General features: G+C 75.6%; 52 protein-coding genes and 3 tRNA genes (1 of these 55 only partly in view). 16 read left to right on the forward strand and 39 right to left on the reverse strand.

The window, feature by feature from the left end:
- Positions 1-127: 127 nt before the first annotated feature.
- The 5 genes from ACI79O_RS15690 to ACI79O_RS15710 are packed head-to-tail and all read right to left on the reverse strand — an operon-like array spanning position 128 to position 5,629.
- Entirely contained in the window at positions 128-817 is a 690-nt protein-coding gene (locus ACI79O_RS15690) for a hypothetical protein (protein ID WP_456890546.1), read from the reverse strand.
- A complete protein-coding gene (coaD, locus tag ACI79O_RS15695) occupies positions 814-1,296 on the reverse strand; it encodes a pantetheine-phosphate adenylyltransferase (RefSeq protein ID WP_456890545.1) in 483 nt (160 codons plus the stop codon). The genes ACI79O_RS15690 and coaD overlap by 4 nt, the downstream gene beginning before the upstream one ends.
- Positions 1,293-1,847: a 16S rRNA (guanine(966)-N(2))-methyltransferase RsmD gene (gene rsmD, locus ACI79O_RS15700; protein ID WP_456890544.1), complete on the reverse strand. Its 555-nt coding sequence runs from the start codon at positions 1,845-1,847 to the stop codon at positions 1,293-1,295. The genes coaD and rsmD overlap by 4 nt, the downstream gene beginning before the upstream one ends.
- Entirely contained in the window at positions 1,844-4,030 is a 2,187-nt protein-coding gene (gene recG, locus ACI79O_RS15705; protein WP_456890543.1) for an ATP-dependent DNA helicase RecG, read from the reverse strand. Before recG ends, rsmD begins: the two co-directional genes overlap by 4 nt.
- A complete protein-coding gene (locus ACI79O_RS15710; RefSeq protein WP_456914610.1) occupies positions 4,031-5,629 on the reverse strand; it encodes a DAK2 domain-containing protein in 1,599 nt (532 codons plus the stop codon).
- A 169-nt stretch (positions 5,630-5,798) separates the two neighbouring features.
- Here ACI79O_RS15710 and rpmB point away from each other — a divergent pair, with 169 nt between their 5' ends.
- Positions 5,799-5,981, forward strand: coding sequence for a 50S ribosomal protein L28 (rpmB, locus tag ACI79O_RS15715; RefSeq protein ID WP_456875508.1), 183 nt, complete (start codon positions 5,799-5,801; stop codon positions 5,979-5,981).
- 128 nt (positions 5,982-6,109) lie between these two features.
- Here rpmB and ACI79O_RS15720 read toward each other — a convergent pair whose 3' ends face one another.
- The 3 genes from ACI79O_RS15720 to ACI79O_RS15730 are packed head-to-tail and all read right to left on the reverse strand — an operon-like array spanning position 6,110 to position 8,287.
- Positions 6,110-6,739 (reverse strand): cytidylate kinase-like family protein, encoded by a 630-nt coding sequence (locus ACI79O_RS15720; RefSeq protein WP_456914611.1) that lies wholly within the window; start codon positions 6,737-6,739, stop codon positions 6,110-6,112.
- Positions 6,727-7,269, reverse strand: a complete 543-nt coding sequence (locus ACI79O_RS15725; RefSeq protein ID WP_456914612.1) for a GNAT family N-acetyltransferase — start codon at positions 7,267-7,269, stop codon at positions 6,727-6,729. Before ACI79O_RS15725 ends, ACI79O_RS15720 begins: the two co-directional genes overlap by 13 nt.
- Positions 7,253-8,287 (reverse strand): thiamine-phosphate kinase, encoded by a 1,035-nt coding sequence (locus ACI79O_RS15730; RefSeq protein WP_456890538.1) that lies wholly within the window; start codon positions 8,285-8,287, stop codon positions 7,253-7,255. The genes ACI79O_RS15725 and ACI79O_RS15730 overlap by 17 nt, the downstream gene beginning before the upstream one ends.
- Positions 8,288-8,379: 92 nt before the next feature.
- On the opposite strand from ACI79O_RS15730, the gene ACI79O_RS15735 reads away from it, so the two are divergent.
- Together ACI79O_RS15735 and ACI79O_RS15740 are read left to right on the forward strand one after the other, a co-directional pair.
- On the forward strand, positions 8,380-8,613 hold the full coding sequence (locus ACI79O_RS15735; protein ID WP_456890537.1) for an Lrp/AsnC ligand binding domain-containing protein: 234 nt from the start codon (positions 8,380-8,382) through the stop codon (positions 8,611-8,613).
- Positions 8,614-8,716: 103 nt separating this feature from the next.
- Entirely contained in the window at positions 8,717-9,229 is a 513-nt protein-coding gene (locus ACI79O_RS15740; RefSeq protein WP_456890536.1) for a DUF3515 domain-containing protein, read from the forward strand.
- Between the two features lie 6 nt (positions 9,230-9,235).
- Here ACI79O_RS15740 and ACI79O_RS15745 read toward each other — a convergent pair whose 3' ends face one another.
- Positions 9,236-9,886: a hypothetical protein gene (locus ACI79O_RS15745; RefSeq protein WP_456914613.1), complete on the reverse strand. Its 651-nt coding sequence runs from the start codon at positions 9,884-9,886 to the stop codon at positions 9,236-9,238.
- Positions 9,883-11,019, reverse strand: a complete 1,137-nt coding sequence (locus tag ACI79O_RS15750) for a D-alanine--D-alanine ligase family protein (RefSeq protein ID WP_456914614.1) — start codon at positions 11,017-11,019, stop codon at positions 9,883-9,885. Before ACI79O_RS15750 ends, ACI79O_RS15745 begins: the two co-directional genes overlap by 4 nt.
- 198 nt (positions 11,020-11,217) lie before the next feature.
- On the opposite strand from ACI79O_RS15750, the gene ACI79O_RS15755 reads away from it, so the two are divergent.
- Positions 11,218-11,913, forward strand: a complete 696-nt coding sequence (locus ACI79O_RS15755) for a CDP-alcohol phosphatidyltransferase family protein (protein WP_456914615.1) — start codon at positions 11,218-11,220, stop codon at positions 11,911-11,913.
- Between the two features lie 99 nt (positions 11,914-12,012).
- On the opposite strand, the gene ACI79O_RS15760 is transcribed toward ACI79O_RS15755, so the two are convergent.
- Genes ACI79O_RS15760 through ACI79O_RS15775 form a run of 4 tightly spaced genes read right to left on the reverse strand, consistent with a single transcriptional unit; the run spans position 12,013 to position 16,617 of the window.
- A complete protein-coding gene (locus ACI79O_RS15760) occupies positions 12,013-13,653 on the reverse strand; it encodes a TIGR03767 family metallophosphoesterase (protein ID WP_456914616.1) in 1,641 nt (546 codons plus the stop codon).
- A gap of 5 nt (positions 13,654-13,658) precedes the next feature.
- On the reverse strand, positions 13,659-14,804 hold the full coding sequence (locus ACI79O_RS15765; protein ID WP_456890531.1) for a cystathionine gamma-lyase: 1,146 nt from the start codon (positions 14,802-14,804) through the stop codon (positions 13,659-13,661).
- Positions 14,801-15,802, reverse strand: coding sequence for an NAD(P)H-dependent glycerol-3-phosphate dehydrogenase (locus ACI79O_RS15770; RefSeq protein WP_456890530.1), 1,002 nt, complete (start codon positions 15,800-15,802; stop codon positions 14,801-14,803). Before ACI79O_RS15770 ends, ACI79O_RS15765 begins: the two co-directional genes overlap by 4 nt.
- The gene (locus ACI79O_RS15775) at positions 15,799-16,617 is read right to left on the reverse strand and encodes a lysophospholipid acyltransferase family protein (protein WP_456890529.1); all 819 of its coding nucleotides are present in this window, start codon (positions 16,615-16,617) and stop codon (positions 15,799-15,801) included. Before ACI79O_RS15775 ends, ACI79O_RS15770 begins: the two co-directional genes overlap by 4 nt.
- Before the next feature lie 102 nt (positions 16,618-16,719).
- Here ACI79O_RS15775 and cofC point away from each other — a divergent pair, with 102 nt between their 5' ends.
- From cofC to ACI79O_RS15790, 3 genes are read left to right on the forward strand one after another with little or no spacing between them, the layout of a single operon-like run.
- Positions 16,720-17,358, forward strand: coding sequence for a 2-phospho-L-lactate guanylyltransferase (cofC, locus tag ACI79O_RS15780; RefSeq protein ID WP_456875521.1), 639 nt, complete (start codon positions 16,720-16,722; stop codon positions 17,356-17,358).
- Positions 17,359-17,403: 45 nt separating this feature from the next.
- Positions 17,404-19,512, forward strand: a complete 2,109-nt coding sequence (locus tag ACI79O_RS15785) for an RNA degradosome polyphosphate kinase (RefSeq protein ID WP_456890528.1) — start codon at positions 17,404-17,406, stop codon at positions 19,510-19,512.
- On the forward strand, positions 19,502-20,437 hold the full coding sequence (locus ACI79O_RS15790; RefSeq protein WP_456914617.1) for an NUDIX hydrolase: 936 nt from the start codon (positions 19,502-19,504) through the stop codon (positions 20,435-20,437). The genes ACI79O_RS15785 and ACI79O_RS15790 overlap by 11 nt, the downstream gene beginning before the upstream one ends.
- On the opposite strand, the gene leuD is transcribed toward ACI79O_RS15790, so the two are convergent.
- Complete coding sequence (gene leuD, locus ACI79O_RS15795; RefSeq protein ID WP_456914618.1) at positions 20,434-21,030, reverse strand: 3-isopropylmalate dehydratase small subunit; 597 nt, start codon at positions 21,028-21,030, stop codon at positions 20,434-20,436. The two genes, ACI79O_RS15790 and leuD, sit on opposite strands and share 4 nt — an antisense overlap.
- Position 21,031: 1 nt before the next feature.
- Complete coding sequence (gene leuC / locus ACI79O_RS15800) at positions 21,032-22,459, reverse strand: 3-isopropylmalate dehydratase large subunit (RefSeq protein ID WP_456890525.1); 1,428 nt, start codon at positions 22,457-22,459, stop codon at positions 21,032-21,034.
- 102 nt (positions 22,460-22,561) lie between these two features.
- Here leuC and ACI79O_RS15805 point away from each other — a divergent pair, with 102 nt between their 5' ends.
- A complete protein-coding gene (locus ACI79O_RS15805; RefSeq protein WP_456914619.1) occupies positions 22,562-23,224 on the forward strand; it encodes an IclR family transcriptional regulator in 663 nt (220 codons plus the stop codon).
- Positions 23,225-23,266: 42 nt separating this feature from the next.
- Positions 23,267-24,376 carry a sulfite oxidase gene (locus tag ACI79O_RS15810; RefSeq protein WP_456914620.1) on the forward strand — a complete coding sequence of 370 codons (1,110 nt, stop codon included), beginning with the start codon at positions 23,267-23,269 and terminating at the stop codon, positions 24,374-24,376.
- On the opposite strand, the gene ACI79O_RS15815 is transcribed toward ACI79O_RS15810, so the two are convergent.
- The gene (locus ACI79O_RS15815) at positions 24,357-25,163 is read right to left on the reverse strand and encodes a helix-turn-helix transcriptional regulator (RefSeq protein WP_456914621.1); all 807 of its coding nucleotides are present in this window, start codon (positions 25,161-25,163) and stop codon (positions 24,357-24,359) included. The genes ACI79O_RS15810 and ACI79O_RS15815 overlap by 20 nt on opposite strands.
- 177 nt (positions 25,164-25,340) lie before the next feature.
- Between ACI79O_RS15815 and ACI79O_RS15820 the strand changes: the two genes are divergently transcribed.
- On the forward strand, positions 25,341-25,565 hold the full coding sequence (locus ACI79O_RS15820; RefSeq protein WP_456890521.1) for a hypothetical protein: 225 nt from the start codon (positions 25,341-25,343) through the stop codon (positions 25,563-25,565).
- A gap of 13 nt (positions 25,566-25,578) precedes the next feature.
- Here ACI79O_RS15820 and ACI79O_RS15825 read toward each other — a convergent pair whose 3' ends face one another.
- The 10 genes from ACI79O_RS15825 to ACI79O_RS15870 all read right to left on the reverse strand — a co-directional run bounded on the left by ACI79O_RS15825 (position 25,579) and on the right by ACI79O_RS15870 (position 33,972).
- On the reverse strand, positions 25,579-25,893 hold the full coding sequence (locus ACI79O_RS15825; protein ID WP_456914622.1) for a hypothetical protein: 315 nt from the start codon (positions 25,891-25,893) through the stop codon (positions 25,579-25,581).
- A 16-nt stretch (positions 25,894-25,909) separates the two neighbouring features.
- Positions 25,910-27,592, reverse strand: coding sequence for a sodium:solute symporter family protein (locus ACI79O_RS15830; protein ID WP_456890519.1), 1,683 nt, complete (start codon positions 27,590-27,592; stop codon positions 25,910-25,912).
- A 22-nt stretch (positions 27,593-27,614) separates the two neighbouring features.
- Positions 27,615-28,778 carry a galactokinase gene (gene galK, locus ACI79O_RS15835; protein WP_456890518.1) on the reverse strand — a complete coding sequence of 388 codons (1,164 nt, stop codon included), beginning with the start codon at positions 28,776-28,778 and terminating at the stop codon, positions 27,615-27,617.
- Positions 28,775-29,881, reverse strand: a complete 1,107-nt coding sequence (gene galT, locus ACI79O_RS15840) for a galactose-1-phosphate uridylyltransferase (protein ID WP_456914623.1) — start codon at positions 29,879-29,881, stop codon at positions 28,775-28,777. Before galT ends, galK begins: the two co-directional genes overlap by 4 nt.
- A 132-nt stretch (positions 29,882-30,013) precedes the next feature.
- Positions 30,014-30,086 (reverse strand) — tRNA-Glu (locus tag ACI79O_RS15845).
- A 100-nt stretch (positions 30,087-30,186) separates the two neighbouring features.
- Positions 30,187-30,259 (reverse strand) — tRNA-Glu (locus ACI79O_RS15850).
- 50 nt (positions 30,260-30,309) lie between these two features.
- A tRNA-Gln gene (locus ACI79O_RS15855) sits at positions 30,310-30,381 on the reverse strand.
- 62 nt (positions 30,382-30,443) lie between these two features.
- Positions 30,444-31,697 (reverse strand): CPBP family intramembrane glutamic endopeptidase, encoded by a 1,254-nt coding sequence (locus ACI79O_RS15860; RefSeq protein ID WP_456890516.1) that lies wholly within the window; start codon positions 31,695-31,697, stop codon positions 30,444-30,446.
- Positions 31,694-33,163 (reverse strand): glutamate--tRNA ligase, encoded by a 1,470-nt coding sequence (gene gltX, locus ACI79O_RS15865; protein ID WP_456890515.1) that lies wholly within the window; start codon positions 33,161-33,163, stop codon positions 31,694-31,696. Before gltX ends, ACI79O_RS15860 begins: the two co-directional genes overlap by 4 nt.
- Complete coding sequence (locus ACI79O_RS15870; protein ID WP_456890514.1) at positions 33,160-33,972, reverse strand: fumarylacetoacetate hydrolase family protein; 813 nt, start codon at positions 33,970-33,972, stop codon at positions 33,160-33,162. The genes gltX and ACI79O_RS15870 overlap by 4 nt, the downstream gene beginning before the upstream one ends.
- Before the next feature lie 54 nt (positions 33,973-34,026).
- Between ACI79O_RS15870 and ACI79O_RS15875 the strand changes: the two genes are divergently transcribed.
- Together ACI79O_RS15875 and ACI79O_RS15880 are read left to right on the forward strand one after the other, a co-directional pair.
- A complete protein-coding gene (locus tag ACI79O_RS15875) occupies positions 34,027-34,407 on the forward strand; it encodes a VOC family protein (protein WP_456890513.1) in 381 nt (126 codons plus the stop codon).
- A 25-nt stretch (positions 34,408-34,432) separates the two neighbouring features.
- The gene (locus ACI79O_RS15880) at positions 34,433-34,762 is read left to right on the forward strand and encodes a putative quinol monooxygenase (RefSeq protein WP_456890512.1); all 330 of its coding nucleotides are present in this window, start codon (positions 34,433-34,435) and stop codon (positions 34,760-34,762) included.
- A gap of 31 nt (positions 34,763-34,793) precedes the next feature.
- Here ACI79O_RS15880 and cimA read toward each other — a convergent pair whose 3' ends face one another.
- From cimA to serA, 3 genes are all read right to left on the reverse strand, one after another.
- Positions 34,794-36,404, reverse strand: coding sequence for a citramalate synthase (gene cimA, locus ACI79O_RS15885; protein ID WP_456914624.1), 1,611 nt, complete (start codon positions 36,402-36,404; stop codon positions 34,794-34,796).
- 159 nt (positions 36,405-36,563) lie between these two features.
- Entirely contained in the window at positions 36,564-37,586 is a 1,023-nt protein-coding gene (locus tag ACI79O_RS15890; RefSeq protein WP_456875540.1) for a 3-isopropylmalate dehydrogenase, read from the reverse strand.
- A 15-nt stretch (positions 37,587-37,601) separates the two neighbouring features.
- Entirely contained in the window at positions 37,602-39,203 is a 1,602-nt protein-coding gene (gene serA / locus ACI79O_RS15895; protein ID WP_456890510.1) for a phosphoglycerate dehydrogenase, read from the reverse strand.
- Positions 39,204-39,377: 174 nt separating this feature from the next.
- On the opposite strand from serA, the gene ACI79O_RS15900 reads away from it, so the two are divergent.
- Positions 39,378-40,274: a hypothetical protein gene (locus tag ACI79O_RS15900; protein ID WP_456914625.1), complete on the forward strand. Its 897-nt coding sequence runs from the start codon at positions 39,378-39,380 to the stop codon at positions 40,272-40,274.
- Positions 40,275-40,395: 121 nt separating this feature from the next.
- A complete protein-coding gene (locus ACI79O_RS15905) occupies positions 40,396-41,007 on the forward strand; it encodes a hypothetical protein (RefSeq protein WP_456914626.1) in 612 nt (203 codons plus the stop codon).
- Positions 41,008-41,076: 69 nt separating this feature from the next.
- Here the strand turns inward: ACI79O_RS15905 and ilvC are convergent, their stop codons facing one another.
- From ilvC to ilvD, 6 genes are all read right to left on the reverse strand, one after another.
- On the reverse strand, positions 41,077-42,105 hold the full coding sequence (ilvC, locus tag ACI79O_RS15910; protein WP_456890507.1) for a ketol-acid reductoisomerase: 1,029 nt from the start codon (positions 42,103-42,105) through the stop codon (positions 41,077-41,079).
- Positions 42,106-42,141: 36 nt separating this feature from the next.
- Positions 42,142-42,675 carry an acetolactate synthase small subunit gene (gene ilvN, locus ACI79O_RS15915; protein WP_456890506.1) on the reverse strand — a complete coding sequence of 178 codons (534 nt, stop codon included), beginning with the start codon at positions 42,673-42,675 and terminating at the stop codon, positions 42,142-42,144.
- Entirely contained in the window at positions 42,675-44,543 is a 1,869-nt protein-coding gene (locus ACI79O_RS15920; RefSeq protein ID WP_456890505.1) for an acetolactate synthase large subunit, read from the reverse strand. Before ACI79O_RS15920 ends, ilvN begins: the two co-directional genes overlap by 1 nt.
- Positions 44,544-44,774: 231 nt before the next feature.
- Positions 44,775-47,456, reverse strand: coding sequence for a putative bifunctional diguanylate cyclase/phosphodiesterase (locus ACI79O_RS15925; RefSeq protein ID WP_456914627.1), 2,682 nt, complete (start codon positions 47,454-47,456; stop codon positions 44,775-44,777).
- Positions 47,449-50,154, reverse strand: coding sequence for a putative bifunctional diguanylate cyclase/phosphodiesterase (locus ACI79O_RS15930; RefSeq protein ID WP_456890503.1), 2,706 nt, complete (start codon positions 50,152-50,154; stop codon positions 47,449-47,451). The genes ACI79O_RS15925 and ACI79O_RS15930 overlap by 8 nt, the downstream gene beginning before the upstream one ends.
- Positions 50,155-50,235: 81 nt before the next feature.
- Positions 50,236-51,939 carry a dihydroxy-acid dehydratase gene (gene ilvD, locus ACI79O_RS15935; RefSeq protein ID WP_456890502.1) on the reverse strand — a complete coding sequence of 568 codons (1,704 nt, stop codon included), beginning with the start codon at positions 51,937-51,939 and terminating at the stop codon, positions 50,236-50,238.
- 82 nt (positions 51,940-52,021) lie between these two features.
- Between ilvD and ACI79O_RS15940 the strand changes: the two genes are divergently transcribed.
- Positions 52,022-52,858 carry a helix-turn-helix transcriptional regulator gene (locus ACI79O_RS15940; RefSeq protein ID WP_456914628.1) on the forward strand — a complete coding sequence of 279 codons (837 nt, stop codon included), beginning with the start codon at positions 52,022-52,024 and terminating at the stop codon, positions 52,856-52,858.
- On the opposite strand, the gene ACI79O_RS15945 is transcribed toward ACI79O_RS15940, so the two are convergent.
- Both ACI79O_RS15945 and ACI79O_RS15950 read right to left on the reverse strand, forming a co-directional pair.
- Positions 52,840-53,220, reverse strand: coding sequence for a PH domain-containing protein (locus ACI79O_RS15945; protein WP_456890500.1), 381 nt, complete (start codon positions 53,218-53,220; stop codon positions 52,840-52,842). The two genes, ACI79O_RS15940 and ACI79O_RS15945, sit on opposite strands and share 19 nt — an antisense overlap.
- A gap of 19 nt (positions 53,221-53,239) precedes the next feature.
- The gene (locus tag ACI79O_RS15950) at positions 53,240-54,199 is read right to left on the reverse strand and encodes a 2-hydroxyacid dehydrogenase (protein WP_456914629.1); all 960 of its coding nucleotides are present in this window, start codon (positions 54,197-54,199) and stop codon (positions 53,240-53,242) included.
- A gap of 80 nt (positions 54,200-54,279) precedes the next feature.
- Here ACI79O_RS15950 and ACI79O_RS15955 point away from each other — a divergent pair, with 80 nt between their 5' ends.
- Positions 54,280-55,452 carry a PQQ-dependent sugar dehydrogenase gene (locus ACI79O_RS15955; RefSeq protein WP_456914630.1) on the forward strand — a complete coding sequence of 391 codons (1,173 nt, stop codon included), beginning with the start codon at positions 54,280-54,282 and terminating at the stop codon, positions 55,450-55,452.
- A 51-nt stretch (positions 55,453-55,503) separates the two neighbouring features.
- Here ACI79O_RS15955 and gatB read toward each other — a convergent pair whose 3' ends face one another.
- Positions 55,504-56,652 carry the 3' portion of an Asp-tRNA(Asn)/Glu-tRNA(Gln) amidotransferase subunit GatB gene (gene gatB / locus ACI79O_RS15960; RefSeq protein WP_456914631.1) on the reverse strand. Its footprint extends 351 nt past the window's final position, so only the last 1,149 of its 1,500 coding nucleotides appear in the window; its start codon lies beyond the right edge, outside the window; the stop codon is at positions 55,504-55,506.

The raw sequence follows: 56,652 nt of genomic DNA on the forward strand, positions 1-56,652 counted from the left end.
GGGGGGCCGCGGGCGGCGGGGGGGGGGCCTCACCGGGGGGGGGGGGCGGGGGGGGCCGCGCCCGGGGGGGGGCGGGGGGGGGGCCCACGCCCGGGGATCAGGTCACCTGATCGTCGCGCGACCGGCCTCAGGGCTCCCGGAGGGTCTCCCGGGCCTTCTCCACGGAGCGCAGCATCCGCTCGAGCGTGCTGCCGAAGTCGGCCAGCCGGGTGTCGACGTACTCGTCGACCTCGGCGCGCATCCGGTTGACCTCGGCGACGGTCTGCGCGCCCATTTCGTCGGCGCGGGCGACCGCCCCGCGGTAGACCTCGGTCTCGGTGACCAGCCGCTCGTGCTCGGCCTCGGCGGCGGCGATCATCTCCGCCTGCTGCGCCGCGCCGTCGGCGAGCAGCGCCTCGTGGTGGGCGCGCGCCTCGGCGACCAGCCGGTCGGCCTCGGCCTCGGCCTGGGCGAGCAGGTCCTCGGCCTCGGCCCGGGCGCGGGCGAGCAGCTCGTCGCGCTGCCGGCGGGCGGTGCCGAGGACCTCCTCGCGCTGCCGACGGGCGGCGGCGACAAGCCGGTCGGCCTCCTCGCGGGTGCGACCGGTGAGCTGCTCGGCCTCGGCCTGGGCCTGCTCGAGGATCTCGGTGCGCTGCTCCACGATCGCGCCGGCGGCGTGCACCTCGTCGGGGAGGTTCTCCCGGAGGTCGTCGAGCAGGTCGAGCAGCTGGTCGCGCGGCACCATGCACGAGCCCGACATGGGCACGCTGCGGGCGCTCTCGATGACCCGGCTGAGCTCGTCGACGGTCTCGTAGAGCCGGTACACGACCTCGGTCACGGCGCGGCGTCCCGCTTGGCCAGCAGCCGGTCGAGGACGGCCTTCGGCACCAGCCGGGAGACGTCGCCGCCGAAGGTGGCGATCTGCTTGACCAGGCTGGAGGACAGGTGGCCGACCTGCGGGGCGGTGGGCACGAACAGCGTCTCGACGCCGGCGAGCTCGCGGTTCATCTGCGCCATCTGCAGCTCGTACTCGAAGTCGCCGACCGCGCGCAGGCCCTTGACCACCACCGGGATGCCGTGGCTGCGGCAGTAGTCGACGAGCAGTCCGCTGAAGCTGTCGACGACGACGTTCGGCAGGTCGGCGACCGCGTCGCGCAGCAGGTCCATCCGCTCGTCGAGGCTGAACAGCCCGGCCTTGCCGGGGTTGACCAGGACGGCGACCACGAGCTCGTCGTACAGCGCGGCGGCCCTCGTGATGACGTCGACGTGGCCGTTGGTGACCGGGTCGAACGACCCGGGACAGACCGCTCGCCTCACGGCAGCCGACCGTACCGGAGCAGCGCCTCCCCGTAGCGGCGGTCGCGGATCCCGGCGAGGGGTGTCGGCCACTCCCACGGCTCCTCGCGGGCCGGCCGCTCCACGACGACGACCGCCCCCGGCGCCAGCCACTCCCCCGCGACCAGCGCCTCGAGCACGCCGCGCACCTGTGCGGCGGGGACGGCGTAGGGCGGGTCGGCGAGCACGAGGTCGAAGCGCTCCGGCGGCCGGCCCGCGACGAGGGCGGGCACCGAGCCGGTGACCACCCGCGCGCCGGGCAGCCCGACGGCGGCGACGTTGGCGCGCAGCACCGGCAGCACCCGCGGGCCGTTCTCGACGAGGACGACCCGGGCCGCGCCGCGGGAGAGCGCCTCCAGGCCGAGGGCCCCGGAGCCGGCGTAGAGGTCGAGCACGGTGGCGCCGTCGAGGTCGAGCAGCGTGCCCAGGCTGTTGAACAGCCCCTCGCGGGCGCGGTCGCCGGTGGGCCGCACGCCGCTGGGCGGCACCTTCAGCCGCCGCCCGCGGGCCGCGCCGGCGATGATCCGGGTCACGCCTTCTCGAGGTAGCCGGCCCGCTCGTCGGTGGCCAGCGCGGCGACCTCGGCGGCCAGCCCCGGGTGGTCGGCGAGCCCGCGGTCGGTGGCCAGCAGCGCGGTGGCCTCGGCGCGGGCGGCGGCGATCAGTTCCTCGTCCTCGAGCAGCGACAGCAGCTTGACCGTCGAGCGCCGGCCGGACTGGGCGGCGCCGAGGACGTCGCCCTCGCGCCGGGTCTCGAGGTCCACGCGGGCGAGCTCGAAGCCGTCGGAGGTGCCTGCGACGGCCGCCAGCCGCTGCCCGGTCGCCGTCGTCTCGCGGACCTCGGTGACCAGCAGGCACAGGCCGCGGTGCTTCCCGCGGGCCACCCGGCCGCGCAGCTGGTGCAGCTGGCTGACCCCGAACCGGTCGGCGTCCATGACGACCATCACCGTGGCGTTGGGCACGTCGACGCCGACCTCGACGACGGTGGTGGCGACCAGGACGTCGACCTCGCGGGCGGCGAAGGCGCGCATGGTCGCCTCCTTGGCCTCGGGCGTCATGCGGCCGTGCAGCACCGCCAGCCGCAGCCCGGCGAGCGGTCCCTCGCCCAGCGCCTCGGCGACGTCGAGGACGGCCAGCGGCGGGCGCCGGTCGCCGTCGCCGCCGCCCTCCTGCGGAGCGTCGGTCTCGTCGGGCTCGTCCTCGCTGCCGGCGTCCTCGTCGCCGATCCGCGGGCAGACGACGTAGGCCTGGCGCCCGGCGGCCACCTCCTCGCGCAGCCGCTCCCACGCGCGGTCGAGCCAGGCGGGCTTGTCGCTGACCGGCACCACCGAGCTGGCCACGCCGCCGCGGCCGCCGGGTAGCTGGCGCAGGGTCGAGGTCTCCAGGTCGCCGTAGACGGTCATGGCGACGGTGCGCGGGATCGGGGTGGCCGTCATGACCAGCACGTGCGGCGGGCGGTTGCCCTTGGCGCGCAGCGCGTCGCGCTGCTCGACGCCGAACCGGTGCTGCTCGTCGACGACGACCAGGCCGAGGTCGGCGAAGTCGACGCCCTGCTGCAGCAGCGCGTGCGTGCCGACGACGATGCCGGCGCTGCCGTCGGCCACCGCGGCGCGGGCCTCGCGGCGGGCCGCGGCCTTCAGCGAGCCGGTGAGCAGCACGACCCGCGTCCCGGCGGGGTCGCCGTCGAGCTCCCCGGCGCGGGCGAGCGGGCCGAGCATCGCGCCGATGCTGCGGGCGTGCTGCGCGGCGAGCACCTCGGTGGGGGCCAGCAGCGCGGCCTGACCGCCGGCGTCGACGACCTGCGCCATCGCCCGCAGCGCGACCACGGTCTTGCCCGACCCGACCTCGCCCTGCAGCAGGCGGTGCATCGGGGTGTCGCGGGCGAGCTCCGCGGCCAGCTCCTCGCCCACCTCGCGCTGGCCCTCGGTGAGCGCGAACGGTAGCGCGGCGTCGACGGCGTCGAGCAGCCCGCCGGGACGGCGCGGGCGCGCGGTGCCCGGCTCCAGGGCGGCCGCGCGGCGGCGGGCGCCCAGGACGAGCTGGAGGGTGATCGCCTCGTCCCACTTGAGCCGGTCCTGGGCGCGCTCGACGTCGTCGGCCGTGGTGGGCCGGTGGATGTCGAGCAACGCGGCCGGGAGGCTCAGCAGCCCGTGCCGGGCGCGCAGGTCCTCGGGCAGGGGGTCCTCGACGAAGCCGAACCCGCCGGCCGCGTCGAGCAGCAGCTTCACCGACTTCTGGAGCACCCAGCTGGAGACGTCCTTGCTCGCCGGGTAGATCGGGATGAGCGCGCGCGCCCAGTCCTCGTCGTCGTCGCCGCTGATGAGGTGGAAGTCCGGGTGGGCGAACTGCTTGGACCGGCGGTACTCCCCCACCGTGCCGGCGAACAGTCCCCAGGCGCCCTGCTCGAGCTTCCCGAACTTCCGGTTGAAGAAGACCAGCTGCATCTCACCGGCGCCGTCGCCGACGGTGACCTCGGTGAGCGTGCCGGGCCGGTTGCGCATCTTCCGGCTGGTCACCCGCCTGACCTGGGCGAGCACGGTCACCCGGTCGCCGACCTGCAGGTCGTCGAGGCGGGTCATCTCGCCGCGGCGGGCGTAGCGGCGCGGGTAGTGGCGCAGCAGGTCGCGGACGGTGCGCAGGTCCAGCGACTCGGCCATCGCCTTGGCCGTCTTGGCGCCGAGGACCCGGGACAGCTCGGTGTCGAGGGTGACGGCCACTCACTCCACCCCGATCTGCAGCGGGATCGCGGCCCCGCCCTCGTAGCGCACGACCTCGACGGTGGGGTGCGCGGCGGCCAGGTGCGCGCAGGCGGCGTCGCCGAGCGCGGGGTCGGGGCCGACCAGCAGCGTGGCCATCTCCCCGCCGGCCGAGAGCAGCCGGTCGAGCAGGTCGCAGGCGACGGCGGCGAGCTCCCGGCCCACGACCACGACGTCGCCCTCCGCCGCGCCCAGCACGTCGCCGGGACGGCAGGGGCCGGCGCTGGTCAGCGCCTCCTGCTCGGCGACGGTGACCTCGGCCCAGCGGGTGGCGGCCGCGGCCTCGGCCATGCCGATGACGTCGTCGCCGAACCGGCGGGCGGGGTCGGCGACGGCGACGGCGGCCAGCCCCTGCACCGGCGACCGGGTGGGCACGACGGCGACCTCCCGGCCGAGCTCGCGGGCACGCTCGGCGGCGCGGGAGGCGGCGCGGGTCAGCGCGGGGTCGTTGGGCAGCACGACCACCTCGGCGGCCGAGCACGCGACCACCTCGGCGAGCACCTCGTCGGCGGTGACGCCGGCGGGCCCGCAGGGGACCGCGCGCACGCCCACGGCGGCGAACAGCCGGGCCGGCCCCTCGCCGGGGACGACGGCGACGACCGCCCGGCGGCCGGGCACCGGCGGGGGCGGGAGCACGGGGGCGAGCGGGGTGACGCTGATGCCGTGCGGCCGGCCGGCCTCGATGCCGGCCTCGATGGCGGCGCCGATGTCGCTGGTGTGCACGTGCACGTTCCACTGCCGGCCGGACGGGGTGTCCACGCCGACCACGACCAGGCTGTCGCCGAGGGCGGCCAGGCGGCTCTGCAGCACGGCGACCGCGGCGTCGTCGGCGTCGGCGAGCAGGTACTGCACCTCGCTGCCGGGGCCGGCCGGGGGCTGCGCCGGGACCGCGGCCGGGTCGGCGGGGCGGGACCGGCGCGGCACCAGCGGCGGGCGGGCCGGCTCGACGCCGGTGACGGTGGTGACCAGCGCGTCGAGCACCACGCACAGGCCCGCGCCGCCCGCGTCGACCACGCCGGCGTCACGCAGCACGTCGAGCTGGCCGGGGGTGGCCTCCAGCGCCGTCCGCGCGCCGTCGGCGGCCGCGGTGACGACGTCGGCCAGGCCGGTGCGCTGCTCCGCGACGGCGGTGACCGCGGCCTCGGCACCGGCGCGGGCGACGGTGAGGAAGGTGCCCTCCTCGGGGTCGGCGACCGCCGAGTAGGCGCCCTCGGCGGCCTTCTGCAGCGCGGCGGCGAGGGAGGGCCCGTCGGCGGGTCCGGCGTCGGCGAGCTGGTCGGACAGGCCGCGCAGCAGCTGGGCGAGGATGGTGCCGCTGTTGCCGCGGGCGCCCAGCACCGCGCCGCGGGACAGCGCGGCCCAGGCCGGCTCGGCGCCCTCGCCGCGATCGTCCAGCGCGGCGAGCGCCGCCTGGGCGGTGAGCAGCAGGTTGGTGCCGGTGTCGCCGTCGGGCACGGGGAAGACGTTGAGCTCGTCGAGCCGGTCGCGGGCCGCGGACAGCGCCGTGACCGCGGTGCGGCACCACTGTCCGACCGCGGCGTCGTCGAGCGCCTGCAGCACGGCCGGAGGGTACCCAGGGACGCCGACGGTGCGGCCCCGGCGACGGCGACCGGAGGGCTCGGCGGCGTCCGCGCGCCCGAGCGGTTAGGATGGTCGACGGTCTCGCGGTCGCCGTCGGCGCACCGCCGTCTTTCGAGCGATTCTCTGGGAGTGATCCACCGTGGCTGCCGTGTGCGATGTCTGTGGCAAGGGGCCCGGTTTCGGTATGTCGGTGTCGCACTCGCACCGCCGCACGCCGCGCCGTTGGAACCCGAACATCCAGTCGGTGCGGGCGCTCGTCGCCCCCGGCACCCGCAAGCGGATCAACGCCTGCACCTCGTGCATCCGCGCGGGCAAGGTCGTCCGCGCCTAGTTGAAGGACCACCCTTCCCCCCACGCCTCGCTCCGCTCGGCGCGGGCCCCTGAAGGGTGGCCGTTCCAGCATCTCGCCAGGACCCCGGAGGTCGCCGACCTCCGGGGTCCTTCGCGTGCGCACCCGGGTCAGGCCCGGGTGACGCCCTTCGCGCGGGCGGCGGTGACCACCAGGTCCACGACCGCCGGCAGCGGCAGCGCCGTCCCGTCGACGACGAGGTGGTAGTGCCGCGCCGCCGCCGGGTCGCACCGGTAGTAGTGGCGCACGTAGGCCTCGCGGGTGCGGTCGTTGGCCTCCATCTCCTGCCGCAGCTCCTCCTCGGGCCGGCCGTAGCGCTCGACCGCCGCCCGCAGCCGCGCCTCCGGCGGGCCGTCGAGCCGCACGTGCAGCACGTCGGGCCGGTCCCGCAGCACCATCGCGCCGGCGCGGCCGAGGACCACGCCGCCGGCGCCGTCGGCGATCTCCCGCAGCACCCGCTCGGTCTGCTCGCGGTAGGCCCGCTCGTCAGGCTCCCCCGTCGTCGGCATGACGCCGCCCACCGGGTCGGGCATCGCCCCGAGCGAGGCGACCAGGCGCCACAGCCCGCGGACGACGCGCTCGTCGTTGGCCTCGGCGTCGTCCTGGGAGACCCCCAGCCGGCCGGCGACCTGCGCCGGGATCGCGCGGTCGTGGAAGGCCAGTCCCAGCAGCTCGGCGACGGCGGCGCCCACCTCCGGGCCACCCGCCCCGTACGAGGCGGAGATCGTCACGACGCCCACGGCCGCTCCTCTCCCGCCGGGGCCCGGCCCAGGTCCCGGCCCAGGAACACCGCGCCCGGCTCACCGGCGTAGATGCCGTACCCCGGGACGGGCCGGTAGCCCATCGCCGCGTACAGCGCGAGCGCCTCGGGCTGGCGGTCCCCGGAGTTGAGCACCACCGATCGGTACCCCGCGTCGCGGGCGGAGTCCTCCAGCGCCCGCACCAGCACCTGCGCCAGGCCCAGCCGGCGGAACGCGGGGTCGACGTAGACCCGCTTGACCTCGACGACGCCAGGGGCGTCCCCCTCGGTGTGCCGGCGCCAGGCGCCGCACCCGGCGGGCCGGCCGCCCACCTCGGCCACGAGGAACAGCCCGGCCGGCGGCACGAACTCGGCGGGGTCGACGACGGCGCCGTCGGGCCCGCCGTACCGGTCGACGTACTCCTGCTGCACCCGGGCCACGAGGTCGCGCGCGACGGGGTCGTCGTAGGGCACCGCGCGCAGCCGGGCGGCCGACCCGTCGCGCAGCCGGTGCTCAGCCGAAGTGGACATGCCCGGTCCTCCCCGCTCCCACGGCCAGCGCGACGTCGGCCGCCGGCTCGCCGCTCACCGTCACCCCGGGGGTGCCCTCCCGGACCTCCCCGACCACCGCCCAACCCCCCGGCAGCACGGTGCCCGGCGGGAAGGTGGCCAGCAGCGCGTGGTCCTCGCCGCCGGTGAGGACCCAGGCCAGCGGGTCGGCGCCGAGCGCGGCCGCCACCTGCTGCAGCGGGCCCGGCGGCTCGAGCATCGTGCGCACCAGCGCCGCCCGGTCGACGTCGACGACCACACCGCTGTCGGCCGCGAGGTGCCCGGCGTCGGCGAGCAGCCCGTCGCTGACGTCGCACATGGCGGTGGCACCGGCGTCGGCCGCCGCCGGGCCGGCGGCGTAGGGCGGGCTGGGCCGCCGGTGCGCGGTGACCGCGGCCAGCGGGCTGCTGAAGCCGCGGCGCAGCACGGCCAGCCCGCAGGCCGACCAGCCCAGCCGCCCGGCCACCGCCAGGAGGTCGCCGGGACGGGCGCCCGAGCGCAGCACCGGCGCGCGCCCGCCGAGGTCGCCCAGCGCGGTGACCGACAGCACGACCGCGCCGCTGCCGGGGGCCGAGGCCACGGTGTCCCCGCCGACCACGGCGGCGCCCAGCGGCGCGCACTCGGCGGCCATGCCGGCGGCCACCCCCTCCAGCCACGACGTCGGGGTGTCGGCCGGGCAGGCGAGGCCGACCAGCAGCGCGGTGGCCGTGCCGCCCATCGCGGCGACGTCGGCGAGGTTCGCGGCCGCGGCCTTGTGGCCCACGTCCTCCGCGGAGGACCAGTCGCGGCGGAAGTGCCGCCCCTCGACCAGCACGTCGGTGGTGGCGACCACCCGCCCGTCGGGCACCCGCAGCACCGCCGCGTCGTCGCCCGGGCCGACGTCGGCCACCGCGGCCGACCCGGCGCGGGCCACGACCCGGGCGATCACGCCGAACTCGCCGACCACCCGCACGGTGTCGGCGAGGTCGCCGCGCCCGGTCAGCGGTCGGGGCCGTGTCACCGGTGCCCTCCCCCTGCTGCGGTAGGTTGCGGGCGAGTCCACCAGCCGGGGCCGGGGAGCCGCCGGACGTGCTGCCCGAGGAAGGTCGATCCGTGGTCCACGCCTACATCCTGATCCAGACCGAAGTCGGCAAGGCCGCCCAGGTGGCCACGACGATCGCCGAGATCGCCGGGGTGACGAAGGCCGAGGACGTCACCGGCCCCTACGACGTGATCGTCCGCGCCGAGGCCGAGACCGTCGACGAGCTCGGCCGGCTGGTCGTGGCTCGGGTGCAGTCGGTCGACGGGATCACCCGCACGCTGACCTGCCCCGTCGTCCACATCTGAGCCGCTGAGCGAGCACTCCCCCGCCGAGGACGCGCCCCGCGACCGGGAGCCCGCGCCCGCCCCCGTCCGCCCCGACCCGCTGCGCCGGCTGGCCCTGCTCAGCGTGGCCGTCGTCGTCCCGGTGCTCGTCGTGGTGCTCGTGCTGGTGCGGGTCCTCGGGGACGACGCGGGCGGCGGGGACGACGGCTCCCCCGTGGCCGACGTGAGCGGCTCCGGCGAGCAGCGCGAGGACCTGCCGGTGCTGCCGGTCGACGTCCCGCCGCCGACCCCCGAGGCCGACGCGAACTGCCCGGCGCTGATGGGCGCGCTGCCGCTGGACCTGCTGGGCGAGCCCGCGCGCCTGGTCGACTCCGACACGCCCTACGCCGCCGCCTGGGGCGACCCCGCCGTCGTGCTGGTGTGCGGCGTGCCGCAGCCGGAGGGCCTGGTCCCCGGCGAGGGCCTGTTCACCATCAACGGCATCACCTGGTTCGTCGACCAGTCCGACCCGGGCGCCACCGTGTGGACCGCGGTCGACCGGGTCGTGTACGTGCAGGTGAGCCTGCCGCCCGACGTCGACAGCGCCCCGGTGACGGCGCTCAGCGACGTCCTCGGCGCCACGCTCGCGCCCCGCTGAGCCCGCTCAGGCCGGGGGCAGCTCGGCCAGTTGGGCGAGCACCACGTCGCGCGCCTGCTCGGTGGCCGCCTGCTCGCTGTCGGCCACGACGGTCACCGCGACGCTGAACGCGCCGTGCCCGCACCAGGCGAAGGCGGTGGGTCCGGCCAGGCCGGTCTCGGGGTCGGCCTCGGGCACGGTGAGCGTGCTGCAGCCGGCGGGCAGGTCGTCGGGGTCGTGGCTGAGCACGCCGTCGTAGACCTCGGCGTCGTTGCCGGCGAGGTCGCGGGCGTAGGTGCTCGCGCCGCCGTGGTCGTCGAACTGGTCGAGGAAGACGCTGGTCAACGGGCCGGTGGTGGAGCCCCAGAACCGCTCCCAGCCGTAGCGGTAGCCGTAGTCGCGCAGCACCGTCCGCTCCCGCTGCGGGTCCTCGGCGTAGGAGGCGACGTCGTCGACGGTCTTGGCGCCGGCGGGGGGCTGCAGGTCGCCGTCGGGGATCCGCGGCAGGCCGGAGGGGACCTCGGTGAGCACCAGGTCGCCGAGCTCCTCGGCCGACCTCGGCGTCGGCGAGGCCGGGCTCGCGGTGGCGGTACCGGCCTCGGTGGGGGTGCAGCCGGCCAGCGCGAGCGCCCCGGCCAGCAACGCGGCCGCCGGCACGGCGCACGCGCCGGAGGTCACCGGGGGGCCGGCCGGCCCGCCCGCACCAGCGCGGAGGCGACCAGCCGGTCGACCAGCTCGGGGTAGGACACCCCGCTGGCCGCCCACATCCGCGGGTACATCGAGATCGGGGTGAAGCCGGGCATGGTGTTGACCTCGTTGACCACCAGGCGGTCGACACCGTCGGGGCCGGTGGCGAGGAAGAAGTCGACCCGCGCCAGGCCCTCGCAGTCCAGGGCGCGGTAGGCCCGGCAGGAGGCCTCCTGCACCGCTCGGGTCTGCTCGGGGGTCAGGTCGGCCGGGACGTCGAACTCGACGGCGTCCTCGAGGTACTTGGCGCTGAAGTCGTACCAGTCGGTGCCGGGCCGCAGCCGGATCTCGGCGGGGAGGCTGGCCTCGGGCGGCCCGCCGTCGGGGCCGGCGAGCACCCCGCACTCGATCTCCCGGCCGGGGACGGCGGCCTCGACGACGACCTTCGGGTCGACGGCGGCCGCGGTGGCCACCGCCTCCGGGAACTGCGCCCAGTCGGTGACCTTGGTGATGCCGATGCTCGACCCGGCGCGCGAGGGCTTGACGAACACCGGCAGCCCGAGGCGCTCGCGGTCGGCCGCGGTGAGCACGTCGGGGTCGGGGCGGACCGCGCCGCCGGCGTCGCGCAGGACCACGTGGTCGCCCTGGGGCAGCCCGGCGGAGGCCAGCAGCTTCTTGGTGAACTCCTTGTCCATCGAGGCGGCGCTGGCGAACACGCCCGACCCGACGTAGGGCAGCCCGCTCGTCTCGAGCAGCCCCTGCACGGTGCCGTCCTCGCCGTAGGCGCCGTGCAGGACGGGGAAGACGACGTCGACCTCGGTGAGCGCCGGCCCGATCGCGGCCGTGGGCTCGAGCACGGCCAGTCCGCGTGCGGCCGGGTCGCCGACCAGCGACACCGCCGTCCCGCCGGTGACCTCGGGCAGCTGCCCGTCTGTGATCGCCAGGCGCTGGCCGGCCTCGGGGAGCACCCACCGGCCGTCGCGGGCGATGCCGACCGGCACGACCTCGTAGCGCTCCGGGTCCAGGGCGGCGATCACGCTCCCCGCCGAGATGCAGGAGATGGCGTGCTCGGCGCTGCGCCCTCCGAACACGACCGCGACGCGCACCCTGCCTGTCCCGCTCATCGCGGCCGACCCTAGTCGACGCCCCCGCCCCTCCCGCGGCTGCCGCGGGGGTTCCGGCCCGCCGGGTGTGGGAACCTCCTCGCGATGCGGGAGAACGCGGCCCCTCCGGTGGACCCCCGGCCTCCGGCGGCGACGGCGCACCAGGGGGATCCCGGTACACCTCGCCATCCGCTGTCCCTGCGGCTGGCCGGTGCCGCGGTGCACGCCTACACGGCCCTGGGCTCGGTGCTGGCGCTGCTGGTCGTGCTCGCCGCGGTCGAGGGCGAGGCGGTCACCGCGCTGTGGATCGGGCTGGCCGCGCTGGTGGTCGACGGCACCGACGGGATGCTCGCGCGCCGCGCACGGGTCAAGGAGACGATCCCCTGGTTCGACGGCGCCCTGCTCGACAACATCGTCGACTACCTGACCTACGTCTTCGCGCCCGTGGTGCTGCTGTGGACCACCGGCGCCCTCCCGCACGGCCCGCTCGGCTGGCTGCTCGGCGCACTGCCGCTGCTGGCCTCCAGCTACCAGTTCTGCCGGGTCGACGCGAAGACCGACGACCACACCTTCCTGGGCTTCCCGAGCTACTGGAACGTCGTCGCCTTCTACGTCGTCGTCCTCGACGTGCCCCAGCCGGTGGTCGCCGCCGCGCTGGTCGTCTTCTCGGTCCTGGTGTTCGTCCCGGTGCGCTACCTCTACCCCTCGCGCACCGAGGCGCTGTGGCCGGTGAGCATGGGCCTGACCGTGGTGTGGCTGGTGACCTACGGCGTCCTGCTGGTGCAGTACCCCGACCCGCACCCGGTCGTGGTGGTGCTCTCGTTCGCCTACGTCGTCTACTACCTGGCCTTCAGCGGCTGGCTGACCGCCCGTGCCGCCCACCGCCGGCGCAAGGCGGCCCGCAGCGCGGCCTGACCCCGCCGGGGAGCAGGGCGGTGCCGCGGTGATGTGCGCCCGCGGCACGTCCCGGGCGCAGGACGCACCGGAAGCGCACACCACCCCGGCGGCCCGGGCTCAGAAGGGGGCGCGCACGACCAGCTCGACGTTGCGGTCGGCGGGCGTGCCCGCCAGCGCCGAGCCCAGCCCCGTCCCGGGCACGTTGGCCGCCAGCTCGCGGTGCAGCGACGCCAGCGCGGCCGGCTCCCGCGCGGCGGGGTCGCCGGCCTCCGGCGGCCGGGCCGGGCTGCCGTGGTCGACCATCGTGCAGACCAGCGACAGCGTGCCGTCGCCGTTGTCGAGGACCTCGACCAGCCGGGCCTGACCGGGCCAGTCGACGACGGCGCAGGTGGCCACCTCCCACAGCCCGCGGCCGGGCTGGTCGGGGTGCGCCCACGCCCGCACGGCGCTGACGTGGGTGTGCCCGTTGAGCCACAGCACGACGTTCGGCCAGCGGTGCAGCAGCCGGAGCAGCTCCGGGGCGCCGAGCGCGTCGTCGCCGGCCACGGGGCGGCCGCCGAGGGCGTCGGAGCGGGTCAGGGTGCTCGAGCCGTGGTGGGACAGCAGCACCACGAGCCGGTCGGCGTTCCCGGTGGCCACCCGCGTGCCGTCCGGGCCGGGCGCCGACGACGACACCTCCTGCAGCCGCTCCTCCAGCCACCGCGCCTGGACGGCGTCGACGGAGCCGGCCGCACCGCCGGTGACCCGGGTGGTGTCCAGGCAGACGACCCGCACGCCGGGCACGCCGTCCCAGGCGTAGTAGGCGGTGCCGGCACGCAGGTTCTCCTCGGTGAACCCGTGCCCGGCCGGCTGCCCACCGTCGGCGAGGTGGGCGGCGACGAAGGCGCGGCGGTCGATGAACCGGCGGTCGGCCACGGGGGTGACCGGCCGGGAGACGGCGGTGGTGAACACCTCCGAGGAGTGCGTGAACAGCGCCAGCGCGTCCTCCAGCGGCACGGCCGGGTCGACGTCGACCGGCTTGCGCCCGGCCTCGAGCACCGCGGCCAGGGCGGGCGTGGGCACGCCGACGCCCTGGATGAGCGCCTCGTGGTTGCCGTGGCAGCTCAGCCACGGCACCCGCAGCCCCTCGGCGGCGAACGCCGCGAACGCCGCCTCCAGCAGGCCCGGCCGCGCCGGGAAGCCGAACCGCTCGCGGTACAGCCCGCCGTCGTCGTCGGGCCGCCAGAACAGGTCGTGCGGCCAGCCGGAGGCCTGCACGCCGTCGTAGGCGGTCAGCCCCGCCCCCGGGTGGACCGCTCCCCCACGCAACACGGCCAGGAACAGCTCCAGCTCGTTCCACTGGGCGTTGTCGATGGCGTCGCCGGTGGTGACCACCAGCTGCAGCGGCTCCCCGGTGCGCGGGGCGCCGGCCAGGCCGTTGAGGGTGCGCACCAACGCGTCGACGGCGTGCGCGGTCAGCGCCTCCTGGGGCCGGTGCATCGGCACCAGCGCGCGCATCCGCGGATCGGCCTCGAAGCGGTGGAAGAACTCGAACCGCGCCGGGGAGCAGACGTCGGCCAGCTGCAGGTCGGTGACGTGCGCCAGGCACGCCAGCGCCCGCACGCCCCGCCGCGGCGGCTGCCAGGTCGGGCCGACCAGGTCCCGGCGGACGCGGTGCGGCTCCCCCGCGGCCCACGCCAGCGCCCGGTAGGCGCCCTCGCGCCCGTGGTGGAGCACCGGGCCGCCGGCCAGGACGCGGTCGAGGGTGGTGCGGCTCATCCGGGTCAGACGGCGGCCGAGACGGCGTCGAGCGCGGCGGTGAGGTCGGCGACGACGTCGGCGGTGTCCTCGATGCCGCAGGAGAAGCGCAGGAACCCCCCGGGCACCGCGTCACCGCCCCACTGCGCCCGGCGGTCGACCGTGCTGTGCACCCCGCCGAAGCTGGTCGCCGCCGTCCACAGCCGGGCCGCGGCGAGGAAGCGGGACACGGCCGCCTCGTCGGCGAGCTCGGCGGAGACGACGCCGACCGGCCGCAGCATCTGCCGCGTCGCGAGCGCGTACGAGGGGTCCCCGGGGCGCCAGGGCCACCGGACGCCGGTGACCGCCGGGTGCGCGGCCAGGACCTCGGCGACCGCGGCGGCGGTGGCGCCCTGGCGGGCCAGCCGCAGGTCCAGCGTGCTCATCGACCGGTGCCCCAGCCAGGCGTCGAACGCGCCCGCCGTGGCCCCGGTGTGGTCGCGCCAGCCCCTGAGCCGGTCGTGGACCTCCTCGGAGGAGGTGCTGACGTGCCCCAGCAGCAGGTCGCTGTGCCCGGTGAGCGCCTTGGTGTCGGCGCCGACGGTCAGGTCGGCGCCCAGCACGAGCGGCCGCTGCCCGAGCGGGGTGGCGGTGGTGTTGTCGACGGCGAGCAGCGCCCCGGCGGCGCGGGTGGCCCGGGCGACGGCTGCGACGTCGCACACGTCGAGCTGCGGGTTGCTCGGCGTCTCGAGGAACACCATGCGGGCGCCGTCGAGGTCACCGCGGGCGGCGACGTCGGCGATCTCGAGGGTGGACACGTACTCGACCCGGATGCCGAGCCGCTCGAGCTCGTCGCGGGCGAGCAGCCGGGTCGTGTAGTAGCCGTCGGAGGGCAGCACCAGCCGGTCCCCGGCCGAGACCAGCGCCAGCACCGCCGCGGTGATCGCCGCCATGCCGGTGGCGAAGGACAGGCAGCGGCCGCCGTCGAGCTCCCCGACGGCGGCCTCGAACGCGCGGGAGGTGGGGTGCTCGGTGCGGGCGTAGGCGTCGGCCCCGCCGGCACGGGGCGGGAGGTCGCCGAGGTGGAAGGGCGCCGCGAACACCGGCGAGGGACGCAGCGGCGTCCCGGGCACCGGGGGCGCCTCGCCGGCGCGGACCGACCGGGTGCCGTCCCCCCACTCGGCGAGGCTCACTCGGGCTTGGCCTCCCGGCTCATGATCTCCTTCAGCACCGCCCCGGCGGGGACGCCCTCGTGGCACACCTTGACGACCGCCTCGGTGAGCGGGACGTCGACCCCGTGCGCGCGGGCCAGGTCGAGCACCGGCCGGCAGCTCTTCACGCCCTCGGCGGTCTGGCGGGTGGTGGCCTGCACCTCCTCCAGCGACTGGCCGCGGCCGAGCTTCTCCCCGAACGTGCGGTTGCGCGAGAGCGGCGAGCTGCACGTGGCCACCAGGTCACCGAGACCGGCCAGCCCGGCGAAGGTGGTCAGCTCCGCGCCCAGCGCGATGCCCAGCCGAGCGGTCTCGGCCAGCCCGCGGGTGATCAGCGAGGCGCGGGTGTTGTCGCCGAAGCCCATCCCCTCGGCGATGCCGCAGGCCAGCGCGATGACGTTCTTCACCGCCCCGCCGAGCTCGCAGCCGACCAGGTCGGTGTTGGTGTAGGGCCGGAAGTAGGGCGTGTGGCAGGCGGCCTGCACGGTGGCCGCGCGCTCGGGGTCGGGACAGGCGATCACGGTGGCCGCCGGCTGCTCCTCGGCGATCTCGCGGGCGAGGTTGGGGCCCGACAGCGCCGCCACCCGGTCCGGGCCGGCGCCGGTGACCTCGCAGATGACCTCGCTCATCCGCTTGGTGCTGCCCAGCTCGATGCCCTTCATGAGCGACAGCAGCGTGGCGCCGTCCGGCAGCAGCGGCGTCCACTCCCCGAGGTTGGCGCGCAGCGACTGCGAGGGGACGGCGAGCACGACGACGTCGGCGCCGTCGAGCGCCCGGGCCGCGTCCGTGGTGGCCTTCAGCGAGCCGGGCAGCCGGACGCCGGGCAGGTAGTCGGGGTTCTCGCCGGTCTCGGTGATCGCCGCGGCCAGCTCCGCGCGGCGCGCGTGCAGGGTGACCGTGCAGCCGGCGTCGGCGAGCACCTTGGCGAAGGTCGTGCCCCAGGACCCCGCCCCCAGGACGGCGGCGCGGACCCCGCTCACGCGGCGCTCCCCGGGACGTCGCCGGGCAGCTCCCGGCGCGGGCGGGGGGCGAAGCCGAGCGGCGCGGGCTCGCCGCGGAGGTCGGCCAGGAGGTCACGCACCCGGCCCATGATGAGGTCGGTCGTCTCGCGCAGCAGGTCGGGCGTCAGCGGGCGCCCGGCGCGGACCTCAGCGCGCAGCGCCGCCAGGTCGACCGGCTCGCCGACGGAGTAGTGCGTGGGCGTCCGCAGCCGCAGGTGCAACTGCTTGGTGTGGTAGTCGTGCACCCGCTGCGGGCCCCACTGGGCCACCGGCAGCACCACCGCGTCGGTGGTCAGCGCCAGCCGCGCCACGCCGGTGCGGGCCTGCATCGGCCACCACTGCGCGTCGCGGGTCACCGACCCCTCCGGGTAGATGACGACGACGTTGCCCGCCTCGAGGTCGGCGGCCGCCGCGGCCAGCGCGCCCCGCGCCTCCGACGAGCCGCGGGCCACCGGGATCTGCCCGGCGTCGCGCAGGATCCTCCCGGCCAGTCCCCTGAACACCGCCGCCTTGGCCAGGAAGTGCGGGATCCGGCCGTTGTCGTACACCAGCCGGGCGCAGGCCAGCGGATCGAGCACCGAGACGTGGTTGACCACCAGCAGCACCGGCCCGGTGCGCGGCAGCCGCTCGCCGTGCCGGTAGCGCAGCCGGAACAGCAGCGAGGCCACCGGGTAGACCACGACGACGGCCAGCCGGAGCGACCAGGGCAGCCGCCCGCGCTCGTGCAGCACCCGCGGTGCCGGCTGCCCCGGGACCGCGGGGGTCCCCGGGCTCGGGTCCTCGGTCACCGGCATCCCCACTCCCTCGTCGGAACGACCGGCCCATGATCGACCCTGACCGGGGCCGGTGTGCGCACCGGGGGTCCCGCGTCGTCGGCGGTGTGCTCACATGGGGCCGTGCGGTGGTCCCTGGTCGTCCCGGCGAAGCGGCTCGGCGCGGCCAAGACCCGCCTGGCGCCCCTGACCGGCGGCGACCGGGCCGGCGGGCCCGGCCTGCACGCCGAGCTCGTGCTGGCGCTGCTCGCCGACACCGTCGCGGCGGCGCTGGCCTGCCCGGCGGTGACCGACGTCGTGGTGGTCACCGACGACGAGCGCGCCGCGGCCACGGTGCGGGTGCTGGGGGCGCGGACCGTGCCCGACGAGCCCGACCGCGGGCTCAACCCGGCGCTGGCGCACGGCGCGCGGGCCACCGGGTCGGCCGCCGTCGCCGCCCTCTCCTCCGACCTGCCGGCGCTGCGACCCGGGGAGCTGGCCGGCGCGCTCGCGGCGGCCGCCGCCGTCCCGCGGGGCTTCGTCGCCGACGCGGCCGCGACCGGCACGACGCTGCTCAGCGCGGTCGGCGTGCCGCTGGACCCGCGCTTCGGCCGCGGCTCGGCCGCCGCGCACGCCGCCTCGGGGGCGCGGGCGCTGACCGGGGACTGGCCGGGGCTGCGCCGCGACGTCGACACCCCGGCCGACCTGCGCGAGGCCGCGGGGCTCGGCCTCGGGACGGCGACGGCGGCCCTGCTCCCGCGGCTGCCCCGGCCGGCGGCCTGAGTCCGGCGCCCCTCGTCGTTCACCCGCGTGGGGCACGATGACGTCGTGGTAGCCGAGACGACCTCCCCGATCGCCGGGCCCGAGCGCCCCGCCGCGCCGGAGGCCGGCGCGGCCCTGCCGCCCGACCGCTTCCTCAACCGCGAGCTGTCGTGGCTGGACTTCAACGCCCGGGTGCTCGAGCTGGCGGAGGACGTGTCGCTGCCGTTGCTCGAGCGGGTCAAGTTCCTGGCGATCTTCGCGGGCAACCTCGACGAGTTCTACATGGTGCGCATCGCCGGGCTGAAGCGGCGGCTGAGCACCGGGCTGACCGTCCGCTCCCCCGACGGGCTGACCATCCGCGAGCAGCTGGCCCGGGTCACCGAGCGCACCCAGGAGCTGGTGCACCGGCACGCGGTGTGCTTCGAGCAGGACGTCACGCCGCGGCTGGAGGCCGAGGGCATCCGGATCGTCCACTGGGACGACCTCGCCGAGACCGAGACCCGGCGGCTGCGCGAGTACTTCCGCGACCAGGTGTTCCCGGTGCTCACCCCGCTGGCGGTCGACCCGGCCCACCCGTTCCCCTACATCAGCGGCCTGTCGCTCAACCTTGCCGTCGTGGTGCGCGACCCCGAGACCGGCGCGCCGCGGTTCGCCCGGCTCAAGGTGCCCAACAACGTGCCGCGGTTCGTGCCGGTGGGGTCGGCGGACCCGCAGGCGACGTTCCTGCCGCTCGAGGACCTCATCGCCGCGCACCTGTCGCAGCTGTTCCCGGGTCTCGACGTCATCGACCACCACCTGTTCCGGGTCACCCGCAACGCCGACCTCGAGGTCGAGGAGGACCGCGACGAGGACCTCCTGCAGGCCCTCGAGCGCGAGCTCGCCCGCCGCCGGTTCGGGCCCGCGGTCCGGCTCGAGGTCACCGAGACGATGGACCCGCAGATCCTCGACGTCCTCGTCTCCGAGCTCGAGGTCAGCCCGCAGGACGTCGTCACCGTGCCCGGACTGCTCGACCTGGCCTCGCTGTGGGCGCTGTACGACATCGACCGTCCGGAGCTCAAGGACGAGCCGTTCGTGCCGGCCACCCACCCGCGGCTGTCGGAGGGCGAGACGCCCAAGAGCGTGTTCGCCACGCTGCGGGAGGGCGACGTCCTGGTGCACCACCCGTACCACTCGTTCGCCACCAGCGTGCAGCGCTTCATCGAGCAGGCCGCCGAGGACCCGCACGTGCTGGCGATCAAGCAGACGCTCTACCGCACCTCCGGCGACTCCCCCATCGTCAACGCGCTGATCACCGCCGCGGAGCTCGGCAAGCAGGTGGTCGTCCTCGTCGAGATCAAGGCGCGGTTCGACGAGGAGGCCAACATCAGCTGGGCCCGGTCGCTGGAGCGGGCCGGCTGCCACGTCGTCTACGGCCTGGTGGGCCTGAAGACGCACTGCAAGACGGCGCTGGTCGTGCGGCGGGAGAGCGGCGTGATCCGCCGCTACTGCCACATCGGCACCGGGAACTACAACCCCAAGACGGCGCGGCTGTACGAGGACCTGGGCATCCTCACCGCCGACCCGCGGGTGGGCGCCGACCTCACCGACCTGTTCAACGTGCTCACCGGGTACTCCCGCCAGACCGCCTACCGGCAGCTGATGGTGGCCCCGCACGGCATCCGCACGGGGCTGGTCGAGAAGATCCGCCGCGAGGCCCGGCACGCGGCCCAGGGCCGGCCGGCCGGCATCCGGATCAAGGTCAACTCGCTGGTCGACGAGCGGATCATCGACGCGCTCTACGAGGCCTCGCGCGCCGGCGTGCCGGTGGAGCTGTTCATCCGCGGCATCTGCACCCTGCGCCCCGGCGTGCCCGGGCTGTCGGAGAACGTGCGGGTCCGCTCGGTCGTCGGCCGCTTCCTGGAGCACTCGCGGGTCATGGCGTTCGTCAACGGCGGCGAGCCGGAGTGGTGGATCGGCAGCGCCGACCTCATGCACCGCAACCTCGACCGGCGGGTGGAGGTGCTGCTGCGGGTGTGCGACGACCCCGCGCAGCGCGAGCTCGGGCGGGTGTTCGACGCCGCCATGGCACCGGGCGTGCAGTGCTGGGAGCTGGGTCCCGACGGCGCCTGGGCCCGCACCGGCGAGGTCGACTACCAGGCCGCACTGGTCAAGGCGGTGACCGAGCATGCCGGCTGAGCGGACGCGGACCGTCGTCGCGGCGGCCGGGGGCGCGGTGTGGCGCCCGGCCGAGGGCGGGGGCATCGAGACCGTCGTCGTCCACCGCCCGCGCTACGACGACTGGTCGCTGCCCAAGGGCAAGCTCGACGCCGGGGAGAACGCGCTGGCCGCCGCGGTCCGCGAGGTGTGCGAGGAGACCGCGCTGGAGGTGGTGGCCGGCCGGCGCAGCGTGCGCACCCACTACGAGGTGGCCGCGGGCCCCAAGCACGTCGACTACTGGCTGATGCAGGCGGTGGGCGGCAAGACGTTCGAGCCCGGCGACGAGGTCGACGAGCTGCGCTGGCTGCCGGTGGACGACGCCGCGGCGCTGGTCACCCACGCCCACGACCGTGCGGTGCTCATCGACCTCGCCCGCGACGACGTCCCGCGGGCGCCGTCGCTGCTGCTGGTGCGGCACGCCAAGGCCGGCAGCCGCAAGAACTGGGACGGGCCCGACGAGGAGCGCCCGCTCGACGCCCAGGGCCGGCGGCAGGCCGCGCAGCTGGCCGCGGTGCTGCCGCTGTTCGGCCCGCTGGAGCTGTACAGCGCCGAGCGGGTGCGCTGCCGGCAGACACTCGAACCGCTCGCCGAGCGGACCGGGCTGGAGATCCGGCCGCTGCCCGAGGTCGGCGAGGAGGAGTACGGCGCCGACCCGGAGGCGGGGCTGACCGCGCTCTCCCGGCTGCTGGAGCGCGGGGACGACGACACCCCGGGCGTGCGGGTGGTGTGCAGCCAAGGCGGGGCGATCCCGTCGGCGCTGCTGTCCCTGGGCGTGCGCTTCGGGGGCACCGAGGTGCCCCCGCCCGCGGCCAAGGGCAGCGTCTGGGCGCTCGGGGGGCCATCCGGGCAGGTGTCGGCCGACTACTACCGCGACCTCGGCACCGACCCCGACGCCCCCGCCTAGGCGGGCAGCGTCCGGGGCAGCCAGGACGGGCGGCGGGCCTCGTAGGCCTCGACGTCGGCCAGGTGCCGCTCGGTGAGCCCGACGTCGTCGAGCCCCTCGAGCAGCCGCCAGCGGGTGTAGTCGTCGATCTCGAACGGCACCGACGTGTCGCCGTAGGTGACCCGGCGGGCCTCGAGGTCGACCGTGACCGGGGTCGCCGGGTCCGTCTCGACCGCCTGCCACAGCGCCTCGACGTCGGCCTGCGGGAGGACGACGGTGAGCAGGCCGGACTTGGTCGAGTTGTTCTTGAAGATGTCGGCGAACCGCGAGCTGACCACCACCCGGAAGCCGCCGTCGAGCAGGGCCCACACCGCGTGCTCGCGGGAGGAGCCGGTGCCGAAGTCGGGGCCGGCGACCAGGATCGAGGCCTCGGCGTACTGCGGCTGGTTGAGCACGAAGTCCGGCTCGTTGGTGCGCCAGGCGACGAACAGGCCGTCCTCGAAGCCGGTGCGGGTGATCCGCTTGAGGTACTCGGCCGGGATGATCTGGTCGGTGTCGACGGCGCTGCGCCGCAGCGGGGCCGCGGTGCCGGTGTGCGTGGTGAACGGCTGCATCTCAGACTCCGGCGCTGGTGAGGTCGGCGGGCTGCAGGTCGGCCGGGGCGGTGAGCCGCCCGGTGAGCGCGGTGGCCGCGGCCACCGACGGGGACACCAGGTGGGTGCGCCCGCCCTTGCCCTGCCGGCCCTGGAAGTTGCGGTTGCTGGTCGAGGCCGAGCGCTCCCCCGGCTTCAGCTGGTCGGGGTTCATGCCCAGGCACATCGAGCACCCCGCGCCGCGCCACTCGGCCCCGGCCTCGGTGAACACCCGGTCCAGGCCCTCGGCCTCGGCCTGCGCCTTGACCCCGATCGACCCGGGGACGACGAGCATCCGGGTGTCCGGGTCGATGCGCCGGCCGCGCAGCAGCTCGGCGGCGACCCGCAGGTCCTCGATGCGGCCGTTGGTGCACGAGCCGAGGAAGACGGTGTCCACCTCGATCTCCCGCAGCGGGGTGCCCGGGGTCAGGCCCATGTAGGCCAGCGCCTGCTCGGCGGCGCGCCGCTCGTTGTCGTCGGCGAACGAGGCCGGGTCGGGCACCTGGCCGGTGATCGGCAGGCCCTGGCCGGGGTTGGTGCCCCAGGTGACGAACGGCGCCAGGTCCGCGGCGTCGATGACGACCTCGGTGTCGAAGACGGCGCCCTCGTCGGTGTGCAGCGAGCGCCAGTGCTCGACGGCGGCGTCCCAGTCGGCGCCCTGCGGGGCGTGCGGACGGCCCCGCAGGTAGGCCAGCGTCGTCTCGTCGGGGGCGATGAGCCCGGCGCGGGCACCGGCCTCGATCGACATGTTGCAGATCGTCATCCGCGCCTCCATCGACAGCGCCCGGATGGCGCTGCCGCGGTACTCGATGACGTGGCCGGCGGCGCCGTTGGTCCCGATCCGGGCGATGACGGCGAGGATCACGTCCTTCGCCGAGACGCCCTCGGGCAGCTCGCCCTCGACAGTGACCGCCATCTGCCGGGGCCGGTTCTGCGGCAGCGTCTGGGTGGCCAGCACGTGCTCGACCTCGCTGGTGCCGATGCCGAAGGCCAGCGCGCCAAAGGCACCGTGGGTGGAGGTGTGGCTGTCGCCGCAGACGATGGTCATCCCCGGCTGGGTGAGCCCCAGCTGCGGGCCGATGACGTGCACGATGCCCTGGTCGCGGTCGCCCATCGGGGCCAGCCGGATGCCGAACTCCGCGGCGTTGGCCCGCAGCGCCTCGACCTGCGCGCGGCTCACCGGGTCGGCGATCGGCGCGAGCACGTCCAGCGTCGGGACGTTGTGGTCCTCGGTGGCCATGGTGAGCTCGGGACGGCGGACGGGGCGGCCGGCCGCGCGCAGCCCGTCGAAGGCCTGCGGGCTGGTGACCTCGTGCACCAGGTGCAGGTCGATGTAGAGCAGGTCGGGCTCGCCCTCGGCACGGCGTACGACGTGCGCGTCGTAGACCTTCTCCGCCAGCGTCTTCGGCACGGGTCCTCCAGGTGGGTGGTCCCACGGTGGCCATCCCACTTCGTGAGATGGGAGTATCGCGGTGTGGGACAGCCTAACCCGGTGGCCGTGTTGGACAAAGCCGTGGCGATCCTCCGCGCCGTCGCGCACGAGCCGGCCTCGCTCGCCGACCTCGTCGGCCGGACCGGGCTGCCGCGGGCGACGACCCACCGCCTCGCCGTCGCGCTGGAGGGCCACCGGCTGCTGCGGCGGACACCGGCGGGCGCCTGGGCGCCGGGCCCGGCGCTGGTCGAGCTCAGCCACGGCAGCGTCGACCTCGCCCAGGTGGCCGGTCGGCACCTGGTGGCGCTGCGCGACGCCAGCGGCGAGAGCGCCCAGTTCTACGTGCGCGAGGGCGGCTCGCGGGTGTGCGTGGCCGTGGCCGAGCGGGCGCACGGCCTGCGCGACACCGTCCCGGTCGGCGCACGGCTGCCCATGACGGCGGGGTCGGCGGCGCACGCGCTGCTGGCCTTCGCGCCGGCCGAGGAGGTCACCCCGCTGCTGCCGAACGCCAGCTTCACCGCCCGCACGCTGCTCGACGTCCGGCGTCGCGGGTGGGCGCACAGCGTCGCCGAGCGCGAGGCCGGGGTGGCCTCGCTGTCGGCGCCGGTGCGGGACCCGGCCGGCGCGGTGCTGGGCGCGGTGTCGATCTCCGGCCCGGTCGAGCGGCTGGGCCGCCGGCCCAGCCCCGAGGTGGTCGGCGCGGTGCTGGAGACGGCGGCGGCGATCGCCCGCGCCGCCTCCTGAGGGGGTTCACCGACGGCCCGATGGGGCGGACACTCCCCGGGCATGACGACGACGGAGCCGGTCCACCGCGGCCGCGCCCGCATCGCCGGGACCGGGGAGGGCATCGGCCTCGACGAGCTGGCGCTGGCCACCCGCAACCACGGCATGCCGCTGGAGGCGCTGCACTACGACGTGACGCCGCCCGGCCTGCACTACGTGCTCACCCACTACGACATCCCCGCCGTCGACCCGGGGAGCTGGTCGCTCGAGGTCACCGGCGCGGTCGAGCGGCCGCTGCGGCTCGACCTCGGCGACCTGCGCCGCCGCCCGGCGATCACCGCGCGGGTGCTGCTCGAGTGCGCGGGCAACGGCCGGGCCCGGCTGGAGCCGCGGCCGGTGAGCCAGCCCTGGCTGCTCGAGGCGGTCGGCAGCGCCGAGTGGACCGGGACGCCCCTCGCGCCGCTGCTCGAGGAAGCCGGCGTCGCGCCCGGCGCGGTCGACGTCGCCTTCACCGGCGCCGACCACGGCGTCGAGCGCGGGGTGGAGCAGGACTACACCCGCGGCCTGCCGCTGGCCGAGGCGCTGCGCCCCGACGTCCTGCTGGTGTGGGCGATGAACGGCGCTCCCCTGCCGCCGCAGCACGGCGCTCCGCTGCGGCTGCTGGTCCCCGGCTGGTACGGCATGGCGCACGTGAAGTGGCTGACCCGCGTCGAGGTCCTCGACCGCCCGTTCGACGGCTTCCAGAACGCCGTCGCCTACCGGCTGGAGGTGGACGCGCAGGAGGCCGGGGTCCCGGTCACCCGGATCGCGCCGCGGGCGCTGCTGGCCCCGCCCGGCTTCCCGGACTTCATGACCCGGGAGCGGTTCCTGCGCCCCGGTCCGGTGACCCTCACCGGGCGGGCCTGGTCCGGGCGCGCGCCGGTGACCGGCGTGGAGGTCAGCACCGACGGGGGCGTGACGTGGGCGCCGGCCGACCTCGCCCCCGCCGACCCCGCGCACCCCCACGCCTGGCGGGCCTGGACCTGCACCTGGGACGCCCGCCCCGGCGCCCACGAGCTGGTGGTGCGGGCGGCCGACGAGCAGGGCGCCCAGCCGGTCGAGCAGCCCTGGAACCGCCAGGGCATGGCCAACAACCTCGTCCAGCGGGTGCCGGTCACCGTCCTGGACGGCTGACCCCGTCGAGCACGGGCCGCGGGGCGTGCGGGAGCGCTCGCGCGGCCGCCTCGGCGAGCGTGTGCGTCCCGCACTTCTCGCGGATGTGCTCGGCGTGCTTGCGCACCGTCCCGCGGGCGATCCAGAGCGCGGCGGCGATGTCGTCGGTGGACAGCCCGGCACCGGTCATGGCCAGCACCTCCCACTCCCGCCGCGTCAGCCGGGGCACTCCGGCCCGCCGCCGTTCGCCCAGCAGGAACAGCTCCTGGACGTGCGGGCGGGCGAGCTCGAGCAGCCGCCGGTCCCGCTCGGTGAACGGGGTCCCGTCGGCTCGCATGAACAACAGCCGGCGGGCCTCCCCCGGCGGCGCGGGCAGCGACACCATCAGCTCGGCGGTGACGTCGGCCAGGCACTCCGCACTCATCGGGTCGGCCCGCCGGGCGCGCTCGGTGGGGAACAGGTCGCCGCTGTGGATCACGCTGCGCAGGTCGCCGGTGCGCTGTGGCCAGCTGCACATCGAGGACCAGAACAGCTGCCAGAAGCGGTCGTGCTCGGGGTTGAGCTCCGGCGTGAGCTCGGGTCGCACGACGTGCCGGGTGCCGTCGGGTTCGAGCCCCTGGAGCAGCAGGCTCTGCCGGCGCCGGTGGTCGTGGACCTGGTAGCTGACGTCGACGTCGCCGGGGACGAGCCGCAGCAGCCCCTCGAACAGGACCCAGGGCAGCGCCGGGCCGGGATCGTCGCGCTCGGCGGCCTGCAGCACCCCGAGCAGGCGGTCGGCGTCCCCCTCACGCAGGTGGCCGGTGCCCATGGCCGCTCCCGACGTCGACCGGTGGCCGACGACGGTAGACCGGCGCGCCGCCCGGCGGGGATACGCCCGGCGGCGTATGTCCCTGCGCCGCCGCGGCGGTCACCGTCGTCGGCACCCGGGCGCCCGCCCGGGAACCCCAGCCCAGGGTCGGTCCGCCGCACCCGGAGAGGCCTCCCCATGACCACCGCCGTCCGCCGGCCCGCCGCCGCGTGGGCCGCCGCCCACCGCACCCTGCTCGTCCTGCTCGCGTTCGCCACCACCGTGGTCGTCACCGCCGCCGTCGTCGTCACCGTGCTGCTCACCGGCGACGACGCCGTCCCGCGGCCGGTCCCGCAGACACCCCCGGCCTCCGACGACCCCTGCGACCTGGGGGCCGCGCTGGTGCTCGGGCCGTTCTGCTGAGGCGCCGCCCCGCTCAGTGCCCGTGCGGGGCGGTCCGCCCGGTGCCGTCGTCCTCGGGGTCCTGCCGGTCCGGCGGGGCCTCGACGACGATCGGTCGCAGCCGCGACCACAGCGCGAACGCGGCGGCGAAGACCAGCATCGAGAGCCCTGCCCACAGGTTGGCGTTGACGTCGCCGGTCTTCTCCTGCTCGGTCCCCGAGTCGGCGAACAGGCCCATGACGACCAGCACGACGCCGTAGAAGCCGATCAGGACGGCGATCACGTTGCGGACGTCGAACGCGCCGGCCGCGTGCGGCGACCCGCCGGTGCGGGAGGTGCTGCTGCTCATGACCGTGCTCCTGACGTCAGCGGAAGATCACGTTGAGGATGATGACCATGACCAGCGCGATCCCGGCCAGCTTGGTCGGCGACTGGTACCAGGGCAGCCGGTGCGCGTCGGGGTCGGTGCGCTGCTCCTTGGGCGTCTCGGAGTAGACCAGCCCGGCCAGCTGGGCCACCGGCTTGGGCGCGGTCACCTGGCTGACCACCACGCTCACGAGGATGTCGACGACGAACGCGGCGCTGGCGGCGACGAAGCTGGCGCCCTGGCCGCTGAGCGGGAGCACGCCGAGGGACACCGTGCCGAACGCGTCCTCGCTGAGGAAGGCGACGGCGACCGCGGCGAACGTGCCCGACACCAGGCCCGCCCAGCCGGCGGTCGGCGTCATCCGCTTCCAGAACATGCCGAGGATGAACGTGGCGAACAGCGGGGCGTTGAAGAAGCCGAACAGCGTCTGCAGGTAGTCCATCAGGTTCGTGTAGCCCGACGCGATGATCGCCGTCCCGATGGCGGCCACGGTGGCGCCGACGGTGGCCCACCGGCCGATGGCGAGGTAGTAGCCGTCGGGCCGGTCCTTCACCACGTACTGCTGCCACAGGTCGTAGCTGAAGACGGTGTTGAAGGCGGAGATGTTGGCCGCCATGCCGGCCATGAACGCCGCCAGGAGCCCGGCCAGGGCCACGCCGAGCAGACCGTTGGGCAGGGTGTCGCGGATGAGCAGCAGGATCGAGTTGTTGTAGTCGAACTCCGGGTCGGCGGTGGCCCGGGCCTCGACCACCTCCGGCACCAGGATCGTGGCGATCATGCCGGGGATGACCACGATGAACGGCACGAACATCTTCGGGAAGGACCCGATGACCGGCGTGCTGCGCGCCGCGGACATCGACTTGGTCGCCATCGCCCGCTGGACCTCGACGAAGTTCGTCGTCCAGTAGCCGAACGACAGCACGAACCCGAGGCCGAAGACGATGCCGATCACCGACAGGACGGGGCTCTCGATGCCCGACAGGTCCGTGGCCGGCCACGAGGTGAGCTCCTCGGCGCGGCCCGCGTCGTTGTAGGAGTCGATCAGCCCGTCGACGCCGCCGACGCGGCTCAGGCCGATGAGGGTCAGCGGCAGCAGCGCGGCGACGATGACGAAGAACTGCAGGACCTCGTTGTAGATGGCCGCCGACAGCCCGCCGAGGGTGATGTAGCTGAGCACCACCGCGGCCGCGACGATGAGCGCGAGCCACAACGGCCAGCCCAGCAGCGCCTCCACGATCGTGGCCAGCAGGAAGAGGTTGATGCCGGCGATGAGGATCTGCGCGATGGCGAAGCTCAGCGCGTTGACCAGGTGGGCACCGGTGCCGAACCGGCGGCGCATGAACTCCGGGACGCTGCGGACCTTCGACCCGTAGTAGAAGGGCATCATCACCACGCCCAGGAACAGCATGGCCGGGACCGCGCCGATCCAGAAGTAGTGCATGGTGCTCATGCCGTACTGGGCGCCGTTGGCCGACATGCCGACGATCTCGACCGCGCCCAGGTTGGCCGAGATGAACGCCAGGCCGGTGACCCACGCCGGCAGCGACCGGCCGGAGAGGAAGAAGTCCAGGCTGTCGGACACCCGCCTGCGGGCGGCGAAGCCGATCATCAGCACGACGGCGAAGTAGGCGGCCACCAGCAGGTAGTCGACGAACGACGCGTCCAGTCTCAGGTCGTCCACGAGGACCTCCAGTCCGGATCGGTCACAGCAGGCGCCGCGCCCCCGCGGAGGGGACCACGGCGTAGGAGCGGGGGGCGCCGGCGCGCTCGGCCACGGCCGTGCCGACGGCGTCCACGGACCCGGCGTCGACCAGCGCGACGGCGCTGCCGCCGAAGCCGCCGCCGACCATCCGGGCGCCGTGGGCGCCGGCGTCCAGGGCCACCTCGACGACCGTGTCGAGCTCGGGGACCGACACCTCGAAGTCGTCGCGCAGCGAGGCGTGCCCGGCGGTGAGCACCGGGCCGATGGCGCGCGGGTCGGCGCCGCCGCGCAGCAGGTCCACCACCTCGGCCACGCGTGCGTCCTCGGTGACGACGTGGCGGGCCCGGCGCAGCAGGACCGCCCCCTCCGCGGTGCCGTCGTCGAGCGCGGCCAGGCCGGCCACGTCGCGCACGTCGCACAGCAGCTCGACGCCCAGCCGCCGGGCGGCCTCCTCGCACTGCCGGCGGCGATCGCCGTAGCCGCTCTCGGCGTGGTCGTGGGTGGTGCCGGAGTCGACGACGAGCAGCGCGAGGCCGGCGGCCTCCAGGTCGAGCGGTACCTGCTGCCAGGTGCGGTCGCGGGTGTCGAGGTGCAGCGCGTGGCCGGCGGTGCACAGCACCGACGCCGACTGGTCGAGGATGCCGGTGGGCGCGCCGACGAAGTCGTTCTCGGCCCGCCGGGCGACGTCGACCAGGTCGTCGGGGCGCAGCCCCAGGCCGAACAGGTCGCTCACCGCCAGGGCGACCGCGCACTCGAGCGCGGCCGAGGAGGACAGCCCGGCACCGGCCGGCACGTCGCCGTCGACGAACAGGCTCAGCCCGCCCGGCACGGACGCCCGCACCTGCTCGACGACGCCGGCCGGGTAGCCGGCCCAACCGCCGGGGGTGCCCGGGGTGAGGTCGGCGACCGCCACGTCGGCGTCGGCGCCCGGGTGCTGGGCGGAGGCGAGCACCAGCCGGCCGTCGTCGCGGCGGGCGACCGCGGCGCGGGTGGTGTGCGGCAGGGCGACCGGCAGCACGTGCCCGCCGTTGTAGTCGGTGTGCTCCCCGATGACGTTGACCCGGCCGGGCGCGGCCCAGACGCCCTCGGGTGCGGTGCCGAAGCGGCCGGTGAAGGCGTCGGCGGCGCGGGCGGCGGCCTCGGCGTCGGTGGGGACCCCGCTCACTCGGCTGTCACCTTCACGGCGCGCAGCTGCTCGGCGACGTCCTCGGGGTTGGTGTCGGTGATGAAGGCGCCCATGCCCGACTCCGAACCCGCCAGGTACTTGAGCTTGCCCGGTGCGCGGCGCAGCGAGAACAGCTGCAGGTGCAGCCACCAGTCCTCCCGCCCGGTCCGCACCGGCGCCTGGTTCCACGCGGCGATGTAGGGCATCGGGGTGTCGAAGCGGTGCGCGAAGCGGCCCAGCACGTCGAGGTACAGGGCGGCGAGGTCGTCGCGCTCGGCGTCGTCGAGGGCGGGCAGGTCGGGCACCCGGCGGGTGGGGAACAGCAGCACCTCGTAGGGCCAGCGGGCCGCGGCGGGCACGAAGGCCACCCAGGAGTCGTTGGCCGCCACCACGCGGGGGCCGGTGCGCTCGGCCTCGACCAGCTCGGCGAACAGGTCGCCGCCGGTGGCCTCCCGGTGCCGGCGCACCGAGGCGAGCACCTTCTCCACCCGCGGCGTGACGAAGGGGTAGGCGTAGATCTGCCCGTGCGGGTGCGACAGCGTCACCCCGATCTCCTCGCCGGAGTTCTCGAAGCAGAACACCTGCTCGACGCCGTCGAGCGCGCCGAGCTCGGCGGTGCGCTCGGCCCACACGTCGACCACCAGCCGCGCCCGTTCCTGACCGAGGCCGGCGAAGTGCTGGTCGTGGTCGCTGGTGAACAGCACCACCTCGGTGCGGCCGAAGCCGGGGCGCAGCTCGGTCAGCGGGGCGCCGGGCGCGGTCGGCTCGACGTCGTTGTCGACGGCGGTGGCCAGCGACGGGAAGCGGTTCTCGAAGACGACGACCTGGTAGTCGCTGTCAGGGACCTCGGTGGGCCGCCCCGGCCGCGAGGGGTCCAGCGGGCACTGGTCGGCCGGCGGCAGGAACGTGCGGGTCTGCCGGTGGGCGGCGACCACCACCCACTCCCCGAGCAGCGCGTCCCAGCGCAGCTGCGAACGGGTGCTGATCGGCGGGAGGTCTCGTGTGTCCTCGGCGTCGTGGGCACCCTCGGCGGGGACGCTGCCGTCGGCGTCGTAGTAGAGGATCTCGCGACCGTCGGCCAGCCGGCGAGAGGTTCGGATCACCCTGCGACCTCCGTTCGCGGCCCGAGGAGGAGGGGCCCCGGGAACGCTATGCCCCCCGGCGATCATGGGCCACTCGGGGCCGGGAACGTCGAGAGCCCCCGGCCGGGTGGCCGGGGGCTCTCGCCCGCGCTGTAGCCCCGAAGGGATTCGAACCCTCGCTACCGCCGTGAGAGGGCGGCGTCCTGGACCGCTAGACGACGGGGCCGGACGACGGACAGTCTGCCACGGCCGGGACGCGCCGCCGCAGCCGGGTCGGAGACGGCGAGAGCCCCCGGCCGGGTGGCCGGGGGCTCTCGCTCGCGCTGTAGCCCCGAAGGGATTCGAACCCTCGCTACCGCCGTGAGAGGGCGGCGTCCTGGGCCGCTAGACGACGGGGCCGTGCGGTGGTGCTGTCGTGCAGGTGGTGCTGAGGAGGTGGTGCTTCCTCGCTGGGGTACCAGGACTCGAACCTAGACTAACGGAGCCAGAATCCGTCGGGCTGCCAATTACCCCATACCCCAAGGTCTTGGCCGGCACCTCGCGGCGCCGGAGAAGACGATACCCGACCTCCCGGACGCACGTGTCACCACCCCCGGACCCGCGGGTCGCCGGCCGGCACGCGCAGGTCCCGGGCGTCGGTGAGCACCTCCGGGCGCAGCCGCGTGCGCGAGCGCGCCACCGCCGTCACGTAGGCACCCATCGCCAGCAGCGTGAGCAGCAGCGACACGAGGCCGACGCCGGCCGGGACCTCCTCGGTGGCGACGCCGTCGCCCAGCGTCCCGGCCAGCAGGAACACCAGCACGTTGTTGACCGCGTGCAGGACGATCGCCGCCTCCAGGCCGCCGGTCAGCCACACCACGGCCGACGCGGCCAGGCCGAAGACGAACCGGTCGAGGAAGGTGACGACGTCACCGGGCGCGTGCGCCAGCGAGAACAGCGCGGCGGTGACCACCGCGGCGGTGACCGCGCCGGTGCGCGGGTTGCCCATCCACCCGGCGATCGCCTGGCTGAGGTAGCCGCGGAACACGTACTCCTCGGCGGCCGACTGCAGCGGTGTGGTGAGCACCACCACCAGCAGCAGCCAGGCCAGGTCGTCGACCGGGCCGGTGACCTCGGTCTCGCCGAACGCGAAGCCCAGCCCCACCGACAGCGCGATCCCGATCCCGAGCGTGGCCAGCGCCAGCACGGTCATCGGCACGAACAGCCGCCAGCGCACCCGCGCCAGCACCGACGACGACCAGCCCGGCCGCATGCCGTGGGCGACCACCCACAGCAGCCAGACGATGGGGATCGCGACGATGAGCGAGAGGTTGGTGATGAGCAGCACGCCCGGGTCGACGAGGTCGAGCAGCTGCAGGTCGGGCTCGACGCCGGTCAGCAGCACCAGCAGGACGACGACGAACGCCGCGACGGCGTAGGCCACGGTGAACAGCAGCAGCCCCAGCAGCGGCCGCCACCACGCCCAGTCCCGCGCGCGCATGACCAGCAGGTAGGGCACCGGCACGTCGTGCGGCGGGGTGCCCGGCGGCGGCGCCAGCGCGACCCCGGGCGGGAGCGCGCCCGGCGGCGCGGGCCACGGCGGACCGTGCGGCCCCGGCGGGGGCGGGGCGGGCCAGGCGTGGCCCGGCGGCAGCGGCACCGGCCCCAGCGGCCACGGCACCGGGCCGGCGGGCGCGCCGGGCCCCGGGGCCACCCAGGGCGGCACTCCCGCGCCGAGTGCCCCGGGCACCCGCGGCGGCGCCCCGTAGGGCCCGGTGGGCGGCGGGCCGGTGTAGGGCTCCTCGCCCGGGTCACCGGGCCACGGCCCCCCGGGGAACCCGCCGGGCGGGGTGCTCATCCGCCGGTGGCGGCCGCGCGGGCGCCCTCGAGGCGGCGCACCGTGCGGTCCCGGCCGAGCAGCTCGATCGACTCGTAGAGCGGCGGGGACACCGTGCGGCCGCTGACCGCCACCCGCACCGGCCCGAACGCCTGGCGCGGCTTGCGGCCCAGACCCTCGACCAGCGCCTCCTTGAGCGCCTGCTCGATCCCCGGCGTCGTCCACTCCGCCAGGTCGCGCAGCGCGGCGGCCGCGGCGTCGAGCACCTCGCCGTCCTCCGGGCGCAGGTTCTTCGCGGCCGCCGCGGGATCGATCTCGACGTCCTCGGTGAACAGGAAGCCCAGCAGGCCGACGGCGTCGGAGAGGACCACCGTGCGCTCCTGCGCCATCGGTGCGATGGCGCGCAGCACCCGGTCCTGCTCCGGCGTCGGCGGGTCGCTGACCAGGCCCGCACCGGCGAGGAAGGGCACCACGCGGGCGACGTAGTCCTCGATCGGCAGTGCGCGCACGTGAGTGGCGTTGATCGCCTCGGCCTTCTTCAGGTCGAAGCGCGCGGGGTTGGCGCTCACCCGGGTGACGTCGAAGGCCGCCACCATCTCCTGCGGGCTGAAGACGTCGCGGTCGTCGGCGATGGCCCAGCCCAGCAGCGCCAGGTAGTTGACCAGCCCCTCGGGCAGGAAGCCCCGCTCCCGGTAGACGTCGAAGTTCGACTGCGGATCGCGCTTGGACAGCTTCTTGTTGCCCTCGCCGAAGACGAGCGGCAGGTGCCCGAACCGGGGCGTCCCGGCGGCGACGCCGACGTCGGTGAGCGCCTGGTACAGCGCGATCTGCCGCGGTGTGGAGGGCAGCAGGTCCTCGCCGCGCAGCACGTCGGTGACGCCCATGAGGGCGTCGTCGACGGGGTTGGTGAACGGGTAGAGCGGCACGCCGTTGCCGCGGAGCAGCACGAAGTCGGGCACCGACCCGGCGGCGAAGCGCACCTCGCCGCGGACGAGGTCGGTCCAGGCGAGGTCGGTGTCGGGCATCCGCAGCCGCAGCACCGGCTCGCGGCCCTCGGCGCGGAAGGCCGCCTTCTGCGCGTCTGTGAGGAACCGGTCGGCGTTGTCGTAGCCGAGCTTGGGGTCCTGCCCGGCCGCCCGGCGCCGCGCGTCGACCTCCTCGTTGGTGGAGAAGGACTCGTAGGCGTGCCCGGCCTCGAGCAGCTTCGCGGCGACCTCGCGGTACACCTCGTGCCGCTCGGACTGCCGGTACGGGCCGTGCGGGCCGCCGACCTCGGGGCCCTCGTCCCAGTCCAGCCCGAGCCAGCGCATGCAGTCGAGCAGGTGCCGGTAGGACTCCTCGGAGTCGCGAGCGGCGTCGGTGTCCTCGATGCGGAAGACGAACGTGCCGCCGGTGTGCCGGGCGTGCGCCCAGTTGAACAGCGCCGTCCGCATGGCGCCGACGTGCACCAGGCCGGTCGGCGAGGGGCAGAAGCGGGTGACCGTCACCGGGCACCGCCCGCGGTGGAGACGGTGTCGGCGCCGCTGACGCCGTTGACCAGCGAGCCCAGCCCCTCGACCGCGCACTCGACCCGCTGGCCGGGCCGGATCGGGCCGACGCCGGCCGGGGTGCCGGTGAGGACGACGTCGCCGGGCAGCAGGGTCATGACCTGGGAGATGTAGGAGACCAGCGTCGGGACGTCGAAGAGAAGCTGGCTGGTGCGGCCGGCCTGGCGCTGCTCGCCGTCGACGGTGCAGGTGATCTCCAGGTCGGCCGGGTCCTTGCCCAGGCCGCGCAGGTCGGTCTCGATCCAGGGGCCCAGCGGGCAGAACGAGTCGAAGCCCTTGGCCCGGGTCCACTGCCCGTCGGCCTTCTGCATGTCCCGCTCGGTGACGTCGTTGCCGATCGTGTAGCCGAAGACGCTGCCGGGGACCTGCTCCGGGGTGAGGTTGCGGGCGCCGCTGCCGCCGATGACGACGGCGAGCTCGACCTCGTGGTGCACGTTGGTGCTGCCGGCCGGGATGCGGATGGCGTCGCCCGGGCCGATCACCGACGTCGAGGGCTTGAGGAACAGCAGCGGCCGCTCCGGGGCGTCCCCCGTGTTCATCTCCCGGACGTGCTCGGCGTAGTTCTTCCCGACGCAGACCACCTTGCTCGGCAGGATCGGGGAGAGCAGCCGGACGTCGGCCTGGGCGAAGCGCCGGCCGGTGAACGAGAGGGTGGCGAACGGGTGACCCTCGATCTGGGCGACCTGGCCGTCGCCGTCGAGGACGCCGAAGGACAGGCCCGAGGGCGAGGCGAAGCGGACGATGCGCACGCCGTCGAGGCTACTGATCCCGCGCCGACCGGCCGTCCCGCCTACGGTGCCCCTGTGGCCTGCCGCCTGAGCGAGATCGTCGTCGACAGCCGCGACCCCGAGGCGCTGGCCGCCTGGTGGGCGGAGGTGCTCGGCTACCGGGTCCTCGGCCGCGACGAGGACGGCGCCGTCGAGATCGGCCCGGAGGCAGGCTTCGGCGGTCCGGCCCCCACCCTGGTCTTCACCCCCGTCGACCACTGGGAGCCGGCGAAGCCGCGGCTGCACCTCGACGTCAACGCCACCGACCGCGACCAGGACGCCGAGCTGCAGCGGCTGCTCGACCTCGGCGCCACCCGGGCCGACGTCGGGCAGACCGGCGAGGAGAGCTGGCACGTGCTCGCCGACCCGGAGGGCAACCCCTTCTGCCTGCTGCGCACCCGGCTCGACCCGCTGTGACCCGCTTCGACCACAGGAGGACCCCGTGATCCTGATCGTCATCAAGTTCCCCGTCCGCCCCGACCGGATCGACGAGTTCCGGGCGCACGCCGACGAGTACGCGGCGGCGGTGAACGCGGAGGAGGGCAGCCTGTTCTTCGAGTGGTCGCGCAGCGTGCTCGACCCGAACACCTTCGTCTGCATCGAGGGCTTCCGGGACTCCGAGGCCGGCGCCTCGCACGTGGCCACCCCGCACGCCAAGGCCGCCTTCGACTGGATGTCGGACCTGGTCGCCGAGCAGCCGGAGATCATCTACGTCGACGCGCCGGAGGTCAGCGGCTTCGGCCCGATGGGCGAGGTCAAGCCACGCAGCTGACGCCGCTCGGCCCCGTGCGGCGACGGGGTGGTCAGCGGCAGTGGACGGCGTAGGTGAGGGCGTCGACGAGGGCGTGCCAGGACGCCTCGACGATGTTGGCGTGGACGCCCACGGTGGTCCACTCCCCCACCCCGTCGGTGGTGTCGACGAGCACCCGCGTGGTCGCGCTGGTGCCGCCCTTCCAGCCGAGGATGCGGACCTTGTAGTCGGCCAGCGCGACGTCGGCCAGCTCCGGGTGGCGGCTCACCAGCGCCTGCCGGAGTGCGTTGTCCAGCGCGTTGACCGGGCCGTTGCCCTCCGCGGTGCTGATCACCCGCTCGCTCGTCCCGTCGGCGCCCGGCAGGTGCACCTTCACGGTCGCCTCGCTGACGACCACGCCGTTGCCCCAGTGCTCGACCGTCGTCCGGTAGCTCTCCAGCTGGAACAGCGGCGCGGGCACGCCGGGCAGCTGGGAGCGCAGCAGCAGCTCGAAGGAGGCGTCGGCGGCCTCGAACGACCACCCCTCGGACTCGAGGACCTTGACCTGGTCGACGACGCGGCCGACGGCGTCGGCGTGCCCGGAGAGGTCCACGCCGAGCTCGCGGCCCTTGAGCTCCACCGAGGCGCGGCCGGCCATCTCGGTGACCAGGATGCGCATGTCGTTGCCGACCACCGCCGGGTCGAGGTGGTTGTAGAGCTCGGGGCTGACCTTGATCGCGCTGGCGTGCAGGCCGGCCTTGTGCGCGAACGCCGACGCGCCGACGTAGGGCTGGTGGTCGTCGGGGGCGATGTTGGCCAGCTCGGCGATGGCGTGGCTGACCCGCTGCAGCTCGGCCAGGCACTCGGCGGGCACCACCGGCAGGCCCATCTTGGTCACCAGGTTGGCCACCAGTGCGAAGGTGTCGGCGTTGCCGGCCCGCTCGCCGTAGCCGTTCGCGGTGCCCTGCACGTGGGTCACCCCGGCCTCGACGGCGGCCAGCGAGTTGGCGACCGCGCAGCCGGTGTCGTCCTGGCAGTGGATGCCCAGCCGCCCGTCGACGCGCGACCGGACGTCGGCCACCACCCGGCCCACCCCCATCGGCAGCATGCCGCCGTTGGTGTCGCACAGGACGCCGACCTCCGCGCCCGCGGCGAACGCCGCCTGCAGCACCGCGACGCCGTGATCGGGGTCGGCGGCGTAGCCGTCGAAGAAGTGCTCGCAGTCGACGAACACCCGCCGGCCGTGCGCGACGAGGTACGCGACGGTGTCCGACACCATCGCGAGGTTCTCCTCGAGCGTGGTCCGCAGCGCGTCGCGCACGTGCCGGACGTCGGACTTGGCGACCAGGCACACCACCGGCGTCCCGGCGTCGAGCAGGGCGCGCACCTGCGGGTCGTCCTCCACCCGGACGCCGGCCTTGCGGGTGGCGCCGAAGGCGACCAGCACCGCGTGCCGCAGCTTGAGCTCGGTGCGGGCGCGGGCGAAGAACTCGGTGTCCTTGGGCAGCGCCCCCGGCCAGCCGCCCTCGATGTAGCCCACGCCGATCTCGTCGAGCAGCCTCGCTGTGGCGAGCTTGTCGGCGACGGAGAAGCTGATCCCCTCGCGCTGGGCGCCGTCGCGCAGCGTGGTGTCGAAGACGTGGAAGTCGCTGCCGGCGGAGAGGACGGGGCTGTCGGTGGCCACGGGTGCTCCCGGGGGTTCGACGGCGATCGGGCCCCTCACACGAGAAAGACCCCCCAGGAACGGGAGGTCTGCGCGCGGTCGGGGAGGTGACCGCGCGCTAGGCGATGATGGGGGTGCTGCCGTTCAGGTGCATCGCCGGGGAGTCTAACCCCGGGACCGTCAGCCCCCGGCGAGGGCGGCCAGCCGGTCGCCGACCTCGACCGTGCGCACCCGGCCCCGCGGGTCGCGGGTGGAGAGGTCGAAGGCGACGGCGGCGCCGACCTTGCGCGCGAGGTCGGCGTGGCCGAGGTGCTCGAGCAGCAGGGCCACCGACAGCACGGTCGCCGTCGGGTCGGCGACCCCCTGCCCGGCGATGTCGGGCGCCGAACCGTGCACCGGCTCGAACATGGCCGGGTTGGTGCCCGAGACGTCGAGGTTGCCGCTGGCCGCCAGGCCGATGCCGCCGGTGACCGCGGCCGCGACGTCGGTGACGATGTCGCCGAAGAGGTTGTCGGTGACGATGACGTCGTAGCGGCCCGGGTCGGTGATGAAGAACATCGACGCGGCGTCGACGTGCTGGTAGGCGACGGTGACCTCGGGGAACTCCGCGGCCACCTCCTCCACCGTCCGCGACCACAGCGACCCGGCGTGGGTGAGCACGTTGGTCTTGTGGATCAGCGTGAGGTGCCGCCGCGGCCGGGCGGTGGCCCGCTCGAAGGCGTAGCGCACCACCCGCTCGACGCCGAAGGCGGTGTTGAGGCTGACCTCCGTGGCCACCTCGTGCGGGGTGTCGCGACGCAGCACGCCGCCGTTGCCCGCGTAGGGGCCCTCGGTGCCCTCGCGCACGCACAGCATGTCGATCTCGCCGGGCTCGGCCAGCGGGCTGCGCACGCCGTCGTAGAGCCGGGCCGGGCGCAGGTTGACGTGGTGGTCGAGCTCGAAGCGCAGCCGCAGCAGCAGGCCCCGCTCGAGGATGCCCGGCGGCACGCCGGGGTCGCCGATCGCGCCGAGCAGGATCGCGTCGTGCCCGCGCAGCTCGTCGAGCACGGTGTCGGGCAGCAGCTCCCCGGTGCGCTGCCAGCGGGCCGCGCCCAGGTCGTAGGGCGTCGTCTCCAGGTCCGGCACGACCGCACCGAGGACCTTGAGCCCCTCGGCCACCACCTCGGGGCCGATGCCGTCTCCCGCGATCACAGCCAGGCGCATGGCGACGACCCTAGGTCAGCGCGGGTCGAGATCCGCCGAGCGGGCCTCGCGCGCGCCGATGCGGCCGGCGATGTCGCCGAGCAGCTCCGCGCCGACCGGGCTGTCGACGACGACGGCCATCAGCGCCTCACCGCCCCGGGTGGTCCGGCTGACCTGCGCGCCGGCGATGTTGATCCCGGCCTCGCCCAGCGCCGCGCCGACGGTGCCCACGACGCCGGGCCGGTCCTGGTAGAGGAAGAACAGCAGGTGGCCCGAGAGGTCGAGGTCCATGTCGAAGCCGTCGACCTCGACCAGCTTGGGCACCTGGTTCTTGCCGAACAGCGTCCCGGCGACGGCGATCTCGCGGCCGTCGGCCATGACGCCGTGCACCCGCACCAGGTTGCGGTAGTCGGGGCTCTCGACGTCGCTGGTCAGCGAGACGTCCAGGCCGCGCTGCTCGGCCAGCAGCGGGGCGTTGACGTAGGTGACCTGCTCCTCGACGACGTCGGAGAAGACGCCCTTGAGGACGGCGAGCTGCAGCACCGAGTCGTCGAACTCGGCCAGCTTGCCCCGCACGTCGACGGTCACCGACTGCGCGAGCCCGCCGGCCACGGCGGTGAACACGGTGCCCAGCTGCTCGGCCAGCGGCAGGCCGGGCCGGACGTCCTCGGCGACCACGCCGCCGGCCTGCACGTTGACCGCGTCCGGCACGAACTCGCCCTGCAGCGCCAGGCGCACCGAGTGGGCCACGGCGGTGCCCGCCTTGTCCTGCGCCTCCGTCGTCGAGGCACCCAGGTGGGGGGTGACCACGGTGGTGGGCAGCCCGAACAGCGGGCTGTCGGTCGTGGGCTCCTGCGCGAACACGTCGATGCCGGCGGCGGCGACCTGGCCCGACCGCAGCGCGTCGGCCAGCGCCGCCTCGTCGACCAGCCCGCCGCGGGCGGCGTTGACGACGATCACGCCGCGCTTGGTGGTGGCCAGCTCCGCGGCGCCGATGAGCCCGAGCGTCTCCGGCGTCTTCGGCAGGTGGACGGTGATGAAGTCGGCCTCGCGGAGCAGCTCCTCCAGCGACACCATCCGCACCCCGAGCTGCGCGGCGCGGCCGGGCTGGATGTAGGGGTCGTAGGCGATCAGCGTGGTGCCGAAGGCGGCCAGCCGCTGGGCGACCAGCTGGCCGATGCGGCCCAGGCCGACGATGCCGACCACCTTGTCGGTGACCTCGACGCCCATGAACCGCGACCGCGCCCACCGGCCCTCGCGCAGCGACGCGTCGGCCGCGGGGATCTGCCGGGCGGCGGCCAGCAGCAGCGCGACGGCGTGCTCGGCGGCGCTGACGACGTTCGACGTCGGGGCGTTGACCACCATGACGCCGCGCTCGGTGGCCGCGGCGACGTCGACGTTGTCCAGGCCGATGCCGGCGCGGGCGACGACCTTCAGGTTGGGTGCGGCGGCCAGCGCCTCGGCGTCGATCCGGGTGGCGCTGCGGATCATGACGGCGGCGGCGTCGGCGAGCGCGGGCAGCAGCGCCGAGCGATCGGCGCCGTCGACGTGGCGGACCTCCACGTCGTCGCCGAGCACCTCCAGCACGCTGGGGGCGAGCTCCTCGGCGATCAGGACCACGGGGGCGCGCTCGGTCACGGGGCCACAGCCTAGGGACGAGGCGGGTCCGACCCGGTCACGGGCCGGGAACTTCCCGTCCCAGGGGCCACGACATCCCGCTGACGGGGTAGTGCCTGTTTGCCGCCGTCCCTGATACCCCAGCATCCTGGCGGCCAGCAGCGCCGGCACGGGCCGACGCCTCCGGAGGGGACCATGACCGACTTCAGCAAGGACCAGGGCCAGGGCCGCGACCCCGGGCGTGACCCCGGCGAGGGCGGTGCCACGCCGTACGGCCGGCAGGACCAGCCGTCCGGCTCGTCGCAGTACGACCCGCAGGGGCAGTCGTCCGGCGAGACGGCCGGGCAGTCCTACGGGCAGCAGCCGGGGCAGTACGGCCAGCCCGGCCAGTACACCCAGCCCTACACGCGGCAGCCCCAGCCCCCGCAGCAGTACGGGCAGCAGGAGTACGGGCAGCAGGAGTACGGCGGCCAGTCCTACGGACAGCAGTACGGGCAGCAGCAGTACGGCCAGCAGTACGGGCAGCAGGGCTACCCGCAGCAGTACGGGCAGCAGGGCTACGGCACCGAACAGTACGGGCAGTACGGGCAGGCCTACGGCCAGCAGTACGGGCAGGGCGGCGTCCCGGCCAAGCCCGGCAGCGTGGTGACCGCCGTGGTGCTCGGGTTCGTCTTCGGCGCCATCGGCGTGCTGTTCAGCCTGCTCCTGATCTTCGCCGGGGCCCTGGCCAGCGGCGCCGGTGACGAGCTGGACAACGAGATCCCCGGCTTCGGCTCGGTCGCCGGCGCCGTCGGCGGCGTCATCCTGGTGTTCGGCCTGCTGGCGCTCGTGTGGACGGTGCTCATGATCTGGGGATCGGTCTGGGCGCTCACCGGCCGCAGCCGCGTGATGCTCCTCGTCGGCGGCTCGATCGCGCTGGCGGTCACCCTGCTGGGCCTGATCGGCAACCTGGCCGACGCCCAGAACGCGGGCGCCGGCGGGATCATCACCAGCCTGCTGTTCTTCCTCGGGTCGCTGGCGATCGTCGTCCTGCTGTCGATGAAGCCGGCCGCGGCGTTCTTCGCCGCGCACCGCGCCCGCCGCGGCCGCTGACCATCCCCCCGCCGGGGGACCGCCCGCGACGGCGGGCCCCCACGGGGCGTGGTCCCAGCCCTACACTCCGCCGACCGCCGACCCGGCGCCGTCCGTCCGTCCAGAGGAGATCCGCAGGCACATGACCAGCCCGAGCTTCGACAACAACACGCCGCCGGGTGGTCAGCCCGGGTCCGGGGTGCCCGGCCAGCAGCCCTACGGCCAGCCCGCCTACGGGCAGCAGCAGGCGTACGGGCAGCAGCCCCACGGCCAGCAGCCGTACGGGCAGACCCCGTACGGCCAGCCGGCGCCCTACGGCAACTTCACCGGCCCGTCCCCCTACGGCGGTGGGCCGTCGGGCCGGCGTCCCGGCCAGGTCACGGCCGCCGCGGTCATCGGTGTCGTCATCGGTGGCCTCGGCTCGCTCTTCGGCCTGCTGGCGCTGCTGGGCATCGGCCTGCTGTTCGCGCTGAGCCCGCTGCTCGGGCTGGTCACCCTCCTGGCGATCGCCACGGCCGTGGTCGTCCTCGTCGGCGGTATCCAGGTGCTCACCGGCAAGGGCCCCCGGCTGCTCCTGCTCGGCAGCTACGCCTCGGTCGGCATCCAGCTGCTGACCCTGGTCATCTCACTGGCCGTCGGCGGCGGGTTCGAGTTCTCGGCGCTGCTGGGCTTCCTGCTGCCGGGGCTGATCATCTTCCTGCTGCAGCAGCCGCAGGCGAAGCAGTACTTCGCCTCCCGGGGCCTGTCGTACTGAGTCCCACCCGTCCCGACGCGAACGGCCCCCGCTGCCAGTGGCAGCGGGGGCCGTTCGCGTTGCCGGACGCTACGAGCGGGCGGCGGTGCCGGTGTAGTCGTCGGAGGCCGACACCCAGCTCATCAGGCCGCGCAGCTTGCGGCCGGTCTCCTCGATCGGGTGCGCCTCGGCCTCGGCGCGGCGCCGCTTGAAGTCGGGGGCGCCGGCGTCCTGGTCGGCGATGAAGGCCGCGGCCCACGAGCCGTCCTTGATCGCGGCCAGGACCTCCTTCATCGACTCCTTGACGCGGGCGTCGATGATCTTCGGGCCGGAGGTGTAGTCGCCGTACTCGGCGGTGTCCGACACCGACCAGCGCTGCTTGGCGATGCCGCCCTCGTACATGAGGTCGACGATCAGCTTGAGCTCGTGCAGGCACTCGAAGTAGGCGACCTCGGGCTGGTAGCCGGCCTCGGTCAGCGTCTCGAACCCGGCGGTGATGAGCGCGCTGGCCCCGCCGCAGAGCACCGCCTGCTCGCCGAACAGGTCGGTCTCGGTCTCCTCGGCGAACGTCGTCCGGATGACGCCGGCGCGGGTGCCGCCGATGGCCTTGGCGTAGGACAGCGCGAGCGGCAGGGCCTGCCCGGTGGCGTCCTGCTCGACGGCGACCAGGCAGGGCACGCCCTTGCCGTTCTCGAACTCGCGACGGACCAGGTGACCGGGACCCTTGGGGGCGACCATGGCGACGTCGACACCGGCCGGGGGCTTGACGTAGCCGAACCGGATGTTGAAGCCGTGGCCGAAGAACAGCGCGTCGCCGTCCTGCAGGTTGGGCTCGATCGACTCGGTGTAGAGGGTCCGCTGCACGTGGTCGGGGGCGAGGACCACGACGAGGTCGGCCTCGGCGGCGGCCTCGGCCGGCGTCACGACGCGCAGGCCCTCGGCCTCGGCCTTGGGCCGGCTCTTCGAGCCCTCGGGCAGGCCCACCCGGACGTCGACCCCGGAGTCACGCAGCGACAGCGCGTGCGCGTGCCCCTGGCTGCCGTAGCCGATGACGGCGACGGTGCGCCCCTGGATGATCGACAGGTCGGCGTCGTCGTCGTAGAAGATCTCGGCGGCCATGCGGTGGTGCTCCTTCGATGGGTTCGGATCGGGGGTTCAGGCGGTCGCGCTGCGGTCGACCGGGCGCAAGGTACCGGCGCCGCTCATCGACCGCGGTCCGCGGCCCAGGGCGACGGTGCCCGACTGCGCCATCTCCTTGATCCCCAGCGGGGCGAGGACGGCGAGCAGGGCCTGCAGCTTGTCCGGGGTGCCGGTGGCCTCGAGGGTCACCGTGTCGGTGTTGACGTCGACGACGCGGGCGCGGAACAGCTCGGCGGTCTGCAGCACGGTCGTGCGCTCGGCCAGCGGCGCGCGGACCTTGACCAGCAGCAGCTCGCGCTGCACCGCCGCGCCGCCGTCGAGCTCGACGATCTTGATGACCTCGACGAGCTTGTTCAGCTGCTTGGTCACCTGCTCCAGCGGCGCGGACTCGGCGTCGACGACGATCGTCATGCGGGACAGGTCGGGGTTCTCCGTCGGGCCGACGGCGAGGGACTCGATGTTGAACGCGCGCCGGCTGAACAGCGCCGAGACGCGGGCGAGGACACCGGCCTTGTTCTCGACCAGGACCGACAGGGTGTGGCGGCTCATCAGACCTGTCCCTCTCCGAAGACCGGGCGCAGGTCGCGCGCGGCCAGGATGTCGTCGTTGCTGGCGCCGGCGGCGACCATCGGCCAGACCTGGGCGTCGGCGCCGACGACGAAGTCGATGACCACCGGGGCGTCGGTGATCGCCATCGCCTTCTCGATGACGGCGTCGACGTCGTCCTTGGACTCGCAGCGCAGTCCGACGCAGCCCAGTGCCTCGGCCAGCATCACGAAGTCGGGGATGCGCACCGGCTTCGGCCGGCCCTCGTCGTCCACCGCGTGCAGCTTGGTGTTGGAGTAGCGGCCCTCGTAGAACAGGGTCTGCCACTGCCGGACCATGCCGAGGTTGCCGTTGTTGATGACGGCGACCTTGATCGGGATGCCCTCGATCGCGCAGGTGGCCAGCTCCTGGTTGGTCATCTGGAAGCAGCCGTCGCCGTCGATGGCCCAGACGGTGGCGTCGGGACGGCCGTACCGGGCGCCCATCGCCGCGGGCACGGCGTAGCCCATGGTCCCGGCGCCGCCGCTGTTGAGCCAGGTGCCCGGCTTCTCGTACCGGATGAACTGCGCGGCCCACATCTGGTGCTGGCCGACCCCGGAGGTGTAGATCGCGTCGGGGCCCGCGATCGCGCCGATCCGCTCGATGACGTACTGCGGCGACAGCGAGCCGTCCTCGGGCCAGTCGTAGCCGAGCGGGTAGCGGGTGCGCCAGTCGTCCAGCTGCGCCCACCAAGCGGCGAGGTCGGGCGTGCGGCCGGCCTCGTGCTCGGCGCGCAGCGCGCCGACGAGCTCGGCGATGGTCTCCTTGGCGTCCCCGACGATCGGGACGTCGGCCTTGCGGTTCTTGCCGATCTCGGCCGGGTCGATGTCGGCGTGCACCACCAGCGCGCCGGGCGCGAAGGTCGACAGCTTCCCGGTCACCCGGTCGTCGAACCGGGCGCCGAGGGCCACGAGGACGTCGGCCTTCTGCAGCGCGGTCACCGCGGCCACGGTGCCGTGCATGCCCGGCATGCCCAGGTGCTGCGGCGAGCTGTCGGGGAACGCGCCGCGGGCCATGAGGGTGGTGACGACGGGCGCGCCGGTCAGCGCGGCGAGCTCGGCCAGCTCCTCGGTGGCGCCGGCCTTGAGCACCCCGCCGCCGACGTAGAGGACCGGCCGGCGGGCGCCGGCGATCAGCACCGCGGCCTCGCGCACCTGCTTGCCGTGCGGGCGGGTGGTCGGCCGGTAGCCGGGCAGGTCCAGCCGCGGCGGCCAGGCGAAGTCGGTGGTGGCCTGCAGCACGTCCTTGGGGATGTCGACCAGGACCGGGCCGGGGCGACCGGTGGCGGCCAGGTGGAAGGCCTCGGCGATCCGCTGCGGGATCTCCGCCGGGTCGGTCACCAGGAAGTTGTGCTTGGTGATCGGCATCGTGATGCCGCGGATGTCGGCCTCCTGGAAGGCGTCGGTGCCGATCGAGGCGCTGGGCACCTGGCCGGTGATGGCCACGATCGGGACCGAGTCCATGTGGGCGTCGGCCAGCGGCGTGACCAGGTTGGTCGCGCCCGGCCCGGAGGTGGCCATGCAGACGCCCACCCGGCCGGTGGCCTGGGCGTAGCCGGTGGCCGCGTGACCGGCGCCCTGCTCGTGCCGCACCAGGACGTGGCGGACGTGGGAGTCGAACAGCGGGTCGTAGGCGGGCAGGATCGCGCCGCCGGGGATGCCGAAGACGACCTCGACGCCGACGGCCTCCAGCGAGCGGACCAGGCTCTGCGCGCCGGTGATGCCCGAGGCCGGCCGGGCGGCGGACTCGGCGATCGAGCGGGCCGTCGTCTCGACGCCGGTGAGGGCGGCGGCGGCCTCTCGGGTGGCGGACTCACTCCGGGTGGTGGTCATGCGGGGCGTCTCCTGGGCCGGACGTGCGGGGGTCGTGCGGTTCGGGTGCCTGCTCGGGCAAGAAAAAACCCCTCGTGCCGCGGGCACAGAGGGGCGTAGCGCGTCGGTCGGTCGACCGGCGCGCTAGGCGACTACGAGGAGCAGGCAGGCGGAGGGCACGACGACACTGTGCGCCTCCCCCGCCGGGACGTCAACCACACCGTCCCACTCAGTGGGACCGGTTCGCCCGCGTCATGGGACGGCGACGGGCTCCCGGACGGCGTCGGGCTCCCGCACGGCGTCGGCGAGCAGTGCGGGGTCGAACCCGTCGACGAGCGCAGGCAGGTCGGCGGCCGGCACCGGGCGGCCGATCAGCCAGCCCTGGAGGAAGGTGCAGCCCAGCCGCGTGAGCACCTCGAGCTGGGCGGGGGTCTCGACGCCCTCGGCGACGACGTCCATGCCGAGCGTGCGGCCGAGGTCGACGACGCTGCCCACCAGCGCCGCGCCGCGGGGGTCGGTGTCGATGCCGGAGACGAACCCGCGGTCCATCTTCAGCACCTGCACGGGCAGCCGGGCGAGGTAGGCCAGCGAGGACCAGCCCTTGCCGAAGTCGTCGAGGGACACGATGCAGCCCAGCGCCGACAGCTCGGCGAGCTCGCTGAGCAGCCGCTCGTCGTCGTCGATGAGGACGCTCTCGGTCACCTCGATCATCAGCATCCGCGCGGGCAGCCCGGAGCGGCGCAGGGCGCGGGTGACGTCCTCGACCAGGCAGCGGGCCTGCAGGTGGCGCACGGAGATGTTGACGCCGAGCTTGAGGTCGCGGCCGCCGGCGACCAGGCGCGCGTGCTCGGCGGTCGCGGTGTCCAGCACCCAGCGCTGCAGCGGCACGATGAGGCCGTCCTGCTCGGCCAGCCCGATGAACTCCTCGGGGGAGACCGGGCCGAGCTCGGGGTGGTCCCAGCGGGCCAGCGCCTCGACACCGAGGACGCGCCGCTCCGCGGTGCCCGCGACCGGCTGGTAGACCAGCCGGAGCCGGCCCTGCTCGATGGCGGCGGGCAGGTCGCGGGCCAGCCGGCTGCGCCGGGCGGACTCCTCGACGAGGGCCTCCCCCGACGCCCGGACGCCGTTCTTGCCCTGCGACTTGACGGTGCGCAGCGCCAGGTCGGCCTCGCGGACGGTCGCCGAGACGTCGGCGCCGGGCAGCACCTCGGTGACCCCGACGCTGGCCGAGACGTGCAGCAGCGGGCCGGAGTCGTCGTGGCGGCGGGTGTGGTCCAGCCGCCGGACCAGCCGCTCGGCCAGCGCGAGCGCCTGTTCGGGCCCGGCGTCGACGACGAGGGCGAACTCGTCGCCGCCCAGGCGGGCGACCAGGTCGGTGCCGCGGGCCTCGGCGCGCAGCGCGTCGGCCACCTCGCACAGCAGCCGGTCCCCCGCGTCGTGGCCGGCGACGTCGTTGACCGCCTTGAAGCCGTCGAGGTCGACCAGCAGCACGCAGGCGCTGCGGCCGCGGCCCGCGCGGTCGAGGGCGGTCTCGAGCGCGGCCATGAAGCGGGCCCGGTTGGGCAGGCCGGTGAGGGAGTCGGTGTAGGCCAGCCGCTCCAGCTCGCGGTGGGTGGCGCGGCGCTCGGTCACGTCGCGCAGGTGCAGCACCAGGCGCTCGGAGCGGCCGCCGTCGCGGACCGCGCCGGAGACCTCGACGTCCCGCCAGGTCCCGTCGGCGGTCTGCAGCCGGCCGGCCAGGGGCAGCGCGGCGGCGGAGTCGTCGCCGAGGGCGGCGGCCACGCGGTCGAGCAGGTCGGCGTCGTCGGGGTGCAGCAGGGTCGCGAACGACCGCCCGACCAGCTCCTCCTCCGGCCGGCCTAGCTGCGCGGCGACCGGCCCGGACACCGCCGAGACCCGGCCCGCGGCGTCGAGGACGACGGTGACCGCGTCGCCGCTGTGCACCAGCGCGCGGAACGACCCCTCGGTCCGCTCGAGGCGGCGGGTGAGACGGGCGGCGTCGAGCGCCCACAGCAGCGTGCGGGCCGAGGTGAGCACCAGCAGGACGACGGCGCAGGCGGCCTCGGCGGCGGTCACGGGGCGGCCGGTCACCGCGGCGCTGCAGACGGCCACCAGGGCCAGGGTCGCCGTCCCGTGCGCGAGGACCCCGCCCCGCAGCGGCAGGGCACGGCCGGCCGGCACCGGCGCGCCCTCCCCCGGGTCGGCGGCGGCGGCGCGGAGGCCCGCGCCCAGCATGGTCAGCCAGCCGAGCACGGTGAGCACACCCCAGCCGGCCGCGGCGTCCGGCGTCGCCCGCTCGACCGCGCCGGAGACCGCCACGACGGCCATCGCGAGGAAGGCGCCCAGCAGCCAGGTGGCGCTGCGCCGGCGCGGCTCGGCGACGGCGGTGACCGCGACCAGGCCGACGCCGGCCAGCACCGCACCGACCAGCGGGTACCCGGCCGTCACCAGCCCCGGGCCGCCCGCGGTCCCGGTCACCAGGTCGGTGAGCAGGACCGCGCCGCACAGGGCGAGGGCCAGGGTGACCACCACGGCGTCGAGCAGCACCCGCGTGCCGACCCGGCGGGCCGACCGCGGCGGGAGCAGCAGCAGTGCCGCGGCCACGCCCAGCGGCACCCCGGCCAGGGTGAGGAGGTCCTCGACCCCGGCGGCGGGCAGGTCCCGGGCGGGGCGGGTCAGGGCCAGGGCCTGGCCCAGGGCGAGCAGCGCCCCGGACGCGGCCAGCGCCCACCAGGGACGCCCGGCGCGGCCCGGCCGGCGCAGCGCGCACGGGACCAGGACGGCGGCCGACGCGGCCGACGCCAGCCCGAGGACGGCGGGCACCACGGTGACCGTCGCCGGGGACCCGGTGAGCTGCAGCGCCGTCGTCGTGGCGCCGAGCAGGGCCAGCAGCACCTGCACGGCCGTCCCGGCGCGGGCGGGGAGGTCACGCACCGCGCACCACCCGGACCGCCGGCTCCTCCACCGGCGCGGCCGCCAGCCCGACCAGGCCGGGCCACAGCGCGCCGGCGTTGTCCTGCAGCACGTGCGCCAGCTCGGCCGCCGGCAGCGGGCGGGACAGCAGGAAGCCCTGCGCGAAGCCGATCCCCATGCCGCGCAGCACGCCGAGCTGCGCGGGGGTCTCCACGCCCTCGGCGACGACGTCGAGGCGGAGCGTGCGGCCGATGGTCACCACCGACTCGCACAGCGCGCGGCTCTGCCGGTCGCGGTCGACCCGGGAGACCATCGCGCGGTCGAGCTTGAGCACGTCGATGGGCAGGCGGGTGAGCTGCACCAGCGAGGAGGAGCCGGTGCCGAAGTCGTCGAGCGCCACGTGCACGCCCATCAGGCGCAGCGCCGAGACGTCGCCGGCCGCGGAGTCGCCGTCGGCGAGCACGGTCGCCTCGGTGATCTCCAGGACGAGCCGCTCGGGCTCCAGCCCGGAGTCCGACAGCGCGCCGGCGACGTCCTCGACGAGGGTGCGGGCGGCGACGTGCGCGGCGGAGATGTTGACCCCCAGCCGCAGCGGCACGCCCCGGACGGCGGGCAGCGCGGCGGTGGTCGTGCACGCCTCCCGGAGCGCCCAGCGCTGGAGCTCGGCGATGACGCCGGCGCGCTCGGCGACCGGGACGAACTCGCGCGGCGGGACCTCGCCGAGCTCGGGGTGCCGCCAGCGCAGCAGCGCCTCGACGCCGGTGACCCGCTGCTCCTCCATCGAGACGATCGGCTGGAAGGCCAGCCACAGCTCGCCGCGGGCGGCGGCGCCGGCGACGTCCTCCCGCAGCCGGTCGCGGCGCGCGGCGGCCGCGCCCAGCGCCGGGGTCCACAGGGTGGCGCGGGCCGTACCCGAGGCGCGGGCGGTGGTGACGGCCAGCTCGGCGCGGGCGGTCAGCTCGGCGACGCCGAGGCCGGGCTCGACCACGACGACGCCGACGTCGCCGGTGAGGTCGAAGACGCCTGCGGGGGTGGTCACGGGCTGCTCGATGACGCCCAGGCAGCGGTCGCCGAGCAGGACGGCGGTGTCGGCGTCGCCCGCCGCGAGGACACCGAACGTGCCGCCGGCCAGTCGGGCGACCACCTCCTCGCCGCGGACGGTGGCACGCAGCCGCCGGCCGAGCTCGACGAGGACGGCGGAGACGGTGTCGCGGCCGGCGTGCTCGCGCACGGCGTCGAGGCCGCGGACGTCGACCAGGAGCACCGCGGGACCGGGGACGGGGCCGGACACGGCGGCGGCCAGCGCGGCGTGCCAGCCGGCCCGGTTGGGCAGGCCGGTCAGCTCGTCGGCGTAGGCGACCTCCTCGAGGGCGCGCTCGCGGGCCTCGCGCTCGGTGACGTCGCGGCAGTGCAGGACGACGGCGGCGACCGACTCCTCGGCCCGCAGGTCGGAGACGCTGGCCTCCAGGCAGCGGACGCCTCCCGCCGCGTCGCGCAGGTGCAGCGTCACCAGCCCGGCGGTGCCGTCGGGGCCGCCGTCGAGGACCCGCCGCAGCCGGGCGGCGTCCTCGGGGTCCATGGTCCCGGGCCGGCCCGCGGCGCCGGTGAGCAGGTCGCGGCCGGCCAGGTCGGCCGGCGTGGTGCCCAGGAGCGCGGCCAGCGCCGGGGACGCCCAGTCGACCCGCAGCCGGCGGTCGAGGACGAGCACCGCCTCGCGGGTCGAGCGCAGCAGGTTGCGGAAGTAGGCCTCGTCGTGGCGCAGGCGGGCGCTGCGCTGCTGGTCCTCGCGGGCGGCGACCCAGCGGTGCGCCGCCGACAGCGCGACGCACAGCAGGACCCCGGCGAGGGTCACCCAGGTCGGTGCGGTGCCCACCGCCAGCGGGACGAGGGCGGTCGCGACGACGACGACCAGCGCGAGCTGCGGCAGCACCGACCGCAGTGCGACGGCGAGGCCGCCGGCCGGGACCTCGGAGGACGCGGGGGCCGCGGCCGGGCCGGTGTCGAGCGAGCGCGCGAGCACCAGCAGCGCCAGCCCGAGGACGACCGCGACGCGGGTGGCGGCGACGACGTCGGGCGCGCCGAGCAGCGCGGCGGAGGTGCCGGTGCCGCGGCCGGCGGCGAGCAGCACCAGCGCGCCGAGCAGGACGCCGGCCATGCGCTGGCGGTGCGCCTCGACGGCGCCGAGGACGGTGAGCGCGGCGGCCATGACCGCCCCGGTGGCCGCGACGGCGGCGCCGAGCACGAGCTGCGCGCCGAGGGAGAGGGTGGTCCAGCTGGTGCCCGGGCCGACCATGAGCACCTGCATGACCACCACCGCGGCCGTGCCGAAGAGGGCGAGCTCGAGCACGGTCCGCGAGCCGGTGGCGCGCAGGGTGGCGCGTCCGACCATGCCGAGCAGGCCGGCCACCGTGACCACGTAACCGGGGACGGTCGGCAGCCAGCGCAGGACCACCTGGTGCAGCACGGTGTCCGGCTGGGCGGTCCAGGAGACGACCAGCGCGAGGACGGGGAACAGCGGGGCGAGGGCGAGCAGCCGCCAGGGGCGGTCGGCGGGCCCGCCGGTGCGGCTGGCGGCCCACAGCGCGGCCGACGTCGCCACCCCGGCCAGGCCGGTGACGACGTCGCCCAGCAGGTGCAGCGCCGGGACGGCGGTGGCGCACACGCACGCCACGGCGGCCGGGACGGCCGTCGCGAACAGCCACCTGGTCCGTCGCTCCACACCCCGGGTGTCGGCACCCCGGCGGACCCGCCACACCCCGCCCCGGGACCGCTCACCCCAACGAGGGGGGAACGCCCCGGGTCAGCCGCAGATGGCGCCCGAGGCCGCGGAGCCGACGAGCTTGGCGTACTTGCCGAGGACGCCGGTGGTGTAGCGCGGGGGCAGCGGCTGCCACTCCGCGCGGCGGCGGGTCAGCTCGGCGTCGTCGACCAGGAGGTCCAGCGTGCGGGTGGTGAGGTCGAGGCGGACCGGGTCGCCGTCGCGCACCAGCGCGATCGGGCCGCCCTCGGTGGCCTCCGGCGCGACGTGCCCGATGCACAGCCCGGTCGTGCCGCCGGAGAAGCGGCCGTCGGTGAGCAGCAGGACGTCCTTGCCGAGCCCGGCGCCCTTGATCGCGCCGGTGACGGCGAGCATCTCGCGCATGCCCGGCCCGCCCTTGGGCCCCTCGTACCGGATGACGACGACGTCGCCGGGCTGCAGCGTGCCCTCGGTGACCGCGTCCATGGCACCCTGCTCGCCGTCGAAGACGCGGGCGGTGCCCTCGAAGACGTCGCGGTCGAAGCCGGCCGACTTCACCACCGCCCCCTCGGGCGCCAGCGAGCCGTGCAGGATCGTCAGCCCGCCCGTCCGGTGGATGGGCCGGTTCATCGCGTGGATGATCGCGCCGTCGGGGTCGGGCGGGGCGATCTCGGCGAGGTTCTCGGCCATCGTCCGCCCGGTGACGGTGAGCGTGTCGCCGTGCAGCAGGCCGGCGTCGAGCAGCGCGCGCAGGACCACCGGGACGCCGCCGATGCGGTCGATGTCGGTCATGACGTAGCGGCCGAAGGGCTTGACGTCGGCCAGGTGCGGCGTGCGGTCGCCGATCCGGTTGAAGTCGTCGAGGGTCAGCTCCACCTGCGCCTCGTGCGCGATGGCCATGAGGTGCAGCACCGCGTTGGTCGACCCGCCCAGCGCCATGACCACGGTGATCGCGTTCTCGAAGGCCTCGCGGGTCATGATCTGACGGGCGGTGATGCCCTTGCGCAGCAGGTTCACCACGGCCTCGCCGGAGGCGACGGCGAAGGCGTCGCGGCGGCTGTCGGGGGCCGGCGGGGCGGCGCTGCCCGGCAGCGCCATCCCGAGCGCCTCGGCGACGCTGGCCATGGTGTTGGCGGTGTACATGCCGCCGCAGGAGCCCATCCCGGGGCAGGCGGCCCGCTCGACGGCGGCCAGCTCGTCCTCGCTGATCAGCCCGCGGGCGCAGGCCCCGACCGCCTCGAAGACGTCGATGATCGTCAGGTCGTCGCGGTCGCCGAGCCGGCCGGGCAGCGTCGAGCCGGAGTAGAGGAAGACGCTGGCCAGGTCGAGGCGGGCGGCGGCCATGAGCATGCCGGGCAGCGACTTGTCGCAGCCGGCGAGCAGCACCGTGCCGTCGAGCCGCTCGGCGAACACCACCGTCTCCACCGAGTCGGCGATGACCTCGCGGCTGACCAGCGAGGCGCGCATGCCCTCGTGGCCCATGGAGATGCCGTCGGAGACCGAGATGGTGCCGAACTCCAGCGGGAAGCCGCCCGCGGCGTGCACGCCCTCCTTGGCCCGCTTGGCCAGCCGGTCCAGCGAGAGGTTGCACGGGGTGATCTCGTTCCACGACGAGGCGACACCGATCTGCGGCTTGTCCCAGTCGTCGTCGCCCATGCCCACCGCGCGCAGCATCGCCCGGGCGGGGGCGCGGGTGATGCCGTCGGTCACCTCACGGCTGCGGGGCTTGACGTCGGCGGTGGCGCGGGGCTCGTCCACGGTGGTCACGGGAAGGGAGGGTAGGCCGGTCCGCGGCACCGTCCCAGACGCGCTCGATACTGGTACCGCCACCACCACCGAGGAGCCGTCCGTGTCCGCCACCGCCCGTCAGGAGCTGGCCGGGTTCCTGCGCTCGCGCCGCCGGCAGGTCGACCCGCGGACGGCCGGGCTGCCCCCGTCCGGCGCCCGCCGCACGCCGGGTCTGCGCCGCGAGGAGGTCGCGCTGCTCTCGGGGGTGAGCGCCACCTGGTACACCTGGCTCGAGCAGGCCCGCGACATCCACCCGTCGCGGCAGGTGGTCGACGCGCTGGCCCGCACGCTGCGGATGTCGCCGGCCGAGCACGGCTACGTCCTGCGCCTGACCGGGCACGGCGGCGCCCCGGTCGACCCGGCCGAGGGGATGCCCGGGCACGTGCAGCGGCTGCTCGACGCGCTGGGCCCCTCCCCCGCCTACGCCATCACCGCCGACTGGACGATCGCCGGGTGGAACCGCGCCTACGAGCGCTTCTACCCCGGGGTGGCCGCCGTCCCCCTCGCCGAGCGCAACCTGCTGTGGCTGGTGTTCACCGACCCCGCGGTCCGTGCCCTGCTCGGTGACTGGCGCACCGACAGCCGCCGGTTCCTCACCCAGTTCCGCGCCGAGGTGGGCCCGCGGCTGGCCGACCCGGCCGTCGTCGACCTGGTGTCGCGCCTGGAGGCGGCCAGCCCGCACTTCCGCGCCGGCTGGGCCAGCCGCGACGTCGACCGGTTCAGCTCCGGCGAGCGGCGCTTCGAGCACCCGGAGGTCGGCACGCTGCTGCTCGAGCACCACCAGCTGACGCCGGCCGACGCCCCCGGGCTGCAGGTGGTCGTCTACACCGCCGCCGCGGGCAGCGAGACCGCCGGTCGGCTCCGGGTGCTCGCCGGGGATCAGCCCGCCGGCGGCTGAGGGACGTCGAAGCGGCCGCCCGACCACCCGGCCAGCCGCGGCAGGTCGCGAGCGCGCAGCACCGGCAGCGGCACCTCCCCGCCCCCGCGGGTGACCAGCCGCAGCCGCGCGTTGCGGACGACGCGGATGCCGGCCAGGTCGTCCCACGCCACCCGGCGCTGGCCGAGCAGCCCGCGGGTGGTGATGCCGGCGTCGTCGACGTCGACGCCCACCCGCAGCACCCAGGCCGCGGCGAGCAGCGGCAGCAGCAGGACCAGCGCGGCGGCCGGTGACGCGGCGGCGAACGGCAGCACGCAGACGGCGAGGAACACGACGGGGAGCAGTGCGACCCGGCTCAGCCGCATGCGTGCGAGGACAGCCACGTCTCCCGATCATCCCCGCTCAGTAGGCGTCGACGACGTCGGCCAGCGGCTCGCCCGCCAGCACCCGCCGCAGCTGGGCGACGACGGCGTCCTGCGCGCGGGCGCCGGCGTCGGGCACCGTGCCGGCCACGTGCGGGGTGAGCAGCAGGCCCGGCGCCGACCACAGCGGGTGGCCCGCGGGCAGCGGCTCGGGGTCGGTGACGTCGAGGGCGGCGCGCAGCCGGCCGCGGGTCAGCTCGGCGAGCAGCGCGCCGGTGTCGACGACCACCCCGCGCGCGGCGTTGACCAGCAGGGCGCCGTCGGGCATGGCGGCGAGGAAGGCGGCGTCGACCAGGCCGGTGGTCTCCGCGGTGACCGGCACGATCACGACCACGACGTCGGCGTGCGGCAGCAGGGCCGGCAGCTCCCCGGTGCCGTGCACGCCGTCGCGGGCGGTCCGCCCGACGTAGGTCAGCTCGACGTCGAAGCCGGACAGCATCGCGCCGACCCGGCGGCCGATGTCGCCGGCGCCGACCACGAGCACCCGCGCCCCGACCAGCGACCGGTAGGGGCGCGGCGACCAGCGGCCGGCGTCCTGCTCGCGCACCAGGTCGGGCAGTCCGCGCTGGGCGGCCAGCGTCGCGGCCACCACCCACTCCGCCGTCGCCGGGGTGTGCGCGCCGCGCGCGTTGCACAGCACGACGCCGTCGGGCAGCCGGCCGGCGAAGCGCTCCGCGCCGGCGCTCTGCAGCTGGACCAACCGCAGTCGCGGCAGCGCGGCGAGGAACTCCGGCGCCGGCGCGCTCCCGCCGAACGAGGGCACCCACACCTGCGCCTGCGCGGCCTCCCCCGCCGGCGGGCCGGCGTCGGCGTCGACCGGGACCGCGCGGACCCGCGGGGAGAGCTCCGCGACGGCGTCGGCCATCTCCCGGTCGGGGACCAGGACGGTCAGCGTCTCGTCGGGACCGACGACGTCGGTGCCGAGGATCTCCCGTGCCACGGCCCCCGACCGTAGGCAGCGGCCGGCCGGGCCGCCCGGCGGGCACCGCGCGACCCGCCCGCGCCCGTACCCTGGGCCCGGTGAGGCGGCAGCGGGGACGGCGGGCGGCCGCCGCCGCGTGCACCGCGACCCTGACCCTGGTGCTCGCCGGCTGCGGCGACGACGGCTACGAGCCCGCGGGGCCCTTCCGGCCGCTGCCCGAGGGGCCGCCGCCGCAGGTCGGGCCGCCGACGGAGTCCTCGCCCGCGCCGGCGCCCGGCGAGCCGGCCGACCCGAACTCGGGCCAGACCGGCGGGGACCCGAACGTCGTCGCGACCGACCTGCTCGTGCCCACCGGGCTGGTCGTGCTGCCCGACGGCACCGCGGTGGTGGGCGAGCGCGAGACCGGGCGGTTGCTGCAGGTGTTCCCCGACCGCTCCCCCGCGCGCGAGCTGATGGTCGTGCCCGGCATCGACACCGGCGGCGACGGCGGGCTGCTGGGCCTCGCGCTGTCGCCGACCTTCGACGAGGACGGGCTGTTCTACGCCTACGTCTCGACGGCGACCGACAACCGCGTCGTCCGCTTCCCCATGGGCGGCACGCCCAACCCGGTCCTCACCGGCATCCCGCGCGGCGAGACCCACAACGGCGGTGGCCTGCGGTTCGCCTCCGACGGCACCCTCTACGTCGGCACCGGTGACACCGGGAACCCGGCGCTCGCGCAGGACCCGGCGTCGCTGGGCGGCAAGGTGCTGCACGTCGACGTCTTCGGGCAGCCGGCCAACGCCGCGGGTCCGGTGTTCAGCAGCGGGTTCGCCGACGTGACCGCGGTGTGCCTCAGCGGCGACCAGCCGGCCACCGTCTACGCCGTCGACGAGTCCGCCGCCGGGCCCGACGAGCTCAACGTGCTCAGCGAGGGCACCGACCACGGCTGGCCGGTCGCCGGCCCCGGCACGGCGGAGCCGGTGCTCCGGCTCGACAACGGGGCCGCCGGGCTCGGCGGGTGCACCGCCGCCGGCACCACGGTGTTCCTCGGCGCGCTCGACGGCCAGCGGGTGTACGTCGTCCAGCTCGACGGCGAGGGCAGCGTGGTCGCGCAGCCCGAGGAGCTGCTCGGCGGCCGCTACGGCCGGCTGCGCACCGTCGTCCTCGACGGCGAGGGCGCGCTGTGGATCACGACGTCGAACGAGGACGGGATCGGCACGCCCGCCGAGGACGACGACCGGGTGCTGCGGATCCTCCCGCCCAGCTCGACGGGCTCCAGCCCGGTCTGAGCGTGCACTCCCGCGGATCCGCCCGGGGCAGATCCGCGGAAGTGCCCGGCCTCAGGACCCGAGCACCCGCTCCTCGAGCATCCGGCGGACCGTCGCCGCGTCGGCCTTGCCGCGGGTGGCCTTCATGACCGCACCGACCAGCGCGCCGAGCGCCTGCACCTTGCCGCCCTGCACCTTGGCCACGACGTCGGGGGCGCCGGCGATCGCGGCGTCGACGGCGGCCACCAGCTCGTCGGACTCCCCCAGCACCGCCAGGCCGCGGGCCTCGACGACGGCGCGCGGGTCGCCCTCCCCGGCCAGCACGCCGTCGAGCGCCTGACGGGCCAGCTGGTCGTTGACGGTGCCCTCGGCGACCAGCGCGCTCAGCTCGGCGACCTGGCGCGGGGCGACCGCCAGCGCGGACAGCTCCACGCCGGCGTCGTTGGCGCGGCGGGCCAGCTCGCCCAGCCACCACTTGCGCGCGTCGGCCGGCGAGGCGCCCGCGGCGACGGTCTCCTCCACCAGCCCCAGCGCGCCGGCGTTGACCAGCCAGGCCATCTCGGTGACAGACAGGCCCCACTCCTCGCGCAGCCGCGCCCGGCGGGCGGCCGGCAGCTCGGGCAGCGCGGCGGCGAGCTTCTCCACCCACTCGGCGTCGGGGGCCAGCGGGACGAGGTCGGGCTCGGGGAAGTACCGGTAGTCGGTGGCCTCCTCCTTGCTGCGGCCCGGCGAGGTGCTGCCGGTGTCCTCGTGGAAGTGGCGGGTCTCCTGCACCACCCGGCGCCCGGCGTCGAGGACGGCGGCCTGCCGGCGCATCTCGAAGCGCACGGCCCGCTCGACCGACCGCAACGAGTTGACGTTCTTGGTCTCGGTGCGGGTGCCCCACTCGAGGCTGCCGATCGGGGCCAGCGAGGTGTTGACGTCACAGCGCAGGCTGCCCTGCTCCATGCGGACGTCGGAGGCGCCGAGGGTCTGGACGATCTCGCGCAGCTCGGTGACGTACGCGCGGGCGACCTCGGGCGCCTTCGCCCCGGCCCCGGCGACCGGCCGGGTGACGATCTCGACCAGCGGGATGCCGGCCCGGTTGAAGTCGACGAGGGAGTACTCGGCGCCGTGGATGCGGCCGGTGGCCCCGCCCACGTGCAGGTTCTTGCCGGTGTCCTCCTCGAGGTGCACCCGCTCGATCTCCACGCGGTAGGTCTCGCCGTCGACCTCGACGTC

Source organism: Geodermatophilus sp. SYSU D00696 (assembly GCF_054050235.1).

Bases quoted from the DNA above. Each gene is read 5' to 3' on its own strand.
- ACI79O_RS15815 (WP_456914621.1), bottom strand. From the start codon at position 25,163: ATGGGCACCGGCCACCTGCGTGAGGGGGACGCCGACCGCCTGCTCGGG.
- ACI79O_RS15750 (WP_456914614.1), bottom strand. From the start codon at position 11,019: ATGAGCGGGACAGGCAGGGTGCGCGTCGCGGTCGTGTTCGGAGGGCGC.
- ACI79O_RS15900 (WP_456914625.1), top strand. From the start codon at position 39,378: ATGACCGACTTCAGCAAGGACCAGGGCCAGGGCCGCGACCCCGGGCGT.
- leuD (WP_456914618.1), bottom strand. From the start codon at position 21,030: ATGCAGCCGTTCACCACGCACACCGGCACCGCGGCCCCGCTGCGGCGC.
- ACI79O_RS15905 (WP_456914626.1), top strand. From the start codon at position 40,396: ATGACCAGCCCGAGCTTCGACAACAACACGCCGCCGGGTGGTCAGCCC.
- ACI79O_RS15760 (WP_456914616.1), bottom strand. From the start codon at position 13,653: ATGAGCCGCACCACCCTCGACCGCGTCCTGGCCGGCGGCCCGGTGCTC.
- ilvN (WP_456890506.1), bottom strand. From the start codon at position 42,675: ATGAGCCGCCACACCCTGTCGGTCCTGGTCGAGAACAAGGCCGGTGTC.
- ACI79O_RS15820 (WP_456890521.1), top strand. From the start codon at position 25,341: ATGACCACCGCCGTCCGCCGGCCCGCCGCCGCGTGGGCCGCCGCCCAC.
- ACI79O_RS15890 (WP_456875540.1), bottom strand. From the start codon at position 37,586: ATGCGCCTGGCTGTGATCGCGGGAGACGGCATCGGCCCCGAGGTGGTG.
- ACI79O_RS15775 (WP_456890529.1), bottom strand. From the start codon at position 16,617: ATGCCGGTGACCGAGGACCCGAGCCCGGGGACCCCCGCGGTCCCGGGG.
- ACI79O_RS15860 (WP_456890516.1), bottom strand. From the start codon at position 31,697: ATGAGCACCCCGCCCGGCGGGTTCCCCGGGGGGCCGTGGCCCGGTGAC.
- ACI79O_RS15810 (WP_456914620.1), top strand. From the start codon at position 23,267: ATGACGACGACGGAGCCGGTCCACCGCGGCCGCGCCCGCATCGCCGGG.
- ACI79O_RS15825 (WP_456914622.1), bottom strand. From the start codon at position 25,893: ATGAGCAGCAGCACCTCCCGCACCGGCGGGTCGCCGCACGCGGCCGGC.
- ACI79O_RS15790 (WP_456914617.1), top strand. From the start codon at position 19,502: ATGCCGGCTGAGCGGACGCGGACCGTCGTCGCGGCGGCCGGGGGCGCG.
- ilvC (WP_456890507.1), bottom strand. From the start codon at position 42,105: ATGGCCGCCGAGATCTTCTACGACGACGACGCCGACCTGTCGATCATC.
- ACI79O_RS15920 (WP_456890505.1), bottom strand. From the start codon at position 44,543: ATGACCACCACCCGGAGTGAGTCCGCCACCCGAGAGGCCGCCGCCGCC.
- ACI79O_RS15725 (WP_456914612.1), bottom strand. From the start codon at position 7,269: ATGTCCACTTCGGCTGAGCACCGGCTGCGCGACGGGTCGGCCGCCCGG.